At 51.4% G+C, this 57,671-nt stretch carries 38 protein-coding genes and 4 pseudogenes (2 of these 42 cut by a window edge); 16 read left to right on the forward strand and 26 right to left on the reverse strand.

What is annotated here, in order from left to right:
- The 10 genes from QJT81_10570 to QJT81_10615 form a co-directional block, all read right to left on the reverse strand.
- Positions 1-1,258, reverse strand: the 5' portion of a protein-coding gene (locus QJT81_10570) for a chitobiase/beta-hexosaminidase C-terminal domain-containing protein (GenBank protein ID WGZ96374.1). Its footprint begins 2,003 nt before the window's first position; 1,258 of the gene's 3,261 nt are visible here — the first part of the coding sequence; its start codon is at positions 1,256-1,258; the stop codon falls past the left edge of the window.
- Between the two features lie 193 nt (positions 1,259-1,451).
- Complete coding sequence (locus QJT81_10575) at positions 1,452-1,643, reverse strand: hypothetical protein (GenBank protein WGZ96375.1); 192 nt, start codon at positions 1,641-1,643, stop codon at positions 1,452-1,454.
- Positions 1,644-1,800: 157 nt separating this feature from the next.
- Positions 1,801-2,196 carry an Imm50 family immunity protein gene (locus QJT81_10580; protein ID WGZ96376.1) on the reverse strand — a complete coding sequence of 132 codons (396 nt, stop codon included), beginning with the start codon at positions 2,194-2,196 and terminating at the stop codon, positions 1,801-1,803.
- Positions 2,197-2,205: 9 nt separating this feature from the next.
- Positions 2,206-6,996 carry a polymorphic toxin-type HINT domain-containing protein gene (locus QJT81_10585; GenBank protein ID WGZ96377.1) on the reverse strand — a complete coding sequence of 1,597 codons (4,791 nt, stop codon included), beginning with the start codon at positions 6,994-6,996 and terminating at the stop codon, positions 2,206-2,208.
- A gap of 1 nt (position 6,997) precedes the next feature.
- Complete coding sequence (locus tag QJT81_10590; GenBank protein ID WGZ96378.1) at positions 6,998-13,981, reverse strand: right-handed parallel beta-helix repeat-containing protein; 6,984 nt, start codon at positions 13,979-13,981, stop codon at positions 6,998-7,000.
- 13 nt (positions 13,982-13,994) lie between these two features.
- Positions 13,995-15,506, reverse strand: coding sequence for an IS66 family transposase (locus tag QJT81_10595; protein ID WGZ96379.1), 1,512 nt, complete (start codon positions 15,504-15,506; stop codon positions 13,995-13,997).
- Between the two features lie 14 nt (positions 15,507-15,520).
- On the reverse strand, positions 15,521-17,236 hold the full coding sequence (locus QJT81_10600; GenBank protein ID WGZ96380.1) for a right-handed parallel beta-helix repeat-containing protein: 1,716 nt from the start codon (positions 17,234-17,236) through the stop codon (positions 15,521-15,523).
- Positions 17,233-17,535, reverse strand: a complete 303-nt coding sequence (locus tag QJT81_10605) for a hypothetical protein (protein ID WGZ96381.1) — start codon at positions 17,533-17,535, stop codon at positions 17,233-17,235. The genes QJT81_10600 and QJT81_10605 overlap by 4 nt, the downstream gene beginning before the upstream one ends.
- 399 nt (positions 17,536-17,934) lie before the next feature.
- A complete protein-coding gene (locus tag QJT81_10610; protein ID WGZ96382.1) occupies positions 17,935-18,528 on the reverse strand; it encodes an IS1595 family transposase in 594 nt (197 codons plus the stop codon).
- On the reverse strand, positions 18,485-18,880 hold the full coding sequence (locus tag QJT81_10615; protein WGZ96383.1) for a transposase: 396 nt from the start codon (positions 18,878-18,880) through the stop codon (positions 18,485-18,487). Before QJT81_10615 ends, QJT81_10610 begins: the two co-directional genes overlap by 44 nt.
- Positions 18,881-19,285: 405 nt before the next feature.
- Between QJT81_10615 and QJT81_10620 the strand changes: the two genes are divergently transcribed.
- On the forward strand, positions 19,286-21,217 hold the full coding sequence (locus QJT81_10620) for an alpha-amylase family glycosyl hydrolase (GenBank protein WGZ96384.1): 1,932 nt from the start codon (positions 19,286-19,288) through the stop codon (positions 21,215-21,217).
- 84 nt (positions 21,218-21,301) lie between these two features.
- Entirely contained in the window at positions 21,302-23,332 is a 2,031-nt protein-coding gene (locus QJT81_10625) for a hypothetical protein (protein WGZ96385.1), read from the forward strand.
- 10 nt (positions 23,333-23,342) lie between these two features.
- On the opposite strand, the gene QJT81_10630 is transcribed toward QJT81_10625, so the two are convergent.
- The 5 genes and pseudogenes from QJT81_10630 to QJT81_10650 form a co-directional block, all read right to left on the reverse strand.
- Positions 23,343-23,807 carry a peroxiredoxin gene (locus QJT81_10630; GenBank protein WGZ96386.1) on the reverse strand — a complete coding sequence of 155 codons (465 nt, stop codon included), beginning with the start codon at positions 23,805-23,807 and terminating at the stop codon, positions 23,343-23,345.
- A 29-nt stretch (positions 23,808-23,836) separates the two neighbouring features.
- Positions 23,837-24,694: an alpha/beta fold hydrolase gene (locus tag QJT81_10635; protein ID WGZ96387.1), complete on the reverse strand. Its 858-nt coding sequence runs from the start codon at positions 24,692-24,694 to the stop codon at positions 23,837-23,839.
- Between the two features lie 145 nt (positions 24,695-24,839).
- The gene (locus QJT81_10640) at positions 24,840-25,547 is read right to left on the reverse strand and encodes a YfdX family protein (GenBank protein WGZ96388.1); all 708 of its coding nucleotides are present in this window, start codon (positions 25,545-25,547) and stop codon (positions 24,840-24,842) included.
- A 189-nt stretch (positions 25,548-25,736) separates the two neighbouring features.
- A complete protein-coding gene (locus QJT81_10645; GenBank protein ID WGZ96389.1) occupies positions 25,737-27,602 on the reverse strand; it encodes a KUP/HAK/KT family potassium transporter in 1,866 nt (621 codons plus the stop codon).
- A gap of 11 nt (positions 27,603-27,613) precedes the next feature.
- Positions 27,614-28,662 (reverse strand): annotated as a pseudogene (locus QJT81_10650) (IS630 family transposase).
- 118 nt (positions 28,663-28,780) lie between these two features.
- Between QJT81_10650 and QJT81_10655 the strand changes: the two are divergent.
- From QJT81_10655 to dapD, 7 genes are all read left to right on the forward strand, one after another.
- A complete protein-coding gene (locus tag QJT81_10655) occupies positions 28,781-29,929 on the forward strand; it encodes a glycosyltransferase (GenBank protein ID WGZ96390.1) in 1,149 nt (382 codons plus the stop codon).
- A gap of 42 nt (positions 29,930-29,971) precedes the next feature.
- Complete coding sequence (phoB, locus tag QJT81_10660; GenBank protein WGZ96391.1) at positions 29,972-30,658, forward strand: phosphate regulon transcriptional regulator PhoB; 687 nt, start codon at positions 29,972-29,974, stop codon at positions 30,656-30,658.
- An 84-nt stretch (positions 30,659-30,742) separates the two neighbouring features.
- Complete coding sequence (locus QJT81_10665; protein WGZ96392.1) at positions 30,743-31,939, forward strand: glycosyltransferase family 1 protein; 1,197 nt, start codon at positions 30,743-30,745, stop codon at positions 31,937-31,939.
- Positions 31,917-32,450, forward strand: a complete 534-nt coding sequence (locus tag QJT81_10670) for a phosphatase PAP2 family protein (GenBank protein ID WGZ96393.1) — start codon at positions 31,917-31,919, stop codon at positions 32,448-32,450. The genes QJT81_10665 and QJT81_10670 overlap by 23 nt, the downstream gene beginning before the upstream one ends.
- A gap of 13 nt (positions 32,451-32,463) precedes the next feature.
- Entirely contained in the window at positions 32,464-33,138 is a 675-nt protein-coding gene (locus QJT81_10675) for a GNAT family protein (protein ID WGZ96394.1), read from the forward strand.
- A gap of 69 nt (positions 33,139-33,207) precedes the next feature.
- Positions 33,208-34,401: a succinyldiaminopimelate transaminase gene (gene dapC, locus QJT81_10680; GenBank protein ID WGZ96395.1), complete on the forward strand. Its 1,194-nt coding sequence runs from the start codon at positions 33,208-33,210 to the stop codon at positions 34,399-34,401.
- 15 nt (positions 34,402-34,416) lie between these two features.
- A complete protein-coding gene (gene dapD, locus QJT81_10685) occupies positions 34,417-35,250 on the forward strand; it encodes a 2,3,4,5-tetrahydropyridine-2,6-dicarboxylate N-succinyltransferase (protein ID WGZ96396.1) in 834 nt (277 codons plus the stop codon).
- Positions 35,251-35,318: 68 nt separating this feature from the next.
- Here the strand turns inward: dapD and QJT81_10690 are convergent, their stop codons facing one another.
- Positions 35,319-37,952, reverse strand: coding sequence for a hypothetical protein (locus QJT81_10690; protein WGZ96397.1), 2,634 nt, complete (start codon positions 37,950-37,952; stop codon positions 35,319-35,321).
- Between the two features lie 290 nt (positions 37,953-38,242).
- Positions 38,243-39,850 (reverse strand): hypothetical protein, encoded by a 1,608-nt coding sequence (locus tag QJT81_10695; protein ID WGZ96398.1) that lies wholly within the window; start codon positions 39,848-39,850, stop codon positions 38,243-38,245.
- Between the two features lie 117 nt (positions 39,851-39,967).
- Between QJT81_10695 and QJT81_10700 the strand changes: the two genes are divergently transcribed.
- The 3 genes from QJT81_10700 to QJT81_10710 all read left to right on the forward strand — a co-directional run bounded on the left by QJT81_10700 (position 39,968) and on the right by QJT81_10710 (position 42,341).
- The gene (locus QJT81_10700) at positions 39,968-40,603 is read left to right on the forward strand and encodes a lytic transglycosylase domain-containing protein (GenBank protein ID WGZ96399.1); all 636 of its coding nucleotides are present in this window, start codon (positions 39,968-39,970) and stop codon (positions 40,601-40,603) included.
- 88 nt (positions 40,604-40,691) lie between these two features.
- Positions 40,692-41,030 (forward strand): DUF1820 family protein, encoded by a 339-nt coding sequence (locus QJT81_10705; GenBank protein WGZ96400.1) that lies wholly within the window; start codon positions 40,692-40,694, stop codon positions 41,028-41,030.
- Between the two features lie 78 nt (positions 41,031-41,108).
- Positions 41,109-42,341, forward strand: coding sequence for a lytic murein transglycosylase (locus QJT81_10710; GenBank protein ID WGZ96401.1), 1,233 nt, complete (start codon positions 41,109-41,111; stop codon positions 42,339-42,341).
- Here QJT81_10710 and QJT81_10715 read toward each other — a convergent pair.
- From QJT81_10715 to QJT81_10730, 4 genes are all read right to left on the reverse strand, one after another.
- On the reverse strand, positions 42,327-43,958 hold the full coding sequence (locus tag QJT81_10715; GenBank protein WGZ96402.1) for a hypothetical protein: 1,632 nt from the start codon (positions 43,956-43,958) through the stop codon (positions 42,327-42,329). The two genes, QJT81_10710 and QJT81_10715, sit on opposite strands and share 15 nt — an antisense overlap.
- Complete coding sequence (locus QJT81_10720; protein ID WGZ96403.1) at positions 43,958-47,455, reverse strand: hypothetical protein; 3,498 nt, start codon at positions 47,453-47,455, stop codon at positions 43,958-43,960. The genes QJT81_10715 and QJT81_10720 overlap by 1 nt, the downstream gene beginning before the upstream one ends.
- A complete protein-coding gene (locus QJT81_10725; GenBank protein WGZ96404.1) occupies positions 47,452-49,122 on the reverse strand; it encodes a reverse transcriptase family protein in 1,671 nt (556 codons plus the stop codon). The genes QJT81_10720 and QJT81_10725 overlap by 4 nt, the downstream gene beginning before the upstream one ends.
- 332 nt (positions 49,123-49,454) lie before the next feature.
- Entirely contained in the window at positions 49,455-50,186 is a 732-nt protein-coding gene (locus tag QJT81_10730; protein WGZ96405.1) for a DUF4143 domain-containing protein, read from the reverse strand.
- A gap of 177 nt (positions 50,187-50,363) precedes the next feature.
- Between QJT81_10730 and QJT81_10735 the strand changes: the two genes are divergently transcribed.
- A complete protein-coding gene (locus tag QJT81_10735; GenBank protein ID WGZ96406.1) occupies positions 50,364-50,672 on the forward strand; it encodes a hypothetical protein in 309 nt (102 codons plus the stop codon).
- Between the two features lie 299 nt (positions 50,673-50,971).
- A pseudogene (locus QJT81_10740) lies at positions 50,972-51,451 on the forward strand (UPF0236 family protein).
- A gap of 12 nt (positions 51,452-51,463) precedes the next feature.
- Here the strand turns inward: QJT81_10740 and QJT81_10745 are convergent.
- Positions 51,464-52,512: pseudogene (locus tag QJT81_10745) on the reverse strand (IS630 family transposase).
- An 84-nt stretch (positions 52,513-52,596) separates the two neighbouring features.
- On the opposite strand from QJT81_10745, the pseudogene QJT81_10750 reads away from it, so the two are divergent.
- Positions 52,597-52,827: pseudogene (locus tag QJT81_10750) on the forward strand (ISKra4 family transposase).
- Positions 52,828-52,845: 18 nt separating this feature from the next.
- On the opposite strand, the gene QJT81_10755 reads toward QJT81_10750, so the two are convergent.
- The gene (locus QJT81_10755) at positions 52,846-53,265 is read right to left on the reverse strand and encodes an AAA family ATPase (GenBank protein ID WGZ96407.1); all 420 of its coding nucleotides are present in this window, start codon (positions 53,263-53,265) and stop codon (positions 52,846-52,848) included.
- A gap of 124 nt (positions 53,266-53,389) precedes the next feature.
- Between QJT81_10755 and QJT81_10760 the strand changes: the two genes are divergently transcribed.
- Positions 53,390-54,499 carry an ISAs1 family transposase gene (locus tag QJT81_10760; protein WGZ96408.1) on the forward strand — a complete coding sequence of 370 codons (1,110 nt, stop codon included), beginning with the start codon at positions 53,390-53,392 and terminating at the stop codon, positions 54,497-54,499.
- Positions 54,500-54,540: 41 nt separating this feature from the next.
- On the opposite strand, the gene QJT81_10765 is transcribed toward QJT81_10760, so the two are convergent.
- From QJT81_10765 to QJT81_10775, 3 genes are all read right to left on the reverse strand, one after another.
- Positions 54,541-55,722: an alanine--glyoxylate aminotransferase family protein gene (locus QJT81_10765; protein WGZ96409.1), complete on the reverse strand. Its 1,182-nt coding sequence runs from the start codon at positions 55,720-55,722 to the stop codon at positions 54,541-54,543.
- A gap of 83 nt (positions 55,723-55,805) precedes the next feature.
- Positions 55,806-57,131, reverse strand: a complete 1,326-nt coding sequence (locus tag QJT81_10770; protein ID WGZ96410.1) for a four-carbon acid sugar kinase family protein — start codon at positions 57,129-57,131, stop codon at positions 55,806-55,808.
- Positions 57,124-57,671, reverse strand: partial view of a hypothetical protein gene (locus tag QJT81_10775; GenBank protein WGZ96411.1) — the end only. The gene runs 1,654 nt beyond the window's last position; 548 of the gene's 2,202 nt are visible here — the last part of the coding sequence; its start codon lies off the right edge, out of view; its stop codon occupies positions 57,124-57,126. Before QJT81_10775 ends, QJT81_10770 begins: the two co-directional genes overlap by 8 nt.

The raw sequence follows: 57,671 nt of genomic DNA on the forward strand, positions 1-57,671 counted from the left end.
CATACTCGCCGCCGCCTTTACGCTCCTTGGCGAACCAGACGTTATCCAGTGACAGTACCTTGCCATCGGAACGGATCGCGCTTTTCACCACCTTGCTGCCCACGAAGGGGTCTGTCAGCTTAATGTAGGTGAAACCATCACCCGCTGTTCCGGTCAGGGTATGGAATTGCTCAGTTCCCACCTGATTGCTGAAGTCAAGGCTGGCGGTGGCTGACCGGTCTGTAACCGCCGTATCGACATTATCCGATTCATAGACTTTGTAGGCGTTGTTGTCATTGGCCAGGAAGTCGCGCACGGCGTCACGCCCCGGTAGGTCGACCCGCACATCACGTACCAGGAAGTGTGCATTGGTTGCGGTAATCAGTGAAGTCAGTTTCCCGCCCAGCGCATCGGCATGGGTCAAGCTGGCATCGAATTTCGTGAATTCCCCTGCTAGGCTGGTCTGCATCAGCCAACGTCCGGTCGACGCTTTGCCGGAGGCAATATCGCCAAAATTGAGTAGCAGGCTGGGTTCGCTCGGCTGGTCATTCAGGGTGCTGCCAAGGATGCTGAAATCAATCAGTAGTCCTTGTTTGTTCTCAATGATTTTAGGCTGGGCGGATTCAATTTTGAGGCTTTGGGCTGTACCGCTGCCATTGTTTTGTACGCGCACGCCTAGGCTAAATGGTTCGGTTGCTTCAATGGTATCGGTTAACGGGTCGTCACCGGGGGTAAAGCGGGTCAGGAAATAGTCCAGCACAATGTTGGGCAGCGGTTTGACACGGATAAAATCTGGGGCGACCTGCACGACTTCGGGGCGACCAGCAACGGCATAGGATAACTCCGCACCCACATAGTACAGTTCGCCCAAGGCGCTACCAGCAGAAGCACCCGGTGCAGGTACGATTAGCCAGTGCATGTCAGCAACCGTTTGCGGTGCAATCGTACCGCCCTGCACAGAATCAATGCCATCCAGACTATCCACGCGGATAAAGAACTTCGCATTTGTCGCATTCGGGTCAGAAGTGGCAACCACTGGCCTGCCGTAACGATCCTGAAAATTGATTTTGACGGTAACATTCTCCAGCGGGATGGCAGCTAGCTCGTTATGCACTTTCATATTGGCGTCAAAGCCTTGGCGCTCCAGTGTCAGCTCCTGCTTGATCTCGATCTTCACCTCAGCACATACAGGCTCGGCAGCAAAAGCCTGCGGCAAGCCGGATACCACCAGCAGCAGTAGCACGAGTGAGAAGAATGCCTTGTCTATTTTCCCGATCATAGTTTTGCCTTAAGCCCAGTTGGTCTGTTACGACCAGCCTCTGTTTACCAATTTGTACCGTGCCTGACGGCCAGTTTCATCTTCCGAACGCCATCAACCTGATGGCTACCCCGTTTCCCACTCTTCCCACAGTTTTTTGCAGTAACCGCACTACGAAGCGCCATACAGCGCGATTCTTGGTGTTCCGTCACTGTTAAAATACTCCCGGAAATAATCGCTTGGTCACAGAGTTGCAGGCTTCCCCACAACCATCAACAGTAAACACCCAAACTAGCAGCTTTCCACTAGCATCGAAAAATGCAACCGCATACCTACCATACGAACCGTCTTTAAACACAAACCATGCAATAGTTGCAATGACCAAACTTACCAATAATTTATTCATATTCTTTTTTCTTTATTGTTTACTTTTAAAAAATCTATAATATTAACAACTTATATGGTATTTGCGTTCAGTTTATTAATTAATCTGAAATGGATTAATTAATAAACTGACTTAAATCAGTCGAGTCAACCCCTTGTGATTTCGTTATCATCCAAAATTACAATTGATCGTGATAAGCACTTATACCATCAAGAAGTAAAAAATCAGTAGTCAACATAATTTTTACTTTCCCTTCTTCAGTTTGTAAACCAATTGTTTTTCCAGCGGAGAAAACGCGAATACTACACCTGCATTGCGAGCACCATCCTTCAATTGAAAAATCATGAATGCCAACCGCCAAAAGCTTCAATTGAACGCGATTAAACCCAGATGCTTTCCACTTTTTAGGAGGTGACTTAGGGAATTCGGCTAAATCAAATCTAAGCAATACTCTTGACCCATCCCAGTGCAACACAACCTCATGTATATCAACCTGTTGTAAGGTCGGCAACTCATCGCCAAAAATAGCACGCAGCATCGCATCATCAGATAAAAAACTAATCCAATTTGTCATAATCAATCCTCACCATGAATAGTGATCTTGAGTACCCGGTACTGATCCGGTGCGGGTATTCTCTGGTGGCCTTACATTGAAGTGAGGTCCTTGATCTCCCACACCACCCTGACCAAACTGATGACCTGCCGAATGATCCTGAATAACAACTTTGCTTCCATCAGGGCGAGTATATGTATACTCACGAGTCATGATCGGCTTGCCGTTAGAACCAATAATAGCTTTACGGTTACTATCAGTCATTGGAACACGCTTAACTCCATCAGGATGCTGCATTCGTGGAATGCCCAAATCTGATTTCGCGGAATTTAGAGCACCACTTCTGCCTAGTTTACAGGTATTATGCACCCACAACTCTTGGTCTGAGACAGCGTAGGTGTGGAAGTCTGCTACTTCGAGGTTATACATCTCGATGGCAGAATCAATGCGTTCGCTGCCTTTCAGGGTTAAACGGTCACCTTTCAGGCTGACCAGTTGGTCTCCGGTTTGGAGTTCATCGGCGCGAATCCAGCCTTTGCCTTCTACGAAAAATGGGTGTTCGTCGGAGGTGGTGATGACCGTTTCACCGGAAACAGAGGCTACTGTCAGCAGCCGCACGTCAGAGTCGTGGGCTTCTACAAAGACGTGGCTGACCGGCTTGGCGGTGACCTCCCCGGTCTTTTCATCGCGGGCATAGACCAGATCACCTTCTTTCAAGCTGCTGATTTCCCGATAGCCTTCCGGGGTTGCGACGAGGGTGGAACCTTCAAAGCTACAGAATTTTTTCTCCAGCTTTTTTAATAGCTTAAATGGCTTGAAACCTGCCAGGACGGCTGATGTCAATGCATCCTCGTAGCAACCATACCAAAGCTGAGTGATCGTATTCACAATGTCAGCTATGAGAAAGTCGTAAATCTCATCAGCCACCATACCAGACAGACTACCGCTTCCTTGGGACAATCCCAGCGGATCAATCCAGTACAGCGGGTTTCCACCCACATAAGCGTAGGTATTGATGCCGCCCGCCAGACCAATCGGGTCAGAGGTGATGTACCTGCCAATCTCCGGGTCGTAGTAGCGGAAGTAGTTGTAGTGCAGCCCGGTTTCGGCATCATAGTATTGCCCCGCCAGCCGCAGGTTGTTGGTGATGGTTTTCGTGTTGACGGATGCTTGACCGAATGGGGTGTAACTGGCATCCCACAGCACTGTGCCGCTGGCAGTGACAACCTGTTGAGGGGTTCCCAGATGGTCATTCAGGTAGTAACCGGTATAGCCGTTCTGCTGGATATACAGCGGTGATGTGCCCCAAGTGCTGCCCGGCTTATAACCATAGCGGGTGGTAACATTGCCACTGGCGTCAAATTCGGCGACCAAACCTTCACTGGCATAGAAAAAGTAAGTGGTGTTGCCGTTGACGGTCTTGCTAATACGGCGACCGAAAGGGTCATACTGGTAACTGGCAATCGGGCTGCCATCGGCTGCCTTGACCTCACGCAAACGGTTTACATGGTCGTAGACGAAAGTTTTTTGCAAATTCAGCGTGGCATGGCTAATGCTGATCAGGCTGCCGTTGGCATCGTAACCATAGTTAAGGTCGCCTCGCCGAGTCAGGCGATCTTGCGCGTCGTAGTCCCAGCCCGGATTCTGATAATCATCGCGGCTGTCGCTGCTGCGGTTGCCAACAGCATCATAGCCAAGATTGACAGTCTCAGTGCTACCGTTATCCCCCGGCAGGGTATATTGGGTGAGCCGTTCCTTTGAGTCATACTCAAAATGGCGTTGCCCCGGTTTGCTGCCAGTCTGGATATTCTGTGCAGTGATATTATCAGCCGGGTCGTATTCATATTGGTAATCGAATAGCTTGGTTCCCGCGCCTTTGGAAACATTGATCTGGCGGGGACGTAGGTAGCCGTCATACTCCCTGCCTTGTTGGATGCCGCCCGGCAAGGTCACGGTTTTGGCTGCCAACCACTGGTTTTCATTGACCACAAAACTACCCTGACCGGGGATGCTGACGGTCTGTAGCTGGTTGTTGTTGTCGTAGCTGTAGGTGACGGTTATGCCATCCGGGCCGGTAAAGCTTTTCTTGAGGCCGTTGGGGTAATAGCTGTAAGCAGCCGTTTTACTGAAGCTGCCGTAGTTGGTAGTCCAACTGGTAAGGCGGTCTGCTGCATCATAGGTATAGCTACCAGAGGTGACACCATCGTCATAACGGGTGAGACGGTTAAGTACATCATAACCGTAAGTCACGGTCTTTCTGGCGTTGGCAATATCCGCGCTGTCGGCTTCATTGTCGAAATAACGGCTGGAGACTAAACGGTCATCGGCATCGTATTCGTAAGTGCTGACCTGCCCCTTGGCATCCACTTGCTTAATGACATTGCCATTAGCATCGTATGCGAGGCGGTATTCGCTGTTGTCAGGCAAAACTTCTTTGGTCAGTTCATCACGATTATTGTACTCATAGCGGCGTATCTGCTCGTTCCGGGCATTAGTGACTTTATTGAGGTTATGGTGGATGTCGTAACCATACTGGGTGCTTTGCTGCATCCGGTCTTCATGGCGGACTACCCGTTGGTGTACATCGTAGAACAGTTTGGAAACATGACCATTCGGGTCGGTAAACTGTGTCAGGTTACCTGCCAAATCATAACGGTAACTGCGGGTACGTGGTATTTCACCAGCCGCTTGGTCAGTTTCCCGTGTTATACGGTTAAGGCTATCGTACTCAAAGCTGGTGTTATAGCTAGGGTAATGGGCTTCGTTCAACAACCCCTTGTAAGGCTTGAGGTTGAGATAGCCATAGTCCCCGGTGATTGCATTGCCGTTACCGTCGATGGTTTTGAGTAAATGACCATCCAAGTCATACTCGGCTTTCAACACGGTTTTATTGGTTGGGTCAACGATACTGGTAATGTATCCCCTACTGTTGTAGCCAACTTTCAGGGTTTCACCCAAAGGATTACGGATTTCGGTCAAACGGTCACGAGCGTCGTAGGTCAGTACCATTTCTTGTTGCAGGGCGTCGATAAGCTTGACTAAGTTGCCCCTTCCATCGTATTCGTATGTGGCAATAGAGCCTAGCGGGGTAGTTAGCTTAGTCGTGTTGCCTGCATTGTTATAGGCAGATTGGGTGACATTACCACGCCCGTCAGTAATCTTGCGGGGATTCCCTTCCGCATCATAATCTTCGTAGCGGGTAACATAGCCTTCACCATCGGTGTAAGTGGTTTCGTTACCCTTGTCATCGTAAGTCCAATGCTCGACACGACCATCCGCATAAAGGATTTTGGTACCCTGACCGTACTGGTCGTATTCGTATTGCGTGACAATAGCCTCAGCAGTGCCTGCTGCTTCGGTCAGTTTCAGCAGATTACCAGTAGCATCATACTCGTATTGGGTCACACTGCCGTTTTCATCAGTAACAGAAGTTGGCAGGCTATATTGGGTGTTCCATGTGGTACTCCGTGTGCTGCCATCGGCATAGGTTTTCTGTACCACATTCTTGAAGCTATCTTTCTGGATAACCGTTTTATTGCCGTTTTCGTCAATGACGGTGTAGCTGTTGCCCGCAATCACCATCTTTTCCGCACTGCGACCATTGCGAATCAGTTCAAGCAATTCGCCCTGCTCATTGATACGGGTAACGATGAGTCCACCATCGCCATCTTGGACACCACGTACCCACTGTTTTTTCGCCTTGTTGTAAAGGTAGATATAACGGCGCAATTGCTCGCCATTGATCTTAATGGTGTGAATCACTGGGTCAACCCGATCTTCCGGGTTTAGTTGAGGTGCTTCAGAATCAGACTCAGTAACCGTAACTGATCCACCAGAAGAAGCAGTGGCTAAGCACTTCATCTTGACTTGCCAGTTCCCAGCTTCACCTTTCACCCAAGATTCAGCAACCCAGTCTACACATACCGTAGCATCGACAGTAACACCTCCGCCCCCCCCTTCACCGGGAAGCCCGCCATAGCCGATGTCAATAACCTGACCTTCCGGCCCGGTCTTTTTTGTCAGAAGAAAATAAGGGCCTACCGAATAGTTGTAAATCCAAGCTTGCCCAGTAACATCGGTAATCTTGGTTAAACGCCCGCCGAATACTACACCACGAGTTGAGGTCATAGGGGAAACAAGCGTCAGGGGAGTATATTCATAACCGACTTGACGCCCCGTATAATCCACCACCTTTTCCAGCCAGCCCGTGTCTGCATAGTAATGAAACGTCAAAACGGGGGTTTTAAAGTGGTCTAGCACCCTTTCGATGCGCCCCTTGGCATCACGGGTAAACGTTACCTGAACATTATTGCGGTCGCCGTACCCAAGACTGACACCATCATTGTTATAATCAAGCCAGTCACCGTGACGATTATGCCAACGGTAACCGTTTTCTGTTTTGGTGATGTAATTTCTTTCATCGTATACCCAAGTATCAGTTTCTCCCTGACGCACGTACTTATGCCGGTTACGTTTGAGGGTTTCGGGCAGAAGTGTTGCTTTGTCTTCGGGAAACTCAAGGACTAAGTTCGCCCAATTAGGGTTGAACTGAGTTACACCACCTGATAGGTAGCGGGTATGCTTGACGACTCCCCCCAGCACATTCACTTTAAGGTCAACAACTTCTTCTTCGTAGACCGCATTGTTATAGTCGCCGCCTGCCTTTTTTACTCTGCCGGTGGGACTCAATAAACGACTTGAACTGGCAGTAGCCCCACCAAAGCTCCATGATACTTCTGCTGCGGCTGCCGTCGTTGTAAATGCCGATGCTAACAACAGCATTAACAGCACATGGATTATCACACGGGATATTACTTGCATTTTAGTTAGCCCCATTTCCTGTTGCACCGCCACAGTCGTTGTTACCTCTACAGCGAATCATGCCCGACCCACTGTCAGACTCCTCAGTGGAGTACGAATAGCCGCCATACCCTCCATATCCCCCACCATAGAAACTCCAAGCACTACCACCATTGCCACCACTGCCAGCGGAACTGCTGCAATTGCCAGAACTGTGCGTTACACAATAGGGGCTACTGGTATTGCTTGTCTCTCCATTCGCACATTCTGAGGTTGCAGCAACTTCTCCGCATTGCTGATAAACCACACAACCGCCACCACTACCGGAACCATCCGGGGTAAACGACTGCTTCATCACAGCCCGGTACGGCACGGTGATGGACTGCTTAGCATCCAAGGTTTCAGGAATACCATCCAGCATTTCATAATCAAAAAACTGATCATCCTGCGGCATAGTTACTTTAAGATTATCGGCTCTAATTAAACCTTGGTTGGTAATCTTGAATTCACCATTGTAGACATCACCTTTTTCAAGATCAGGTAACGTTACGCTTACTGGGTTCACCACAACCACTGCTGCCGGAACATCAGTCTCATAAGTGGCTTCAAGCGTGATTTCATAATTGTCATGGAGGGTAATCTCATTGACTGACCACTCTACTGTAACCAGACGGTATTCAAGGAAAACCTCTTCAACGACAGTTGTACCCGGCTTGATCTGGATTTGCCCAGTCTTGTCTTGGTGTTTATCTGCGCTGATGCGGTACTGGTAAATTCCAGCCGGAACGTCTTGAAACAGGGCTTCTCCTGTGTTGTCCGTATTCAGGCTATTTTCAATACTGCCAACCTTTTCATTAATTAATTTAATTGATGCATTGCTAACACCTTGGATCAGATTGCCTTCCTTATCCCGTGTGGCGGTATAAATATCCGACACATTGAACGCTACACTGCCCTTGCCTGCCTGAGTCACCGTGATGGATAGCGGTATATTAACAGTCTGGAAATTGGCACTGGTTGCCCGCAAAATAAACTCATGAACACCCTCTGCTACCGTGTTGTTAGGTGATGCCTGTATCTGAGCGGTATATTTTTCCCCAACTGGCAAACTATCCAACGATACTGCCGAGATCAGCTTGATCCATGCAGGCACGGCACCACCACTTTTAGTAAGCAGGTTGAGCTGAAGTTTTTCCAGTGGAGCTAATCCAGCGTTTTTAATATCAATTTTCTCCGAGACGGAAGAATCAAACACAACCCCTGTTGTGAGGTGTGCAGGCTCAAATGCCAAGAATGGCTCAGCGTTGGAGAACGAGTAGTTGACCATCACAGATGCCAAAGGCTTACTGCCAGTAACCGCGCTGCGCAGAGCCAAAACAAGTGTGCCGGTATCGTTGGCAGTATCACTGCCTTGGATCGACACAGGCGTTGCCACCGTCTGACCGGATTGGATATCAGGTATATCGCCAATTGTCACCGTGACCCCCTTTGCCAATACCCCGCTGGGCTGATCGGCAGCTTTGTAGTCCAATACCAGTCCCGTTAGTGAGGTCGCATTGCCTGCCTTAAGTTCAAGCGGGATTTCTTTTATCAACCGGCGTGGTATACGCAGATCCAGAGTACTGTAGTTAAACAGAACCTTGCTAATGGCAAATTGCCCTTGCTGCGGACGTTCCAACATATCGGGATGGATCACTGAAACTTGATACTGACCAGATTCACTGGGCAAGGGAGAAAACTGGTAGGTAAAATTGCCACTTGCATCAGTGGTTACATTCGCGACCCGTTCAAACCCGTTGGCAGCAATCACCAGTTTTAACGGTGCTACAGATTCGGGTAACCCTGTGTACCGGTTGATAGCCCGACCGCCAATCTCAATGGGAACCTCACCAAAAGAGCTAGATGGACTGATATTTTTGATGTCACCGTAATAACTGGTATCCGAGAGTGATGTATCCCGCCGGGCTTGGAGATTGATATCCAGCGATACAGCATTCGCTTTGCCAACATCATGATGCAGCTTACTGATTTCAAGCTGGACTTTGACCGTGTTCGGCGATGCTGCCGGAACCAACATAGGGAACCATTGGGAGGTGAAGGTTGCCCCTGCTGGGATTTTTGCAATGCTGGTTCCATCTGACAACGTAACTATTTCTGCGCCAGAAAATTGGGCAAACGCTTGGCTAGACAGCACATTGCCATTCTGATCCAGCAATTTTACGGCTATGTCGGGTGAGGGGGTTTGTCCTCCGTTAAGTCCTGTCACTAGTTCAACTTGCACGTCAGATGAATTTTTTAGTGTAAATTGTATTTCACCACTTGCTCCACGGGTGAATGCCTTGGTTGCCAATGTCATGGTTAACGCGGTATCAGTAACAGTAATATCCTGGGAGTAGGCAATCTCCACACTGGATGTTTCATCCGGTTTAAGGCGAATGGTTTCAAGCAATGTTGACACCGGGTCAAGATCTGTATAGCCCGGCAGGATGACTTCAACAACTTGGCTTTCTCCCGGTGCAACCGAGAACGGCGCTGAGTGGGCAATATGATCCTTGACCTTGATTTCAAGTTCAGCCGCATCAACGGCGCTACTGCCTGTATTGTTTACTGTAAAAATCAGACGGTTAAGCAAACCGCGATTCAGTTTTACACCGTCATTCAGAGTCACGGACAACGATGGCAAAGTCAGGCTGCGCTTCAGGCTCTCTGCACCGTTGGAGTCATAGGCCACAATGCTATAAATACGTTCCCCCACAGTGTAACCGGAGTCGGTGTAACGGTTTGATAGGTGCTGATCCAGTTCGACCGGTTTTGGGGAGTCTGGTGATGTAACGGTTATTTTGTATCCATCGACTGATTCCGGCGATGCATGAAACCATGTCAGAACAGGTTGCTGCCCATCCGTCTGGGTAGTACTGAATCGAGTGACTGGCAGCAAGGCAAAATTGAGGTATACCGATACAGAAGGCTCAGATTCGTTTCCAGCTTCATCAACTGCCGTCACCGCGTAAGTGTGTGCATTTTGTGATGGAGCCATATCCAAAACACTAAACGCCTCAATATTATCCACAATGGGTATCAGACCCTCAACTGAGGTGATTTCAGCCAGATCAGAACGGTACAGGCGATAATGAACCTTACCAGCATCCGTTGACGCATCCCATCTGGTCATGATGCCCTGAGCGGTTAATTCCAACGTCAGATTCTGTGGTTGGCTTGGCGGCGTGGAGTCTACCGTTGCATTGACTACAGGGCTGATGGCACTGACTGATTCCTCACCGTTATGGGTGTAAATGCTGGCTATTGCATAGTGATAGTTACCGTCTACTGAAGTCTGGTCAACATAATTCGTCACATTTCCGCTGCGGATCAGTGGCGTCAATTCAGGTTCACCCGCTGCCACTCGGTATAGCTGGTAATCCGAAGCGCCTGGAACTACATCCCAACTCAAGGTAACTTTGCCACCCAGTTGAGAAATAGCCACCAAGTGCTGGGGGATTCCAAGCGGCGGTAATTTATCCTGATAGATTTGAAAAGCATTATCTGCCGCAATCTTGGAACCACTATTACCCAGAGTATCCGCTGTCTCAACGGTGAAACTGAGCGTGTCAACCCCCGACTGTCCTGTGCTGGCAGGGAGGGTAAAACTGGCTCGCCATTGTTTTTCCTGAACCTGTTCAATGTGGGTGATGGGAATCTTGGCATCACCGGTAGAACTCAACATCCAAGCAATGTTGGGCTGAGTCCCGGCTTTCACAGATTCGTCAAACTCAAATACAGCCGTGATTGTTTGGGGAGTTACCGCATTGTTTTTAATTGGTGTCCCCGGCGTTACCTTGATAGCAACAACCTTCGGAGCCATCGTATCAATAACGATGGATTTTCCCTGCGTGATTTGAGTACCCCGATTACCCAACAAATCGCTGGCTGAGAATACAGCATGCGCAGTTCCCGAAGGCGTTGCAGAGGTGATGTCAAAGGAACCCTTGTAATGCGTATCCGATACCTGCTTCAGTAAGATTGGAATGGGGGAACCCATTGTCGGAGTAATACTAAAAAATGGTGTATTTGCCACAGCCTCACTGAGTTCAACGTCAAGAGTCACCTTGCCAATGCCAAAACGTCCGCCTGTTTGATCCACTACCCCATCGGTCTGATAGTGAACAGCAAGCACTTTTGGCGCTGTTGAATCAACTGTTGCATATACTTCATTGGATGGGATACTTAAGGTGTCAAGCGCATTAATAGCAACAACCCGATAATAGTAATTCCCATCTATATCCGGCAGATCAGTATAAGTGTTGGAAGTCAGCACAGTAGGAGTGAGCTGGACAGCATCTGCCAAATCAGCAAAGCTGTTAGTTGCACGATACACCTGATAACCCGTGATCTTTGGCTCCGTATCCACGGTATTCCATTGCAGTTGGACTTCACCACTTTTATTGCTGACAAGGGAAAGTACTGGGGCTTCGGGAATCGTTGGATCAACCGTCACTGTCACGGCAGAGCTTGCTGGACTCTGTCCGGTTTTATTACTGGCGATAGCCGTAATGGTGTTTGTACCCTGGCTTAAAGGAATGTCTGCCTGGAAGGTTCCTGTTGCAGAAACCACAATGGCATCTGCCTTGCTGACACCATTGACCAGTATGCTGACTGTCACAGAGGGTTCAGCCGTTCCTGTTACTTTAACTTGTGTCTGATTGGTAACCAGGTCGTTTGCTGGTGTGGTCAAAACCGGAGCCGCTGGGGCAGCCAGTGTTAAGCTGAACGGGATATTCAATACCGTCACATTGTCAAATCTGTCGTAGGCCGTTATGGCAACCAAATGTGCCCCGTCAGCCAACGTGCCAACGTGTAGCGGAAATACAAAACCATCACTGGAATTGGTATCTATTGCCAGACTGTTTCCATCCAAAGCCAGTTCCATTCGCACCGCATCAGACGTCGTTACGGAAATGTCACCGGATTGGCTGATGACCGTGTTATCCACAAAGGCTTCACCGCTGTAAATAACCGATGAAATACTGGGTCCTTCATTGTCAATGGCGATGGTATGCGCAGCACTGGCGGTACTTTCTGTTCCCAGAGACGTTACCAGCTTTGCAGTCAGTGTCCCGCCCGGCGATGGGATGTTCACTATCTGCTGGAAAGTACCATAACTGCCAACCGCTACAGCCCCGCCCAACGGACTGTTATCCAGGAACAACCTGACTGTATTGGTTTGACCCTCCCCACCAATATCGACAGGATTGGTAGCCACATTATCGTCGACAGTGATAAGCGCCTTGAGTTTATAAAGGGCTGTTCCCATGACCTGAATATCAGAGTGACCCAGTTCGCTTCCATCTGCTGGTTGTTCGATAACAGGGCTTTCCGGCGTGAGAAAATCAACAACAAGGTTAATGGTTTTAGAGATACGGTTGCCATAATAATCATGAACGGTAACGGTCAGTACATGATCTCCTGCTGTCATTGACACATAATCCAAAGCAACCTGATAACGCTCCTGAGACAGTTGTGTTGCAGTCAAAGCCTTGTCATCCAGCAAAAAGTCAACGGATTTGATACCCGTATTATCAGTAGCATTGACAACCAGTGTGCCTAAACGTATTTCTGCATGGTCAGAAATGCTTGTAATCGTAGGAGGTTGGTTATCCCCCCCCCCTGCAATGGGTGATAATAAATAATCACTGGAATTCACATGTGGCAGTGCATAAGTGTCTTCATAGTCGTAAATCTTTGCCCGGATTGCCGCCTCATCCGTGGTGCCCCACCAGTTCTCACGGGCATTCAGATCCACTTGAGCAAGGTTGGGGTAGTAATACCAGCGGTACGGGTAATAGTTGTAACTGCCGTTGTCGTGGATTGCGTTGCCATTGATAACCGGAAAGGGGACTTCGGCAGCGGTTGCCTTGTAGTTGGCGTCGTTCCAGATGCCGATGCTGCTGTTATGGACAATGCGGTTGCCATTGTTCACCAGTGGGTTGGAGTGGCCTGCCAAAGCTAGTCCATAAGCGCATTGGGTCAACAGGTTACCCTGAACGGTTGGGCTGGCATCCACCAATTGAAGGCAGACCGTGCCACCGGTGTAGCCGGTGTTGTCGATGACGTTGTTAGCCAACAGGCCATCCGTACCGGTCAGCAGTAACCCGTAACCGCTGAACTTGCCAAAGCGGCTGTGGCGGATGGTGACGCTGCCGTTCTGGAAATCCATGCTGGTGTATTCGCTGGCCTGCACATGCTCAAGGCTGACAGTGGCTCCGGCTTCGGCCTTGATACCTTCCCAATCGCCCGCCTGATTATCCGTATCCGCACTGCCGAGTACGACCGGGGAGGACGCACTGCCCTGCATCACTAGGTGACCACCTGCCTGAACCGTGATTCCTGCACCGCTGGCGAACAGCAATTTGCTCCCCGCTGGCACAGTCAGGGTCTTGTTTGCCGGAACGGTGACGGTCTCGCTGACATAGTAGGGGTGTTCCGCCGTCAAGGTGGTATTGGCAGCCAACGTACCGTTTAGCGGGGTCAATGGCGCAGGCTCAGCCTCCGCTGATGACAAGTAATTGCCAAAATCCACGTTTGGCAGTGAATTTCCCGCATCCTCATAATCGTAAATCTTGTTGCGGATTTCCAGCTCATCCGTAGTCCCCCACCAGTTCTCACGGGCATTCAGATCCACTTGAGCAAGGTTGGGGTAGTAATACCAGCGGTACGGGTAATAGTTGTAACTGCCGTTGTCGTGGATTGCGTTGCCATTGATAACCGGAAAGGGGACTTCGGCAGCGGTTGCCTTGTAGTTGGCGTCGTTCCAGATGCCGATGCTGCTGTTATGGACAATGCGGTTGCCATTGTTCACCAGTGGGTTGGAGTGGCCTGCCAAAGCTAGTCCATAAGCGCATTGGGTCAACAGGTTACCCTGAACGGTTGGGCTGGCATCCACCAATTGAAGGCAGACCGTGCCACCGGTGTAGCCGGTGTTGTCGATGACGTTGTTGTAACTGTTCACGGAACAGCTCCCCTTAAGCGGCAAGAAATCCAGTAACCGGATTCAGTACTTGCGGTGGAGGAATCGGCAAACGCACCGTCACTGGTTTTTTGGTCAGTGCCTGCTGGCACGCCTGGCGGATAATTCGGTAAGCACTGACACCTAGGCGTTTGCAGGTTTCCACGATAGTCAGTATTAACGGGCGGAATTGGTCGCCCCGGAAAGATTGGCTGAAAAAACTGGTCTTACGCCAGATGACATAGGGGCGGATGGCACGTTCGGCGGCATTATTGGTCAGAGGAACACCGGGATGACGCAGAAATGTCCATAACATAAGCTCATCATCCAGTAAACGTTGGCACTGGTTGGCGGTTTTAGTGGGCTTATCAGGATGTTGTGCTTGCCGTAAGCCGCTACCTGCCAACAATGTCTGGCGGAAGGCTTCGCGGAGTTTATCCATGCGTTGCCGGTAGAGTCTGTCAGCGTAAGCGCCTGCGAGCCTGCGGTTATGTAAGTGGACAATCAGGCGTGCCAGACGCAGTAAACGTTTCCCTAAGATGCCTGCACGCCCGTAACGTTGTGCCATTTTTTTGAACTTGCGGATGATATGCGCCCAGCACAGTTGCCGCCGTTCAGTGGGGTGGTGGTTATAGCCGCCGTGCTGGTCGGTCACGAGTATGCCATCGAATGCACCCAACAATTCATCCGCTGCGCCTTTGCCGCGTGAGTAATGCGTCATGAAGTACACCACCTGTGGCGAACACATCACCCACAACCATTCACGTTCGCGCCCACGGTAGTGACTGGTTTCGTCCGCGTTTACCACCGGGCTGCTACGCACCGCTTCACCCGCCTGCGCATATAAAGGCGCTAACCAACCGCTGACGGGTGCAGTCGCTTCACTGATCGCACCGCTACTGAAGGATAACTGCCATTGTTCTTCCAGCAGTAACTGGATTTGCCGCGTGGATAGGCGGCAAGCCCCGTTCATCAGGGTAATCCAACTGATCAATCCTGCTCCCATCTGCCCACTGGGGACGTCTTCGGGCAACTCAGCTACCTGACGTTTCCCACAGCAAGTACACGTACCCGCATACAGGCGGTGTTCCGTTACATGGTAAGCGACTTCCGGCAGGTCAAACACCTGATGACGCTGGCTCGGTGTGGTTTCCATCGCCAGATGACCCCCACAACGGCAACAGCCTTCAGGATAATAGTGCTGGATAGCGTCCAGCCGCGATTCCTCCACTAAGGCACGTTCATGTTTGCTGTGCCCCGGCTGACCGCCGCGTTTTAGCGCGCTTTTGGGTTTGCGTTCGCGCTGGGCGCGTTGTTCGGGCGTGTCCCGTGAGGGTGGGTTAGAGGAGTTACTGGAGGAGTCATTCAGGCGTTCTTTTAGTTCTGTCAGTTCCGCTTCCAGTCGTTTGACCCGTGCTTGCAAAGCAACCACCAACGTCAGCAGATCACGGTTAAGCTGCTGGGAGGCTGCCAAATCGGTGGGCAACGCAATGTCGGTAAAATCGGTGGTGATGGTCAGATCGTTCATTCATCAAGCATAGCTCAAGCTGTGGCAGTTGCAAGCTCGTGAACAGTTACGACGTTGTTAGCCAGCAGGCCGTCCGTGCTGGTCAGCAGTAACCCGTAACCGCTGAACTTGCCAAAGCGGCTGTGGCGGATGGTGACGCTGCCGTTCTGGAAATCCATGCTGGTGTATTCGCTGGCCTGCACATGCTCAAGGCTGACAGTGGCTCCGGCTTCGGCCTTGATACCTTCCCAATCGCCCGCCTGATTATCCGTATCCGCACTGCCGAGTACGACCGGGGAGGACGCACTGCCCTGCATCACTAGGTGACCACCTGCCTGAACCGTGATTCCTGCACCGCTGGCGAACAGCAATTTGCTCCCCGCTGGCACAGTCAGGGTCTTGTTTGCCGGAACGGTGACGGTCTCGCTGACATAGTAGGGGTGTTCCGCCGTCAAGGTGGTATTGGCAGCCAACGTACCGTTTAGCGGGGTCAATGGCGCAGGCTCAGCCTCCGCTGATGACAAGTAATTGCCAAAATCCACGTTTGGCAGTGAATTTCCCGCATCCTCATAATCGTAAATCTTGTTGCGGATTTCCAGCTCATCCGTAGTCCCCCACCAGTTCTCACGGGCATTCAGATCCACTTGAGCAAGGTTGGGGTAGTAATACCAGCGGTACGGGTAATAGTTGTAACTGCCGTTGTCGTGGATTGCGTTGCCATTGATAACCGGAAAGGGGACTTCGGCAGCGGTTGCCTTGTAGTTGGCGTCGTTCCAGATGCCGATGCTGCTGTTATGGACAATGCGGTTGCCATTGTTCACCAGTGGGTTGGAGTGGCCTGCCAAAGCTAGTCCATAAGCGCATTGGGTCAACAGGTTACCCTGAACGGTTGGGCTGGCATCCACCAATTGAAGGCAGACCGTGCCACCGGTGTAGCCGGTGTTGTCGATGACGTTGTTAGCCAGCAGGCCGTCCGTGCTGGTCAGCAGTAACCCGTAACCGCTGAACTTGCCAAAGCGGCTGTGGCGGATGGTGACGCTGCCGTTCTGGAAATCCATGCTGGTGTATTCGCTGGCCTGCACATGCTCAAGGCTGACAGTGGCTCCGGCTTCGGCCTTGATACCTTCCCAATCGCCCGCCTGATTATCCGTATCCGCACTGCCGAGTACGACCGGGGAGGACGCACTGCCCTGCATCACTAGGTGACCACCTGCCTGAACCGTGATTCCTGCACCGCTGGCGAACAGCAATTTGCTCCCCGCTGGCACAGTCAGGGTCTTGTTTGCCGGAACGGTGACGGTCTCGCTGACATAGTAGGGGTGTTCCGCCGTCAAGGTGGTATTGGCAGCCAACGTACCGTTTAGCGGGGTCAATGGCGCAGGCTCAGCCTCCGCTGATGACAAGTAATTGCCAAAATCCACGTTTGGCAGTGAATTTCCCGCATCCTCATAATCGTAAATCTTGTTGCGGATTTCCAGCTCATCCGTAGTCCCCCACCAGTTCTCACGGGCATTCAGATCCACTTGAGCAAGGTTGGGGTAGTAATACCAGCGGTACGGGTAATAGTTGTAACTGCCGTTGTCGTGGATTGCGTTGCCATTGATAACCGGAAAGGGGACTTCGGCAGCGGTTGCCTTGTAGTTGGCGTCGTTCCAGATGCCGATGCTGCTGTTATGGACAATGCGGTTGCCATTGTTCACCAGTGGGTTGGAGTGGCCTGCCAAAGCTAGTCCATAAGCGCATTGGGTCAACAGGTTACCCTGAACGGTTGGGCTGGCATCCACCAATTGAAGGCAGACCGTGCCACCGGTGTAGCCGGTGTTGTCGATGACGTTGTTAGCCAGCAGGCCGTCCGTGCTGGCAGCAGTAACCCGTAACCGCTGAACTTGCCAAAGCGGCTGTGGCGGATGGTGACGCTGCCGTTCTGGAAATCCATGCTGGTGTATTCGCTGGCGTGCACATGCTCAAGGCTGACGGTCGCCCCGGCTTCGGCTTTGATGCCCGCCCAGTCACCGGGCAGCCCGTCGGTGTCCGCGCTGCCCAGTACCACAGGGGATGTTTCACTGCCCTGAACCACCAGGTGGCCGCCCGGCTGAACCGTGATCCCCGCGCCGGTGGCGACATGAACTTCGACACCGGCGCTGATAGTTAATGTTATATTTGCAGGAATAATGACATTGGTATCTAGAATGTGTACATCGTCAGCCCCCCAACTAGAATCCTTGGTTAAAGAGCCAGAATGATTCCACGCACCCCAAGTTAGACTCGGGACTATGCTCAATAAAATAAAATAAAAAAAATTAATCAAAAAGGACTTGTCAAGGAATTTCATTAGGATTCCATTGGATAATTATCTTTTGGGGTATTGATCAGCAAGTAATCATTATAAATTTACTGAATCTATGGAGGTTAGGTCAAGAATAATTTAAAAGTAGGCTCAATATGCGTTTCAGGGTCTTAACCCCAGCAGTAGCGAAAGCAAGGAATGTAAGGCTGCTTGCCCTCGCTTTCTGATGTTGTGCAGATACTCAAAGAATGCGAGGTAACACGGTAGCTTTTCTTGTGAGATCCCCCGATGAGGTCGTAACCATGAGCGCAACAGTGACCAAAAACCTTCCATCGTGTTGACGTGAACTTCATGGAAACCATCACCATCCTCGTCACGGGCATATTCACCTGAACCATGATTGACAGTTTTGTGGACATAACCCCAAGCTTCCAACCGGCTGTAAATGTTGTACTCATCGGTGTACACCAGCGTACCGGCTGCCACCGTTTCCACAATCAACGGCTTGATCGTCGCCTGTTTCACATTCGCCAGCATACGGATCACGACTTCCCCGGAACGCTGAATCATGCCGAAAATGGGTGGCTTGTCTTGTTCCAGTGTCCCACGCCCCGGTGCACCTTTCAGGGCGCGGCGGCGACCTTCACGCCCGGCATCCGCGACGGCTTCGGGGTTTCCCTTGTGTCCGGCCTTGACATAAACCTCATCAAATTCAACATTCCCAGACAGGTTTACTGGCGTTTTTTTTCTCGACACCGCGCCGTAACTGTTCCGTCATCGCCTGCGTATCATCCTTGTTCAACCCCAATTCGCGGGCGATTTGTTGGTTGGATAGGTTCAACGACATCAGGTAAAGACACAGCACCCACACCTTCAGCGGCTGATGGTGGCCTTCAAATACCGTCCCTGTCAGGTCATCAAAACGCTTTTGACAATCCTTACACTGGTAACGTTGGCGTTCCTGCTGGGTGTCATCCTTGCCTCGACGGATAGTGTCCTGTGAACCGCAGTGCGGACAAATCACCCCATTAGGCCAACGCAGGGAACGGACTTGCTCGAAACAGGCGGCATCACTGGTCAAGCTGGAAATACTGATGAGCGAGGTCATGAAGCCTCTCCTTGGCTATCGGAAATGGCTAACTTTACCGCTATTCATGACGTTTGCAATGCCGGGGAAAACAAGACCCTGAAACACATATTGAGCCTAAAAGTATTTTGTATTATTAATGAAATTATTCTATAAAGATTACAAGCCATTGATTTTTAATAATTTTTATTGAGAATATTGAAAAGTCCACTTTAAGAATAATGTGGAAAGTTTTATTGTGATTAAATAATAAACAACTGGTTTCAAGCGTGAAAGTAATGTTGTCGAGCACAATAACAATCACCTGATTTGCTGCAATCGGGTATACACCGTCACTGTCAATAACCCGACACGTTTACTTAATGAGAGTCTATACTGTCTAGGAGATCAGCCCAAAACGGGAAATACTGTCAGAGGAGACTTAGCATGTCATTCGCCGATAGCAGCCTGCAATCCGCACGCCCTAGTGAAATTTCTGCCGTTGTCTTACCACGCCGTACCAACTATTACCCATCACCGGGTGATTGGCGCAATGAGGTGCTGTATTTCCTGCTCGTCGACCGTTTCAGCGATAATCAGGAAGATCAGCGCCCGTTGCTGGATCGGCATCACTTGTCCGCCGCCAGACCGGGCAACTGGCGCTGGGATACGTGGGTCAAATCGGGCGGCGACCGCTGGCAGGGCGGCACGCTCAAGGGAGTAGACTCGAAACTCGACTACCTGCAAGACCTTGGGGTGACTACGCTGTGGCTCAGCCCGGTATTCAAACAGCGTGGTCACATGGATACCTACCACGGCTATGGTATTCAGGATTTTCTTGAGATTGACCCAAGGTTTGGCTCGCGGGCGGATCTGGTTGAATTGGTCAGGCACGCACATGACCGCAACATGCGCATCATTTTGGACATTATTTTTAACCATTCGGGTGAGAACTGGACTTATCCGGAAGGCGTTCCCGGCAGTATTTACCAACCCCACTACAGAACAGATCGCTACGATTTTGGTTATTGGCGTGGCATTGCGGGCGAGAACATAGACCGTATTCAGGGGGCGGAAGACGGGGTTTGGCCCATTGAGTTGCAAGAACCGGACAGTTACACCCGTGCCGGTTGCGGTGATTTGGGCGCTGGCGATCTTGAAGACCCGTTTGCCGAACACAAGCGCACCGATTTTATGACCCTGAAGGACTTTTCTCTCGACAGTCCCGCGTTGATGTCACACCTCGCAGCTTGTTACAAATACTGGATCGCGCTGACGGATTGTGACGGTTTCCGCATCGACACGCTGAAACATGTGTCCTTTGAGCAGGCGCGAAACTTCTGCGGGGCGATCAAGGAATTCGCTCAGAATCTGGGCAAAGCGGATTTCTTTCTGGTTGGGGAAATCGCCGGGGGTGATTACAACGGGAACCGTTATCTGGATGTGATTGGCAGAAACCTGAATGCCGCGCTGGATATTGGCGAGATGCGCCTGAACCTGCGTCAGGTTGCGAAGGGCTTGCAAGACCCGTCCAGTTATTTTACGGGTTTTGAGCCGGGTAAATCGGTAATGGGTTCGCATCGCGCGGTTGGTGCTAAACACGTGTCGATTCTGGATGATCATGATCATGTCTTCGGTGAGAAACTGCGCTTTTCCACGCAGGCGGCTTCTGAGCATCAGGTGGTTGCAGGGGTTGCCCTTCAGTTATTCACACTTGGCATCCCGTGTATTTATTACGGCACGGAACAAAGTCTGGCAGGGCCTGAGGTGGGTGAGCGTGTCTGGCTGCCGGAGTTTGGCAGCAATGACCGGTATTTACGGGAAACGCTGTTCGGCGCACCGCATCCGCTCAGACAGGGGCGTGCCGGACTGCCAGATTCACCAGCGAAATTTGACCCTGATCTGCCCGGTTTTGGGCCTTTTGGAACGGCGGGGCAACACTGTTTCGACACCGCCAGCCCCGTTTACCGGCGTATCAGCCATCTGGCGGCGGTTCGCGCGGCTTTTCCCGCACTGCGCTGTGGCAGGCAGTATTTGCGTCCGGTGTCTTTCCTGAATAAGCCCTTTGCGGTTTACGCGGGGGGCGAAATCATTGCGTGGTCACGCATTCTCGATGATGAAGAGCTGGTGGTGGTGCTGAATCCGCACGGTGTCGAGGCACGCGGGGCGCGGGTATTGGTGGATGCGTCGCTGAACCCCGCCGGAAGTCATTTGAGCGTCGTTGCCAGCAGTGAGGAGGCGGGTTCAGTCGCCTACCAAGGTGAAAACAAAATCGGTCAGACACACAAGGTGCAGGTTGATGGTAGTGGCGTACACTATATCGAAATCAGCAACCTTGGCGCTTCGGAAGTTTTGGTTTTAGCAAATAAAATTACCTAGTTTAAGGGATGTATAAGCCTCTCCCAGCGGCATAGAGTCAACCAAACGGTAAACTCAAACACTATGCCAGATGGGGAGAATGTGATGATCACGCAAATCGTTAATGGGCTGGGAGGCGCTATCGGTTGCCGCCATCTACCGCTGCACAACCAACTGTTGTTTGTCGAATACAGCGGCAAAATTTCTGTCATTGACCTGATAAGACCGCTGGTGAGCACGGTGTCGCAGGGAACAATCGTGCTCAAGGGTACTTGGATATTTGACTGCGAAACCGGCACGTTGGGCGGTGCGGGTGGGGCTGGCGACATCTGGTGGGAACAGATGACCGCGACAGAACGGCAGATGACACCCGTCAATGGTGCGAAAATCGTTAACTTGGGGCATGTTGACTGGAGCAGCGTCACCCATGCCACGCTTCAGACCCTCAGTTTCAGCACCACACCGATTCCGGGTAACACGGATTCCAGCAACCAACTGACGAATGGCAACATCTTTGCGGTGCTTACCAATGCAGGCAATTATGCCAAGGTACAGGTGCTCGATTACGGTTACAACATGACCGTGCGTTGGGCGACTTACCGGGTTGGTTCCAAGTACCGGGTGTTGGGTACCGGCTACACCCAGCCTGAAGACATTGCGGCGACTGCCAGTGAAACCACCGCTTATGTCACCGAACGCAGCGGCAATTTCCTGCGAGTACCGTTGGGCAGTGCTAACCGTGCCAGCGCCACTGTCCTCGCCAGCGGTTTGACAGCACCGCAACAGATGTATCTGGATGAAGCTAACGGTTATGCCTATGTGGTCGAATTCACGTCAGTCGGCAGACTGGTGCGGATCCGGCTTGCTGACGGGGCAATCACGCCGCTGGCAACCAACCTGAATAATGCGGTTGGTTTGGTTGTGACCGCAGACCGGCAACATGCCTACGTGAGTGAGCAGACTGAGAAAGGCGGGCGCATCGTCAAGATCACGTTTAGCACCGGCACTAAGCAGGTTGTGGCGACTGAGCTGACTCAGCCGTTCTTTTTGACCTGGGCAGATGCCAGTGAGGAACGGCTGTTCGTCACCGAACGCGGTACAGCGAGACGTCTTGCAGCCATCGACCTGACACAAACGCCAGCCGTGATTTCGCGGGTGGAAACAGGGCTGCCAAATAATCCTTCCAGCACGGCTGTCATCGCACCGGGTAAATTACTGATCTGCTGTGATGCTGAAATCGGCGAACTCAATGTCGCCGGGCTGGTTATATCCTCTGCTGCCCCGTTATTCATGGGCATTGGCAAAGTGCCTTTTGACCGGATTGTGGGTGGTTTTGCGGATACCACAGTTGACCCGACTTATCCTTACCAGTTCAATAAGATGCCATTCGGAGGCACGCTGCCGCTGCTGATTAACCATCAACGTGCTTTTACAATGGGGGCGAGGTTTTATCAGGTATTGGTGGATGGCTCACCTCGCTTCGATGGGTATACGGATTATCGCTGGAATGCCGCTTTGGGGCGTTACCAAGTCCGTACTCAAGCAGCCACGAGCGTAGCGGGGGGAGCCGGATACTACCCGGTACGCTCGCCGTCCGAGCTGTTTTTATGGTTAAGTCCGGCACTCGGCTTGCAATTGAACACGGTTGGCCTGTCCAATTCGCCGCATGTGATCAGGCTCAAGTTTGTTGATGCTACCGGGAGTGTGCTTGCCTACAGTGATCCACTCAGTATCATGGTGAATAACCAGTCGTGTGTGGCAACTATCGGCTTGCCAACCTTAGGTGGTGTTGAGGCTGATCCAAATTGTGGGACGTTACGCTATACGCCAGGATCACCGGGAACTGTCGTCATGCTGTTCACTGCGTCCCATCCAGCCGGGTATGCAAGCTATAGTTTCAGTCTATTCAAAGGCGTGAACAAGTTGACTCCGCCAAGCATGGGGGGAGACGTTGCGAGCGCACCTAATCAGGCCACTGCATTCGTGACGGATTTGTTGGGAACTTGCATTGCCTCGCCGGGTGTTGCGGGTTTTGCTGAGCATGTTTATGTGGCGGCAAACATCATCAATGGGGAAAGCAGGCAGAGTCAGTACGATGCTTCTGCCACGATCGCCTTTGTGTTAGCTCCGGTCTGATGAACTGAACTTAACGTTGTTTGACCACATCCAGCATGGCTTGGGCGTGACCGTTAGGGGTGACTTGATACTGGGCTGTTACCAGCGTTCCATCTTTGTCGATGACGAAGGTGGAACGCACAATGCCCATTTTTTTCACGCCGTTCTTTTCCTTTTCCTGCCACACGCCATAAGCCGCGCAGACTGCGCCGGACGTATCCGCCAACAGTTCCACTTTTAGCCCGAATTTGTCGATGAAGGCTTGATGGCTGCCGCAATCGTCCTTGCTGACACCGATCACCACGGCATTATGCGCGGCAAATTCGGCTGCCAGTGCGGTGAATTCGTTCGCTTCAATGGTGCAGCCGGGGGTATCGTCTTTGGGATAAAAGTACAGCACGACGTGTTGTTTGCCTGCGAAATCAGCCAGTGATACGGTTTTGCCGTGCTGATTGGGGGAACTGAACGCGGGGGCAGGTTGCTTGGCTTGTAACATTGGTGAATCTCCATTGGGTAAGGTAGCCGCTACGATAGCCTGAAACCCGCTTTCCGTAAAAAAGCCAGCAATGCGGGCGCGTGTTCCTCGATTTTATCGACGGAGGTGTGACCAGCGTCGGGAATTTCCAGCAGGGTTAAACGTGCTTGCGGACAATGGCTGACGATGGCATGTGCATCCGCGAGTGGCACAACCTGATCGTCTATCCCATGCACCAACAAAATGGGGCAAGCAATCTGACACACGCTATTCAGCGGCGCAATCGCTGCAAAGCGATGCCCGATTACCCATTGCACATAACGGTTGATGATACGAATCAAAATGTTGGGCAAGTGTACCGTTTGCAGGTAACGGCGCATCACCCATTCAGGGTGTGCAAATGCTGAAACACTGATCACCGCAGCAATATCGCTGCGGCGCGAGGCAGCCAGCAAGACCGCCCCCGCGCCGACCGAATGCCCCAGCAATACCAGTTTCTCGCAAGCTGCTGGATGATTGGCGTGCAACCACGCCAGCGCACTGTCCAAATCTTCGGCGAAACGCGGTAGGGAGGAAAAGCTGTGCGTGTCACTTTGCCCGTGATTGCGGGCATCGAAGAGCAGCACATTCAAGCCAGCCCGCTGAAAGGGCGCGGCGATGGGCAACATCAATTCGGCATTGCTGCCCCAACCGTGCAGGATGACCAGTGTTTGCGTGGCATTGCCAGCGGGTAAAAACCAGCCGAATAAGCGTTTGTTGGCAACGCTGGGAATCCACACTTGTTCAAAGGCAAAGCCTAGGTCTTGCGGCGTACCGTTTTCGATTTGGCGCGGGGCACGGAAGCCCCAGTGGATGCCAAGCATGAACAGGGCAACTGCCCCGGCAATAATTCCTGTAATGATCAACATTTCACAACCTGCAACAACTAATAGCCTTTAAATGTCACGTCCTTCTTGTTGGTGTTGTCAGAATGGCCGCCCCGATACCCAGGTGACGACAATCATCCGGTTATCGGGGCGGTATGTTACAGGATGGCTGGCCCGTTTGTGCAGCTTATTTGGTCTCTCCGACCACAGCCACGCCGCTGCTGACAGCGGTGATGCTCTTGAGGGCGTTGTCCAGCGCGGCTTTGGCGGCGGCAGTGTCACGGCTGGAGCTGCCCAGCGCCTGTTGCGCCGTTGCCAGTTGCCCGTGCAGGTAGACCACTGGCAGGTCGATTTCGGTGGTTGCTATCATGTCGATCACTTCCTGCACGGTGCTGTTGGCGGCTTTGGTGTCGCCCTTACGGGAAGCGGCTTCCGCTGCCTTGAGCTTGGTGCGGGCCTGTTGCGCCATCTGGGGGGCATCAATTTCCATCGCGTCAAGTTCGGCGTAAATCGGCAACAGTTGGTCATAGAACACGTCCACCTGTTCTGAGTCCAACTTGCCCTTGGCGTTGAACAGGTCTTCCTTGACCTTCATGTAGGGCATCATTTGCAGCACGGAATCGTTCAGGCGGTTGGCGGCTTGCACATTGCCGAGGGCTTTGCCGCTTTCACCCTGTGCCAGCGCGGCATGGGCGGTTTCCAGATGGCGGGTGATTTCGCGCCCGGTGTGGATGGCGATTTGCGCCATTCCGGGGCTGTCCCAACCTGCACTGGTGACGGTTTCCACCAGCGAATCGGGTGGCTGCGCAAACGCAAGGCTGCTGCTGACCGTGGAGGTCAACAGCAGCAGGCTGACAAAAATGGTGACAGGTTTATTGGCAGTGATAGGTTTCATGGTCAATCTCCTTGTAACAGTGATGGGGTGAAGGTAGGCTGCGTCGCCCGCCTTTGCTGCTAAGTAGCATGAACCGTGCCATGTTTATATGGCATTGTTTTTAAATGATTTATTTTATTTTTTCTGGTTGGTTTCCAGTGGCTGGTGACTTTTGCCCAGCGTTGGGGGTAGGGGCTGTGGAATAACCCCCTACAACCCAATCTCCACCACCTGCTGTGCGGGCAGGTTGAAGTAACTGGCGGCACTTTCCGCCTGCCGGGTCATCCAAGCAAACAACAGGCAACGCCAGCGCGGTAATGCCTTGCCACAGGTGGTGATGACTGTTCGCGCCACAAAGAAGCTGGTTTTGTCCGCCGCCAACTCGACGCCAAGGGCGGCAATTTCCTGCAAAGCCTGTTGCAGGTTGGTGGATTCGCGGAAACCCACCCGCACCGTTACCGTGTAAATACCCGGCGCAACACCCAGCAGCAACAGGCGTTCAGCCGCCGGAATGTAGGGAATGTCGGCATTTTCCACATGCAGGAACACCAGTTGCTGATGCAGCACCTGATAATGCTTGAGATTGTAAAACAGGCAAGCCGACACCCGGTTGGGGTTGGAAACGAGATAAACTGCCGTGCGGGGGATGCGGCAAATACCGGGATAAGCCTGCGCCGCAAATTTGTGTATACGCATATTGGCACTGCGCCGTTGCTCGGCAACCCACGCGCTGCCCCGTTTCCAGGTCGTCAGCAAGGTGAAAATGCCCAGTCCCATCAAGCCCGGTAGCCAGCCGCCGTGGTCAAGTTTTCCCAGATTGGCACTGAAAAACAGCACCTCCAGCAACACCACCAGTGCAATACAGATCAGGATGGCAACCCGCCAGGTTTGCACAGGTCGTAACCACGCCACCACCAGCACCAGCAGGCTGGTGATGACCATCGTGCCGGACACTGCCAACCCATACGCCGCAGCCAGTGCAGCAGATGAACCAAATCCCAGTACCAGCAACACCACCCCTGCCAGCAGCAGCCAGTTGATGGTGGGCAAATAAATCTGCCCGCGTTCCACATCCGAGGTGTGCAGGATGCGCATCCTTGGCCAATAACCCAACTGGATGGCCTGCTGGGTCAGCGAATACGCCCCGGAAATGGTGGCTTGCGAGGCAATCACGGTGGCGATGGTTGCCAGCACCACCAGCGGCAGCAGCCAGCCTTCCGGTGCCAGCAGGTAAAACGGGTTTTGCACCGCCGCGCCGGAGCGCATCAGCAAGGCTCCCTGCCCAAAGTAATTCAGGATCAGAGCAGGCCACACCAGCCCATACCATGCCAGCCGGATCGGTTTGGCACCAAAATGCCCCATGTCGGCGTACAAGGCTTCCCCGCCGGTAATTGCCAGAAAGACCGCTGACAACAACACAAACGCGGCTGCCGGGTGTTGCTGGGCAAACACCAGCGCGTGCAGTGGGTTCAGGGCTTGCAGCACCAACGGGGTTTGCAGGATGCTGTGTACCCCCAATGCCCCCAGTACCAGAAACCACAGCAAGGTCAAGGGGCCGAACAGCCTGCCCACCTGTGCCGTGCCAAAACGCTGGATCATGAACAGGCCAACCAGTACTCCCACACTGATGGGGATGACCCAATGCGCCAGATGCGGGGTAGCGACATGGATGCCTTCCACCGCCGACAGCACCGAAATCGCCGGGGTAATGATGGCATCACCGTAAAACAGTGCGGCGGCAAACACCCCTAGTGTGGCGACCACGGGAGCCAGCCGGGGCAAAGTACGTTGGGTATGGCGCTGGGCAAGCGCTTGCAAGGCCAGCACCCCGCCTTCCCCCTGGTTATCAAAGCGCAGCACCAGCCCCACATACTTGATGGCGACAATCAGGGTAATCGCCCAGAACAGGGCGGAGAGGGTCGCCAGGATATTACTGTGGGTGGGAGCCAGCCCGTGCGGGTCAGCAAAGGCTTGCTGGAAAGCGTACAGCGGGCTGGTGCCAATGTCGCCATACACAATGCCCAGTGCTGCCAGCGACAATGCTCCCAGCGGGCGTTTGGGGTGTTGCCCGTTCATGGTGGTATACCTTACAGCGTCAAGACCTGAACATTTTTAAAGGTTTGAAAATTTGTTGTCATCAACTGGGTCAGTTCTTTCTTGTGATCGGTATCCAGCTTGTCGAGACAGTTGGTGATGGCCGCCTTGAAAGCGGGAAACTTATCATAGTATTTCGAGTACAAGCATTTTTTCTTGACGAACTTCCACAACCGTTCAATCAGATTGAGGTTGGGTGAATAGGTCGGTAAAAATAATAGTTCAATATTGAGCCTTTTCGCACAGGCAAACACGGCTTCACAGCGTTGATACTTGGCATTATCCAAGACCAAAGTGATCGGTATTTTGAGTGCTAACGCTGCAATTTTTTCCAATAATTCACACACGCTGTTAGCGTTGATATAGGAGTCGTTAGTGATCGTGATGAGTTGTAGCGTTATCGCATTGAGTGCGCCCAATACGTTGTAGCGTTGTCGACCACAGGGGGCTTTGATGAATACGCGGGAAAATGACCACAAAAACCCCAGAAACGGTGCTAACACGAAGTGGGCGGCATCGACAAAAAAAGGGCGCGTTTGCCCTCCTTAGCCTCCTGAATGCGCGGTTTTAGTTCATTTTCCAGGAACTTTTCTTGTGCTTCCACATCAGCTTTGGCGGGTATCATCCCCACTTTATGGATGTCCATCCCTATTTTCTTCATAAAGACACGTACCCTGTCCTCACTGCGTTTGATGCCTGTCAGCTCCTCAATCTTAGCGGCTGCCGCCTTGCTGGTTGCGGGGGGATATTCACGAAAATAGGCTTCAATCTTGTCTTTATATGCCATCAAATCACTCTGTGGTTTATTGAATCGTATTTCTTTAAGAGCTTCTAAACCGTTAGGTTGTAGGTAGGCGTTTAGGTAGGCAAGCAGCGTGGCTTCTGTAATCCTTTCCAATCGTTTGATTTCCTTATGCGTCAACTGTTGGGATTTCAGGTACAGCACGGACATTTTCTTACGGACTCTGGGATGAGGATGGCGCTCCTTCCAGTAGAACAGCTCCGCTATCTCATCCTCAGTGAAAGTGATTTTTAATGTCATACATTACTCATGGCTGCTTTTGTTACCAGTCATCTAACCATATTTCCCTGATCAAAAAAACTATTTTATGGCACGGACTGGTATATCCTCATACCAGTGAATGACAATGCATATATTAATGGTTTCAGACGTGTATTTTCCGCGTGTCAACGGTGTTTCCACTTCGATTCAAGCGTTTCGACACGCCTTACAAGCTGCTGGGCATCGGGTGACATTGATTGCCCCAGCTTATGCTGAAACGACGGCGGATGAAACCGACATTATTCGCATCAGCTCACGCAATGTGATTGTTGACCCGGAAGATCGCATGATGCGTATCCGCCATATCCACCGTTTGACGGAAACCTTACGGGCGGGGGATTACGACATTATCCATATCCATACCCCGTTCGTGGCGCATTACGCTGGGCTGAAATTGGCACGCAAGCTGAAGCTCCCGGTAGTAGCGACTTACCATACCTTTTTTGAAGAATACCTCTACAACTACATCCAATGGTTGCCGAAAGAGTGGTTACGCTACGTGGCGCGGCGATTTTCGCGTACCCAGTGTGCAGATTTGGATGCACTGATTGTCCCATCGACCGCCATGCAGCAAGTACTGCTAGGTTACGGGGTAACAACGCCCATGACAGTGTTGCCGACGGGGTTGGATCAGCAGGTATTCGCAGCGGGTGATGGGATGGCTTTTCGCCAGCAGCACGGAATTCCTATTGAACGCCCCGTGATTCTGTTTGTGGGGCGGGTAGCGTTTGAGAAAAATATCGGCTTTTTGTTAGCGATGACAGCAAGGTTGCGGGCAGACATTCCTGATGTTTTGTTGGTAATTACAGGGGAGGGACCTGCGGAAAAAGCCTTGCATAAACAAGTTCAGCGTGAAGGTTTGGCTGGGCATGTGATATTTGTGGGTTATTTGCACCGTGATGGCGAATTGCAGGCGTGTTACAAAGCGTCGGATGTATTCGTGTTTGCTTCCCGTACTGAAACGCAAGGGCTGGTGTTGCTGGAAGCCATGGCGTGCGGTACGCCAGTAGTGTCTACCGCAGTACTGGGGACGCAAGATGTTATGGGGGCAGGTCTCGGTGGCTTGGTTGCCCCAGAAAATCCAGCACTGTTTGCAGAACAGGTTAAATGTTTGTTGCTGGATAAAACTTTGTACACCCAAAAAACGCAAGAGACGCTGGCGTATGCGGCTACTTGGTCACACACCGCGCAGGCGGAGAAACTGGTAGCGTTTTATTACTCTGTCATCGAATTGACACACAAATAGGGTTAAATCGCCCGAATAAAATGGAATTCAGATAGGTTTAACATGAGCACAATCCTGATTGTCGATGACGAACAGCCCATCCGTAATATGGTGAGTTTTGCCCTTGGGCGCGTGGGGTTCACATTACGTGAAGCGGCTGATGCCGAGCAAGCTTACGCTGAAATTGACCAGCACCGCCCTGAACTGATCCTGATGGATTGGATGCTGCCCGGTGTGAGTGGTCTGGATATTGTACGGCGTTTGCAGCGGGATACCAGCACCCAAGATATTCCGGTGATTATGCTCACCGCTAAAGCAGAAGAAAGCGATAAAATCAATGGTTTCAAGGCGGGTATTGATGATTACATCAGCAAGCCATTTTCACCTGCCGAACTGATTGCCCGTATACAGGCGGTGTTGCGTCGTACCCAGCAAAGTCAATCGCGGGAAATACTGGAGTTTGAGCAACTGAGCCTTGATCCACTCAGTCATCGCGTTACCGTTAATGAGGTGGAACTCGACTTTGGCCCGACGGAATTCCGCCTGTTAAAGTTTTTCATGCAACACCCTGACCGTGTGTACAGTCGTGAACAACTGTTGGATAACGCTTGGGGGCGCAATGTGTATGTGGAAGAGCGCACAGTAGACGTGCATATCTTGCGTCTGCGTAAGGTGTTATCACCGTATGGTCTTGAACATTACATCCAAACCGTTCGTGGTGCTGGCTACCGTTTTTCACCGTCGACTTAAACACAACCGTCATGAAAACGTCACTGTCTTGCAGCATTGACCCTGCAAAATAGCAGGTATATCCACTGCTAAACGTGAGTTTTTGTGTCTAACCGCCCACTACAACTTGTTACTTCCCTGACCCGCTTGGCGGTTGTCACTGAGACGTGGCCACCAGAGATTAATGGGGTGGCGCATACGATTAGCCATTTAGTGGATGGATTGCGGCAGCGGGGGGGCTACCACATCCAGTTGGTGCGTCCGCGCCAATTGGCACAAGAAAAAGCCCGTAGCGAAGACTTGTTTAAGGAATACCTTGTCAATGGATTGACACTGCCTTTTTATAAGGAAGTCCGCCTAGGCTTTCCGCAATACAACACCTTGAAACGTTTGTGGAAAAAACAACGCCCGGACATCGTACAGATTGTGACTGAAGGCCCGTTGGGCTATTCAGCGATGAAGGCGGCAAAAAAGCTCGGCATCCCCGTGATCAGCGACTTTCACACCAATTTCGACCACTACAGCCGTTATTACCGTTTGAGTGGGTTTTTCAATCTGGCGAAACGTTATTTACGCCACGTGCATAACCAAACGTTGGTTACGTTAGTGCCGACCCGCGAATTACAGCAACAACTTACCGCCAGCGGTTATACCAAATTAGGCATTTTAGAGCGTGGTATTGATGTGCAACTGTTCAATCCACAACGTCGCAGCAGCACTTTACGTGAACGCTTCGGGCTGCATCCCGAACAATTGCTGGTGACGTTGGTGTCACGTATGGCACAAGAAAAAAACCTTGATCTGGCTTTTACGGCATTCCGTGCGATTCAACAGCATGTGCCGGATGCGCGTTTTTTATTGGTTGGTGATGGCCCGGAACGCAAGCGTTTGCAAGAAGCTCACCCCGATTGTCTGTTTGCGGGGATGCAAACGGGTATCGCCTTAGCAGAACATTACGCGAGTGGCGATTTATTTCTGTACCCCAGCACCAGCGAAACCTTTGGTAATGTGATTCTGGAGGCAATGGCCAGTGGTTTAGCGGTTGTCACTTTCAACTATGCAGCTGCTTACGAACACATTCGTCACGGTGAAAATGGTATGGCTGTGCTGCTTGATGATAATGCCGCATTTATTGCCACTAGTATTGAATTGGCTCTTGACCCCGATTTACGCCGCCGTCAAGGCGAATATGCGAGCCAGACAGCTCATGGTTTGAGCTGGGAAAAAGTCGTGGCACGCTTAGATCAAACCCTTCAAAACGTCTTGCGCGAGGTGCGCTATGAAATTGCTCCATCGGCTTAATGACCGTGAAATTCCTTTATGTTTGTTGTTCAACCGCATTAATCATTGGAAATCCGTTAGCCTATTGTTTGCTGCTGTCAGCCGTTTGGGTAACGGGGTGTTTTGGTATGTGCTGATGCTGATGCTGCCACTGATTTATGGCACAACTGCCGTGCCGGTATCTTTGCACATGGGTTTAGTGGGCTTGGCGGGAGTCTTGATCTACAAGTGGCTGAAAACCTCGACTGAGCGGGTGCGTCCTTACCATCACAACGGTGATATTTTCCAGAATGTTGCTGCACTTGATCAGTTTAGTTTTCCCTCTGGGCATACTTTACACGCGGTTGGTTTCACATTGATATTGCTGCATTACTACCCAGAATGGGCGTTGCTGGTCGTGCCGTTTACGGTGCTGGTGGCGTTGTCACGGGTCATTTTGGGGCTGCATTACCCTAGCGATGTGCTGATCGGAGCGTTTTTAGGGGCTGGATTAGCACAAGGCAGTTTCTGTGTGTTGTCTTGCTTATTTTAAGTGGGTATAGGTTATGACATTACAACCTGTGACGTTAGAAGGCCGTTTGGTGCGCCTTGAACCCTTGATTGAGTGGCATTTGTCCGACTTGTTGCAAGCGGCTCGTGACGAAAATATCTGGAAATACATGTTCTACGGTGATATGACCGAACGAGCGCAGATGGAAGCCTTTATTAATAACGCTATCCGTTTGCGTGAAGGCGGAACTGACTTGCCGTTTGCTGTCATTGATAATGCCTCCGGTCGGGCGATTGGCAGTACTCGTTTCCGCGATATTTGCATGAAACACATGAGGCTAGAAATCGGTGGTACTTGGTACGCGCCTGAATACCAACGCAGCGGGGTTAATCTTGAAAGCAAATACCTACTGCTACGCCATGCGTTTGAAACGTTTGGTATTTTGCGGGTGCAATTCAAAACTGATATCCGCAATGTGGCTTCACGCCGTTCATTAGAAAAAATGGGGGCGGTACAAGAAGGTATTTTGCGTCGTAGCGCGATTATGCCGGATGGTGTTATCCGTGATACGGCAATCTACAGTATCCTTGACACCGAGTGGGGCAGGGTGAAACAAGGCATTGAAGCCCGGCTGCAACGGAATAACCCGCATCATGCGCTTGCCTTATCAGAGTCAGGGTATTACCACTCACCACTGGTGAATGCAGCAACGAATTCTTTGCTGCCTTAGCGTTTCAGGAGATTTAGGTTTTCCGGTATACTCTGGTGTTTTCACCACTGTTTGGGATAGCTGCGCTCCATGAACCCTGATCTTGCCCGCTTGCAAGCCTACCCGTTTGAACGCATTCGTACCTTGCTGCAAGGCATTAGCCCTGCGGATTTGCCCGCAGTATCGTTGGCAATGGGGGAGCCGAAGCACCCGACACCGGCATTTATCGCTGAAGCCATTGCTGCGAATATGAGCGGTTTGGCGAATTACCCGTTGACCAAAGGCAGTGCAGCGTTACGTGAAACGATTGCTAAGTGGTTGATGCAGCGTTTTCAACTTCCGGCCGGTTCGGTAGATGCGGAACAACACGTCATCCCTGTCAACGGTACACGTGAGGCATTGTTTGCGTTTGCCCAAGCGGTGGTAGCACGCCAGGCGGATGCTGCGATTGTTATGCCTAACCCGTTCTACCAGATTTACGAAGGGGCAGCCTTATTGGCAGGGGCAGAACCGGTGTTCCTGAATTGCACGGAAGAGAACGGTTTTATTCCAGACTTTGCGGCAGTGCCTGCGGCGACATGGGCGCGTTGCCAGTTGCTTTATATTTGCAGCCCCGGTAATCCCACGGGTGCGGTGATGCCGTTGGAAACCTTGCAATTGATCCTGAAACTCGCGGAAGCGCATGATTTTATCGTCGCATCTGATGAGTGCTATTCCGAACTCTACGCCGATGAAGCCAATCCACCGCCAGGGTTATTGCAAGCGGCTGCGGCGATGGGCAATACGGCATGGAAGCGTTGCGTGGTATTTCATAGCTTGTCGAAACGTTCCAACGCGCCGGGGATGCGTTCCGGTTTTGTGGCGGGCGATGCCGCTATTCTCCAGCAGTTTTTGTTATTCCGCACGTATCATGGTTGCGCGATGTCACCACCCTTTCAAGCGGCAAGTGTGGCGGCGTGGGCGGATGAAGCACATGTGCTGGAAAACCGTGAGTTGTACCGGCAGAAATTTGCGGCAGTGATGGATATACTTGCTCCCGTGCTGGATGTGACCATGCCCCCGGCAGGTTTCTACCTGTGGCCTAAAACGCCGGTGGATGATGCTGCGTTTACCCGTGAATTGTTTGCCCGTGCACACGTCAATGTGGTTCCCGGTAGCTATTTGTCGCGGGAAGCGGGAGGGATCAATCCGGGGGCAGGGCGGGTACGCTTGGCATTGGTTGCCCCTTTAAATGAATGTATTGAAGCGGCGGAACGTATCCGGCGCGTCGTTGAAACCCTTTAAAATTTGGAGAAAAGAATGTCAGAAGTAAGCCAACTGCAAAGCATTATCGAAGAAGCCTTCGAGCGCCGCGCCGACATCAACCCGCGCAATGCTGAAAGCCCAGTTCGCGATGCCGTGAATGAGGCGTTGGAACTGCTGAATGCAGGTAAATTGCGCATTGCCACCCAACACGGTGTGGGCAACTGGGAAGTGAACCAGTGGTTGAAAAAGGCGGTGCTGCTGTCGTTCCGCTTAAACGATAACGAAGTGATGGATGGCGGTTGCACCAACTATTACGACAAAGTGCCTTCCAAATTTGCGGGGATGAGCGCGAATGAATTTGCGGCGGGTGGCGTGCGTGTGGTGCCAAATGCGATTGCGCGTCGTGGTTCCTATATCGCACCGGGCTGTGTGCTGATGCCATCTTACGTCAATATTGGCGCGTATGTGGATAGTGGCACGATGGTGGATACCTGGGCAACGGTGGGTTCTTGTGCACAAATCGGTAAGAACGTGCATTTGTCCGGCGGCGTGGGCATCGGTGGCGTGTTAGAGCCAGTGCAAGCAGGCCCTACTATTATCGAAGACAACTGCTTTATTGGCGCACGTTCGGAAGTCGTCGAGGGTGTGATTGTGGAAGAGGGCGCGGTGATTTCGATGGGCGTTTACATCGGTCAAAGCACGCGCATTTATGATCGCGAAACCGGCGAAGTGATGTACGGGCGCGTTCCGGCGGGTTCTGTGGTGGTTTCCGGCAACTTGCCCTCCAGCGATGGCAAATACAGCCTGTACTGTGCCGTTATCGTGAAGAAAGTTGATGCAAAAACCCGTAGTAAGGTGGGTATTAACGAATTGTTGCGGGATATTTGATGGTTTCGGCTGCCTGTATCATGACAGGCAGCCATTTTTCATAAATATATATTAAATACAATGCTTATTTAAGACACAGGTACTGGTACTGAAGAGTCGAATGTCGAAAAATCAGCTCCAATTGGGCGAACCCGATAATAATAGCGAACGGTAGTAGGCGGTATTGCATGGGTAAACGTATTACCTGAAACTGGTGCTGCTACTAAACTATAGGCTTCGCATGTGTCGCCGAATGGGGTGCTGCTGACGGTACAACGCTCAATGAAGAATGGTACATCCGTTCGCCCATAAGTCCAGTTCAAGGTGACATTATTGCCGGATTTTGTTGCGGTCAAAACAGGTGGCGCAAGCGTGGTCACGTCGACAATGCCAGATGGCTCTGATAGCTCAGTGATCTTAGAAGTTTTACCGTTAAATATTACACTGACATCACGGTAAGCTCTTACCCTAAAACGGTAGGTTCCCGGTGAAGATACCGAAATAGTTTTGGTGGTAATGCCAGAAAGAGTCGTGCCAGCAAGCGTAAATGTGGAGCACTCCGCATTCGTACAACGTTCAATCCTGAATCCGGTTTCATCGCTACTATTGTCTGTCCAGTTAAATCTGAGCTTTGTACTACTCAGGGCTTGTGCTACAAGGTTTGACGGAGCAGTTGGCAGTGCTGGTGTCCTCAGCGTAACAGTTGAAGAGAAGTTGGAATCAACCGCCTTGATTTTGATGCCGTTCACTGTCTTTTCTAAGGATCTTTCTGCACTGACTCTGTAATTGAATACCGTGTCTGGTTTCGGTGGTGTTATACCATTAAGCAATTCTGTCTTATTGGCTGGTGCGGTGAATGTACTACCATTGCTACCACAAACCTCACCTTGGCATTCCTCGCGGTAGATACGGAATAGGGTTTCGTCTTGACTGTTGTCAGTCCATCTGAGAATAACCTTGCTGCCGCTCAACGCGGCTGAAGTCAGCATACTGGTTGGTTCTGTTGAAGGGGGAATCAAAACTGGGGCATTTGGCAATGGGAGCGTGGTTGCATTTGCTGAACTTGAATAGTCGGAATACAGACGGTTGCTTGTTGTTCCCTTGTACGCCCGCACTTTGTAATAATAGGTGGTATTAGGAGCAATCGGTAGTGTGGCTGTGTTGGTGTTCTGGTAAAGAATGGTACTTCCGCTACCTGTCCTTCTGCTAACAGAAACGAGGGCGGGGGCAGAACAGTTTTCCTGTGCGGTGCAACGCATTAACTCAAAGCCTACTTCATCAGTGCTATTGTCCTGCCATGTAACCGCTACTTTACTGCTGCCAATTTCTGTGGCAATAAGATTGGTTGGCGCTGGCAGTGCAGGTGCTGCTGCTACGGTTGCTTCAGCCGGAGCGGAATATTCCGAGTAAACCGTATCTTTAACTGCTCGTACACGGTAGGTGTATGTGCCGGGTGATAGTCCGCTGTCGCTATAGGTACTCACATCGGGGGTGGGGGCAGTCGTGTGAATTTCGGTGAAGGGTGGAGCCGCTTCGCCAAAACAGGTGTAGGTGTTACCTGCACAGCGTTCAATGCTGAAGCCGGTTTCATTGTCGCTGTTATCCGTCCAGGCTAGGTCCACCTGATTACCTGTCGGTGTGGCGGTGAGATTCGTTGGTGCTGCTAGTATTGGGTAGGCAAAAACCTGTATCCGGTGGTTTCCTTCGTCTGCAACATAAACTTCACCATTGTCGGTAGTGAGTATCCCCATGGATTCACCGGAGGATAGCTGACCATCCCCGTTACCATTGGCTCCCCATGAGCTAATAATGGTTGAGGAGCCATCCATTTTAGTGATTTTATTTCCAGATCCAGCACTGAGTGTGGCATACAGGTTATGGTCTTTGTCGACAGTCAAGCCACGCGGCGATACCGTAGGATGAAAAGGAGCGTTCATGAGCGCAAGGTTGTATGTTGGTGGAGTCGTCGTCGTAATTTCATTGAAGGTGTATTTCCAGATGCCACTGCCGGGGATATTGTTGATACTGGTGTACACGGTTGCTTGTGAGCCATCTGATGGATTGGCATCGACGGCAATGCCGTTAGCCCTTATACCATAATAGCCAATATCACCTTTTGCTAAAAATTGTCCTGTATACTTATTGAAAACCTGAATTTTTCCATTGTAGTCATCGACTACAAATACGAAATTTTCGGCTACCTCGATACCTACAGGTGAAAAAAGCTGACCATCTGCACCGTTATAGAGCGTGGAACTTCCCCACTGAGAGGTGGTGTGGTTGGGGGATACATCAGGTGGGAGAGCGTTGGGATTTAGCAGCTCACCTTCCAATGTAAACTTTTGGACTTTTGACGAATTTGCTCCGTTAGACGAGGGAGTAGCAGGGCCTTCCACGACATAAACCACATTTTCATCAATGGCGATACCTGTAGGTCTAAGAGGGGCAGGGCTGGTAGACCATTTTTTGATGAAAGTCCCCGTCTTACTGAATTTCTGGATACGTGTATTGCCTTTGTCCGCCACATACACATTACCTGCACTGTCGACGGCGACATCAGCGGGTTGTTGGAGATTGCCATCACCATTAGATGGTGTGCCGTTGCCCCAGTTTCGGACTAATGAGGGAGGGTCTTCCGCATTAGCTGCGGGGGTGAAGATTGTGAGAGTCAGTAAGAGTAGGCCAAGCCAGTATAGCTTGGGGTGTGTGCTTGCGATATTCATAAATAATCCTCCATTTGTATTTTATAAATAAGATAATATTATTTACATTTATTTATTAGAAGATAAAATTTACAATCAAAAAGTATTTTTTATGTTGTTTTTTAGATAAGTACTTATGCAAAAGTTTTTCGGAAAAACCACCCCTTACAAATCAATCGGTTACGATTGCAAAGTTCCGAGTAACTTATGCCTAAGTACTTAACTTATTTTGTTTGTCTTGGTTTTGAAAATAAAAGGTTTTTTTGATTAACTTATGACCAAATTTCTGCTTATTATGTCCTTTCTTAATACTAGTGCAATATCCGTTGTAAGGCGCGGTATTTAGGTGCTGCTTCTGGCGCTTGGTTGATATGTTCTTTTATTCCCCAGCTACCATAAGCCTGATAGGTGCGCGGCGCTGAAAACGCCACAAACAAACCATTGCCGGTGATTTTCTGCCAACCTTCCAGAAACTCGACGTACAGCGCTTCCATTGGTTGGGCGCGGTTAGCACCAATGTATTGCGGGTTGGGGAAATCGCGGATGGAACGGGATTTGCGATCCACCAAGTGTTGCCCGCCTTCGTAAGCGATCAGTCTGATACCGTATTGTTTAGCAATATCAGCCTGTTTTTGTACCCGGTCGAGGACATTTTGAATCGAGTAGGCATTACGTTCGTCCTTCAATAAGCGGAAGATGTCTTCCGTGGTGCGTACTTCTCCTTGCTGCTTGTCATGCACATAGAAATAGGGGGCTATGGCTAAGGCATCCGTGTGTTGGTGGGCGTTGCCATAACTGAGCAATAAAGCGCTGAGTTTCGGGTTGGCTGCCCAGCTTCCCAATACCCTTACCAGCCGGTCGGTATTACCAAAGGTTTGCTGCCAGAGACGGAATACCTCCAGCGACCGTTTGATGTAGTACTTGTGTCCCGCCTGTGCGGGATCAGTGTCGAGCTTGTGCTGTGTTCCCATTTGTTTGGTGTAATGCGCTTGGGTGAAAACAGGATTCCACGCTTCGTTGGTGTATTCCACATAAGCTTTTAAGTGAGGACGTAGGTGCTGGCGCACATAATCAGCGTATTGCTGCACCAAATGGTCATCAGCAGCATGGGGGATATTAAACCATGCATCAGCGTTCAATTGATTTGCCAATTTAACCATCACTTCCAGTGGTGCACCCCGACGGCCTTCTGCACCAGCCCACGTCGCTTGTGACATGCGCGGCATCTGTTGCCATGAAGTGAGCGGGTTGCGGGTAATGCCTGACATGTTCATGAAGCGGAGGGTTTTGAAATCCTTCATAAACGCTAAATAGTCGGGGTTAAATAAGATACTGTCATGATGAGTCACGAAGTCGCGGTAATCGTCATCGCACTCACCCGCACTGTTGACCCGTTTGAATGGGTTGTTGGCACAAATGCCGCCGGGTAATAACACCCGGATATTGCGCAAGTGATTGTTCGTGTTGGTCTGGGTAATACGCAGGGTGACTTTGAGGTAACGGTCTGTACCCGCCGCAATCTGGATAATGTCACGCCCAGGGCTGCTGCGCAGTACGGTGGCGTCGTCACCGTACTGAAGTGTGCCTTCCCCGTCATACAACACGGTATACGAGCCTTCTGGTAAAGTACCAACAGGTAGCCAGTGGATTAAGTTTGTGCCTGCTTGCCCACCATTGAGGTTTTGTGGCCAACCGTCAACGTCATATACGATATTGCCATGAGTGAGTGAGCTGTCGGCTTCATCGAAGGGCAATGCCATTTTGAACAGATTGACGAATGGTACACTGGAGTCAACCTGCATGATTTCATTGGTATTCATACCCACGGGCAAACGCGCAGCAAAAACAGGATTATGAATGGAGAAAAGACAGAATATGCCAAAAGACACCATTCCACGGTATTTGGCTGTTATGGACATGGGTAATTCCAGTAAAGTTTACAAAGTGGGTAAACTATAGCATGTCTGCCTTTGGGGTATTTGCAGTATCAGATTTTACTAATATACTAAACACTGGTTTGTTTTGGGGAACGTTATATGCGATATGTACGAAGTGCGGTCATTGTCAGTTTGCTCAGTCTTGCCGCTGTACCGGCGGTACAAGCTGCTGGCTGTGGCACGAATGCAGGTGCAGTTAATCAAAAAGCAGAAGTGCACCTTGAGTCTATCGAGAAATATGCTGAGAAATATGGGGTTAGTGCCGACATGGTTAAAGCCGTGATCGCGGTGGAATCGTGTTATAACAGCACTGCTGTGTCCCCGAAAGGCGCACAAGGCTTGATGCAATTGATTCCGGCAACGGCAGAACGTTTCGGGGTATCGGATGCTTTTGACACGCGTGAGAATATCCACGGTGGAACCCGTTATTTGAGTTGGTTGATGAAGCGTTATGATGGCGATTTGTATAAAGCCATTGCAGCTTATAATGCAGGTGAGGGGGCCGTGGATAAATATCAGGGCATTCCACCTTATCATGAAACGCAACATTACGTGCGTAAAGTACTAGCCGTGTATAACGGTTTGAGTGGGCAGGAGATTGCTTTACCTGTGGTAAATACGATGGTGGGGAAGCAAGTTAGTTCCAAAGCCAAGCAAGCCTTGTCAGTGGGTAAACCAGGGCGATCCGGCTGGCAAGTAAATAAAGCGAAAGCGCCTCATTTGTTTAAGCATTGAGTATTTTGGTGAGGTTTGTACTATTCGATGAACAGTGACTTCTTTCCCTTTTTCTGCTACAACCAATCAATTTTTTGAGGCAAAACCGTTGAGTAGTGACCGCAGCATCTACCGCATTTCCTTTGTTAACCAAGACAAAATTTATGAAATCTTTGCTCGCCAAGTTTATGAATCCGATTTGTACGGTTTCGTTGTGGTAGAAGAAATTGTTTTTGGTACCCAAAGTACTTTGGTCATTGACCCGGGTGAAGAGCGTCTCAAGACAGAGTTTGAAGCGGTGAAGCGCAGTTTCATTCCTATCCATTCCGTGATTCGTATTGACGAGGTGGAGCACACGGGCGTTAGTAAAATTCATTCGCTGGAAGGGGGGAGTGTGGCTGGAAATGTCAGCCCGTTTGCCCGTCCTGCTGGCAAGAAGAAAGACTAAAGTTTGGTCTTCACCAACCGTTTTCAGATAACTCTGCTATTATACTCCGATGATTTTTCGAGTGTGTGGAACGGCTGAATGAACCGGAAGTGGTTACATTGGCTGCCGATAGTGTTGTTGCTTGCTGCGGTGTTATTTGGATATAGCACCACGGTTGATAGTGCATTCAATGCATGGAAGCAACAATTTCGTGAGGCTGCTATTGCAGAAGGTATTCACGCCGAAACGGTGGATAGTGCTTTGCGAAGTCTGTTACTGGACAAAAAAGTCTTACGCTTAGAAGCTCATCAACCTGAATTTACTAAAACTGTTTGGGAATACCTCGAAACAGCCGCTTCGCCTGAGCGTATTGCTAATGGGCAAAGACTCCTGCGCGATTATACTCCTCTATTGCAACGTATCCATGCTCAATACGGTGTACAGCCTGAATACCTCTTGGCAATTTGGGGGTTAGAAAGCAATTTTGGCAACCATACCGGGCGCTACAGCATTGTTCGTTCCTTGGCGACGCTGGCGTATGCAGGGGAAACGCAACGGCGTGAATTTTGGCAGAAACAACTCATTGCAGCGCTAAGAATTGTGCAAAATGGCGATATGCCGCCGATTTCGATGCAAGGTTCGTGGGCAGGCGCTATCGGGCACACCCAGTTTATTCCCACAACGTTTGAAAGCTACGCGGTTGATTTTGATGGCGACGGGCATCGCGATCTGGTGAACAGCATCCCCGACGCACTGGCTTCCACCGCCAATTATCTCGCCAGCTCCGGCTGGGAGCGCGATCAGCCTTGGGGTTTTGAAGTGCGCTTGCCTGCTAAATTTGATTGGTCACAAGCGGATGTGGATTTCTGGTTGCCATTGAATATCTGGGGCAAGATTGCGGGCGTCACCGCCGTCAATGGACAGGCGTTGGATAGCAGCACGAGTAATGCGTTTGTACTATTGCCAGCGGGATATCGCGGGCCAGCGTTTTTGGCATTGCGCAATTTCGATGCGATTCTCAAGTACAACAATGCGCAAAACTACGCGATCGCCGTCGGGTATTTGGGGGATCGTATCCAAGGCAAACCGCCGTTGTCGGCAACGTGGCCTAAGGAGGAATTACCGTTGAGCCACGCTCAAAAAGCCGAGTTGCAGGCATTGCTAACCTCGGCGGGTTACAGCACGGATGGGGTCGACGGTAAGTTAGGGCCAAATACCCGTTCGGCGTTACGACGCTGGCAAATGGATGCCAGTTTCCCCGCTGACGGTTACGCTACCTTGCAACAATTGGAGGTATTACGTCAGCGTGTCGCAGCGTCAACTCCCCGCTAAACGTACCGCCAACATGTGTTCACACGGCCCCTGATTCAGCTTGTTTTGAATATAGAAGTGGCAATGGCACTTCGCTTCCACCAAACGCATATCCGCATCCAGCGTAATCTCCGGCTGGTAAGTATGTGCATTATCAATCACTTCACCGCGCACTAACTGCCGTCCATTTTGCTGCGCTTCACGTGCCACCACCGTCACCAATCCCGCCTTACGGAAGTTATCTGCTTTAGCTTCACGCTCGTTGCTGAAACGCAGCTTATCCATTGGCAACGGATCTTTGCTGAGTTCGCGGAGGCGGTATACATCCTTATCCATGTCATACAACACCCGCCCGTATTGCGAGTAAATCCCCAACGCCGATTTCACCGTCAGCACGTCCAACCCCAGCCGCAACGCCAGCGACGTGGCGCTTTCCTGCCAAGTAGTCTGCAATGCCGCAAACACGCGCTCAGCGGTCACGCTATCCACTTCCCCACGCGGAGCCATCAAATCAAAATTGCCCATCCGCGAAAAGTCATTGGCACTCCAACCCGACAAACCCAAGGTAAACGTCATGTGTTCCATTTCCGCGACCCAAAAGCTCGGCAAACCCGACCCCAGCAAACTCACACGGAAATGTTTCACGATGGGTAGCAAGCGTTCCAGTATGAACAAACGCCGCCGTCCCCAAATCCGCACTTCCTGCGCCGCATTGCCGGTGTAAATACTGCGCGGACAGATCAAGGTTTCGCCCCACGGATCAAATTTCACCTGAATCGGCTGATCCGGTGTCAGGCAAAACCGCAATGAACGTGGGCCAGTCTTTTCCTTGTGCCGCTTCAAAAACAGCAAGATATTGTACATATCCATCGGGTGCAGCGTGAATCCGGTAAACGGCAAGCTCATCGCCGAACTGACTTGCAGGAAACCGCGCACCCAACTGTCGGGTAGGTCGATTTTCTCTTCCTTGAAGTCATCGCTCAGGTCGGTTTTCACCTCAAATCCCGACGGATCAATCACAAATTCGGTACGTTTGTAATCGCGGATTTTCTGAAATTCCTGATACAACTCGTGTGAATAGTCGATATTGGTCGTGCCGTAAGCGTGTTCGCGCACATTCTGGAACACTTCGTAACGGCAGCTCAGTTTGCCGTAACTGGATTCGTCCTGCGAAAAGCATTCAAAGAAAATACTGTCAGGGTGAACCGTAATCACCGGATCGAGCACAAACCACGCATCCATATCGTTCTTGTACAAATACTGGAAATACTTGGAACGCGCCGTATAAAACGGCGACAAAACGGCACTTTCAGCGTGTTGCACTTCGCGCATTTGCTGGCGTAATTCATCCAGTTGCGCTTTGATTTCCCCCTGTTTTGCCATTGCTTCCGCTAAAAACACATCCTCTTGCGCTTTCAACCACGCTTTGTAATCGGACTTGTCCTTGGGCTGGAAGCTCATATCCGACACCACCACCTGATGCAGCGCGGACATGGCTTCGCGGAACGGGATATGTTGCCCCAAATCCGCCGCAAAAAATGTCGGGTTACGCAACGCATCCGGCACGAAGGACATGCTGGTTTCACGGCTATTATTCGAGACTTGCGAGTTGCCGTTATATTTTCTGGAAAACTCCATCAGAAAGCCCTCACTGCGGGTGCGATCACGCGCACTGGCGTTTGTTGGATGCCGTAGCGGTTTTGCAATTCAAACAAAGTCTTGATGTAGCGTGCTTTATCAGCAATCACGCGACTCAACGACTGTTCGCTAAACAATGCCGCCACCATGCGTGCCACTTGCTCATCCTTGCCGGATTCGGTGAACAGGAAGGCAATCACGCGATCTTTGACCAAACGTCCGCGATTCACCTGTGACAAAACCGTATTGAAATAGCCTTGCAACTGGAGGATGGTATCGGGTTTGCCACTGGCGTATTGCTGCAAGAAATTCGACACGAACAATTGCACGTTATTGGCAGGGTGCTGGCTGAGTTGCAGCAAATAGGTTTCGCCTTCGCCTTGTTCAAAGCCACGCAATACCAGTTCTCGCCCGAATTGCTGCACGTCGTGATAGACCTGATCACAGACCGCAACGACACGCTCGCTTGTCCAAAAGTCCGCATCAAACGCTGCAAACAGCGCAATCGCTTGGGCGCGGGTATCGTCCCAACGGTTGTCCAAAATCCGCACGGCTTCGGCGAATTGCTCCGTCACCCGCGTAGAATCCGCTTGCAACGCTGCCATTGCCCACGTCCGCACTTGCAAGGTGGGGATTTTGGTCAGCATCGCCAACTGCTTGATCGAGAACGCATCGGCAGGGTGTGCGGACAAAATGATTGCCCCCGCCCGTTCCGCCAATTTGCTTTTTGCGGTCAGCAAACGCCACAGCAAGTTTTGATCAATTTCGGCATGAATCGGCGCAACCGCTTGCACAATCGCCAGCATGTCGTCGCTGTAACCCTCGACAGGTTCGGCTTTGAACAGCACGGGCAGAATGTGCGCGAAAATGTCTTTCTGGAAGGCTGCATCGTTGACCGACAACACCGCCAGCCGCGCACCACGACGCAATTCGGCATTTTCATCGGTCAGTGCATTGAACAGCAGCACACGGTATTCGCGTTTTTCGGCATCGCTCAATTTGCCAATCAGCGCAATTCCCAAGGCTTGCAGCGCAGGTTCGGGGCGAGCCAATAACAGCGGCAACAGCGTATGGTTGTTGGGCATCGCGTACACGTAATTCTTGGCGAACAACTGCACATCATCGTGCGGCGAGAGCAGTAGATTCAGCAATAAATCCGGCTGTTGCGCAAAATGCTCCGGTGTCAGATTTGCCAAACCGTGATGGCGGATAGCGGCAAACTGCGCGTTCAACAGTGCGAATACCACTTCAGTTTGCTGCAAGCTATCGCGCAAATGTTCCAGTGCCAGCAGCGCGGTATTTTCGTAAGGGCGCACCACCAGTTCCAACCACGTCGCTTGCGTTTGTTCCTGTAAGAACGCGGTTTGCGGTTGCAGGCGGCGGTAGGCAAAATCGTTCACCATCGCTGCTTTGCAATGGCGCAAAACGTAGAGCAAATCCTGCCCCGCATACGCCCACAAAGTGGCAAATGCTTCCGGCTGATTGGCTTCGTTTTGGCGATTTTCCTGCAAAAACCATGCACCCTTATAGTCTTGTTCGTACAAGTGGCTATGGCGATGCAGGATGAAATTCATGGCCACCAAGTCGGGGAAATGAATCAGTTGTTTTTTCGGGGTATGTTGTGCTGCTGGTGAGGCATCGTCTGCCAACACCAGAATTTCCCGCGCCAGTTGCAAATAATCGTTGGGTGAAAACTTACCTAAGTTGCGTAAATGACGCACGGTACGGCGGCGCAAATAGCGTTTGCTTTGCTGGGTGAAACTGGGATTTTCGTCGCGCCAGCTTTGCCGTCTGCCATCGTCGGGCGTGGTTTCCAGCCGATGATTCAAGATCGCCAGCGCGGCGTGGTCATCCAAAAACTCTGCCATTTTGTAGAGCTTGCGGAAGGATGCGGTAAACGATTGGTTGACCGGCGCATGTTGGATAGCGGTGAATGCTACTGCACGTTTGTCCGGCGCAATGCTGGCAAGCGCATACAAACTCACCACTTGCTGGCTGTAATGTTCCAGCAATTGTTCTTTGGGTTGGAGGGCTTCTTGGCGTAAATCGGCAAAGCGATCCATGAACAGGCGGCGCACATGGTATGCCAGCGAGGTATCGTATTTGCTGCGGATGACTGGGCTAACTTCGTGTTGGTAGCCATAGAACCAGCGGTCTGCATTGATCGTGGGGACGATGCGCTTGACGACATCATCATACGCATGGTGGGTGCGCAAAATGGCATAGCATTGTTGCAAACGGTCGGCGGAGACTTCTTGCTGGCGTTTGCTTTGCAGCTCGTAGTAGTTGATCACCCGCTGCCACAAGCTATTGAGATTTTTCACTTTGCCGGTGGCTTTCAGAGCATTTTGCAGGTTGCGTTTGGTATCACCCCAGAGGTATTGCACATTGCCTTCGTTGGCGCGGGCAATATTCCAGGTATCGTTTGCCAGCACAGTTTCCAGATTCATGCCTGCCAATAGTTGGGTGTACAGGTCGAAATCGGCTTGGTATTCGTGCTTTTTCTGATCCAGCAAGGCGTTATAGTGGTAACGCAATACGTCCATAATCGCGGGTTCGAGTTCCGGCACGGAGGCTTTGTTGGCTTGGATTGTGGCGTAACTGGTGGCATCGACACGCAGTTGGATGAAATCCTGATCCGCATCCGCCAACACGGTTTGGCTTAACGCTTGTTCGACAGCGGCGTTCAGTCTGTGCCAATGCAGCACTTGTTGGATGTACGCCCGATCTTCCTTGTTCACACGGTCGAAGGACATCGCGGCGTAGTGGTCGAAGGCTTGGATGGCTTCAATGGCTTGCACCGCATCCAGCGTTTGGTCGAATGCTGGCAAAACGCTTGCTGGATCTTGTCCGACTTGCAAGCACGCAAACTGGTACAAATGTGCGGGGATTTTGTCTTGAATCTGTTGCAATACGGTAAACGCGGCACTGTCCTTGGTACGTCCCGCTGCCCATGCGGTGCTGTAATACGTCATCGCATCGTCTTTGGCTTTGGCGGGTAAGTTGGCAAGCAAGGTTTGCAGGGCCGGGGCGAGTTCAAGAATGCGCAATTCGCCCGCTTTCCAGACGCTGCGGCTCAGGCTGTAGCCGTCAATCAATCCTGTACTGTCAGCGTGTGTATCACCTTCGGCAAACTTTTGCAGGCGTTCGAGAATTTGCTGGTCGCGGCTTTGGGCTTTTTTGCCTTTGCGTGGCGCGGCGGCGGGTTGTGCGGCGGCACTAGCCCCGATGGTTTCGCCCGTCACGGGGTTGTAGCCCATCAGCACTTGGTAGCCTTTGTTCATCTTGCTGACCAGCAGGCTATCGGCGACTTTTTTGGCTTTGGCAGAATCCACGGGCGCGGTGGTTTTGCTGCCTTCGGTTAACGGTTTGCCGGAACGTCCGTAGCGGAAATTGACCAAATAGCTGTCATCGGCGGCTTCCACCATGTCAACTTCGTACACTTTGTCGGACGTGCCATCCTGAAAGCGTAGGGTAGTACGGCGAATCAGTTTCATGATTTACCTCTCAGTAATGACATCAGTGTAGATACCAAACCTTGTGGTTGGCTAGGTGTTGCAGGCGTTGTGGCGGGTGCAGATTCGGTCGTAGTTTCCACAGCTTCGGGTACAGACAGACCTAGTGCGGCTTGCACTTGTGGTAAAACATCGCGGTGTTGAATCGTGTCATCCAGCGTCGGGGCTGGCTTGATGGGGGCAACGTGCATCGCTTCCAGCGGTAACTTGCCTTGTGCAGCCCGTTCGCGGAATTGCGTATTAGTGAACTTCATCGCCACATTGGGTTTGCCGTGTTTTTGCTGGATAGCGGCAATCTGTTCCAGAAACCGGCTGCCTTTTTCGGGGTTCACCATGCGCACGTAATGCGCGTAACTTTTGATGCTTGCCAAAATGTTGTAACCGTTGCCCCAGCTTTTATCGCCGTAGCCGTCTTTGTCGATCTGGAACAGCAGGGCGCGGAATTGCTTGAGCTTTTTGTTATCGACTGACAGGTATTGGTTGACCACAATGCCCGTCACTTCCTGCTTGCTACCCTGTTTCATAATGCGGGTTTTGTCGGGGTGGACGTTGAAACCCTCCGCTGTCACCGTGGCTTTTGCGCCGTACAACAGGGCGGGAACGGCGGCAGTATCCGTACCAGAAAACGTCAAATCGTCGGCGTAACGGGTGTAGGCGAAGCCGTGTTTGGTCGCCAAGCCTTGCAAGCGTTTGTCCAGCGTGCGGCAAATCACATTGCTCAAAGCGGGGCTGGTCGGTGCACCTTGCGGCAAACGGCGGCTGGTGCTGTTGAGGTAATAACGTTGCCCGTCCATTTCCACCGTTTGCGTATCGGCTTCGGAACACAGCAGCGCGAGCAACGACGCGACTTCGTTATTGTAGCCGAGTTGTGCAAACGTGCCTTTGATGCGCGGGTAGGTGACGGTGGGGAAAAAGTCTTTCAGATCCATATTGATCACGACTTTTTGCGCCAGATGCGGCTGGGCATTGCTGACTATGCTGCGCCCTGTGACGAAACCGTGTGCTTGTTCGGTGAATTCCAGCGGTTGCAGGATAGTGTCCAGTACCCAGTATTGCAGGCGTTTCAAGCGCGGCATTGGCGCGGAAATCAGGCGTGTGCCGCCGGACTTTTTCTGCATCGCAAAATGTTGGTAGTGGCACACCCGCGAGACTTGATTGCTGTAGGTCAGAAAACGCAATTCGTTGAGGGTAATGCCCATGCCTGCGGCGAGTTCGGCGGCGTTGGAATAGATGGGTAAGCCGAGGCTGTTGAGGCGTTCGGCATCGGACACATCATCGACGGCGGCGGGTTTGAATCCGGCAGCGTCACCGAGGTAATGGATGTGGTTTTGCTGCTTTTCGTGCCAAGCCTGTGCGCGTTGGTAGCGGTCGACTTCGCGCTTGACCTTGGTATCAATGCGTTGCTGACGCGCCGCTGCCATGCGTTCTTGGTGGATGGCTTTGAGGGCGGCTTTGGGGTCAGTAATTTGCGACGATAAGGCATTGATTTGGCGTTGCAAATCGCCACGGCGTTTGATCAGGGATGCTGCCAGCGTTGGCTGTGCGTCTTCCTTCCAGTAGCCCAAGCGTTGCATCTCGCTGAGGATGTATTCATCCTTGGAGGTTTCTTTAATCTTATCGTAGAGTTGCTGGCGGGTGAGTTGGCTCATGCAAATCCCTGATTTTTCGTTATTTTTAATGAAATAGCCGACACGAAGTCGGCTATTGGGCAGTAAATACCTTCGTTCATCCAGAAGATCAGCTTGCTACACTCGATGCGGGGACGACTAGTAGTGCGATATTGGTTTCCTAGAAACGCAATGCAATTCGCACTACTAGTCAGTCCCCGCCCTAGTAAAGAGCAAGCTGATGTCGCTTTGACAGGCTTTATGCGCGAACAGCGATCCACTGTTCAACAGGCAAGGGTTCATTTACTGTGGGAGCAGTTTACTACGTCCCATCAGGTGGTCAAATTTGGGCGGATAAACGGTTTGATGTTTGCTTACAAGCACTGCACGGGTATCTGCACGATTTTATCCGTCAGTAGTTCTACCCGTTTGCCCCGATTGATCACAATACCGTAGCGGCTATTGGTATCGGTCAAGAAGTTTTCTAAGCCGCGTAAGGCGCGTGGTTGAATGGTGGCGTTTAGTTTGACTTCCACCGGAATAGTGCCGAACTCACCTTCAATCACTAAATCGACTTCCGATTTATCAATGGTGCGGTAATAACTGAATTCCAGCCGTGTTGCCAAGGTCGCTTGTAGACCGCGAATCAATTCTTCGGTCACAAAACTTTCAAACGAAAATCCTGCGACGGGGTGTAATAAGAGTTGATCAAGGCTGTTGATTCTGAGCAGGTGGTGCAATAAGCCGGAATCGCGGAAAAACCCCTTATTTGCTTTTTGCACTTTTTTGAGCGGGTTGTTGGTATACGGTTCTAGGTTGCGCCACAGAAAGGTTTGGTGAACGATGTCTAAATAATCTTTGATCGTGGAAACGCTAACTTCCAAGACTCGTGCCATATCGCTCATATTGAGCTGATGCCCCGAATATTGCGCCAACAGCGTGAGAAAACGCCGGTAATTATGGATATTCAGGCGTGGAAACAAACCCCTGATGTCACGATTGAGGTAGTCGGCAATGTAGTTATCCATCCACTGCTTGTAAAAGGCGGGAATGGTGACGCTAAGTGTCAGCGGTTCGGGGTAGCCACCTTGCAGCCAAATCGCCATGCTTTGTTCGAGCGTTAGGGCAGGGGTAAGGGACTGGAAATCGTGTGGCTGGGTCTGCTCATTTATCAACAACTCATACAAACCCGACAAGGGCTTTGCGTAATGGGTGTGAACAAAAGTGCGGTGTCCTGTAGACTAAGATGGCACCCCCTAAAACCAGAGAAAAAGGACTTTCCCATGTTGACAGTTAGCTCCCGCGACCAAAAACTTTTAGAAGCCTTGAACCGCAACCCCGCATTAAAAGCTCGGATGGAAGGGCTAATCGAGGTGGTTGAAAATGCCGGTGATGACATTATCAAAGCAGCAGACGCCGAACAGCGGGTGATAGAAGAACTGCGCCAAATGGGAAATGATGCGATCACTGCATGGGCAAACAAACGTGTAGAAAAATGCACAGCCCCAGCCTGTGAAGAAGGCATTGGGAAGTATGTAAAGAGTGGAAAAAAAACTGTCATTGGCACACGACCTACGGAAAAATCCACATAAGCGAACCGGTCTACCGGATTCCCGGCAAGCGTGTCCGCCCCTTTAGCCAGAGTGCCGAGGTTGTTTGCCGAGGCTGTTCGCTCCCGCTGCAACGGGCGGTGACGGACTTTGGGGCGGACTGTTCATTTGCTCAAGTGCCTGATAAATTAGAAGAACATTACGGGATACGGCTGGCATCCAGCAGCATCCGACACATCACCGAAGGTCACGCCAAACGCATCCATGAATCCCAAGTGTTGATAAAAGACTATCCAAGCACGTTGGGAAAAGCCTATGTCATTGCCGAAATGGACGGCAGCATGATCCCCATCGTCGAGATTGACGAAACAGCCCCCGACAAGCGCAAAGGCAAAAAGGAAAGCTGGAAAGAAGCCCGCCTGTGTCTTGCCCACGCCAAAGGCAGTGCTACGCCAACGTTTGGCGCAATATTCGGTGGCACGGTAGAAGATGCTGGAAAAATCTTATTCGACACCGCCTGCCGTGCTGGATTTGGAAAAAGCACGTTCCTCCATGCGGTGGGTGATGGGGCAAGCTGGATCAACCGTCAAGTGGATGAACAATTTGGCACACAAGGACATTACCTGATTGATTTTTATCATGTTTGTGAATACCTATCAGCAGCATCCGCAAGCTGTTCATGCCTCAAGGACAAGGATAAATGGTTTGCCAAACAGAAAAAAGCCCTACAGGATGGTCAAGCTCAAGCGGTCATCGACACACTGAAACCTTTCCTCGAAGCAGAAACGGTAGAAGACAGTAACGCCCCAGTACGAGCTTGTCACCGTTATACCTTACAGCGTCAAGACCTGAACATTTTTAAAGGTTTGAAAATTTGTTGTCATCAACTGGGTCAGTTCTTTCTTGTGATCGGTATCCAGCTTGTCGAGACAGTTGGTGATGGCCGCCTTGAAAGCGGGAAACTTATCATAGTATTTCGAGTACAAGCATTTTTTCTTGACGAACTTCCACAACCGTTCAATCAGATTGAGGTTGGGTGAATAGGTCGGTAAAAATAATAGTTCAATATTGAGCCTTTTCGCACAGGCAAACACGGCTTCACAGCGTTGATACTTGGCATTATCCAAGACCAAAGTGATCGGTATTTTGAGTGCTAACGCTGCAATTTTTTCCAATAATTCACACACGCTGTTAGCGTTGATATAGGAGTCGTTAGTGATCGTGATGAGTTGTAGCGTTATCGCATTGAGTGCGCCCAATACGTTGTAGCGTTGTCGACCACAGGGGGCTTTGATGAATACGCGGGAAAATGACCACAAAAACCCCAGAAACGGTGCTAACACGAAGTGGGCGGCATCGACAAAAAAAGGGCGCGTTTGCCCTCCTTAGCCTCCTGAATGCGCGGTTTTAGTTCATTTTCCAGGAACTTTTCTTGTGCTTCCACATCAGCTTTGGCGGGTATCATCCCCACTTTATGGATGTCCATCCCTATTTTCTTCATAAAGACACGTACCCTGTCCTCACTGCGTTTGATGCCTGTCAGCTCCTCAATCTTAGCGGCTGCCGCCTTGCTGGTTGCGGGGGGATATTCACGAAAATAGGCTTCAATCTTGTCTTTATATGCCATCAAATCACTCTGTGGTTTATTGAATCGTATTTCTTTAAGAGCTTCTAAACCGTTAGGTTGTAGGTAGGCGTTTAGGTAGGCAAGCAGCGTGGCTTCTGTAATCCTTTCCAATCGTTTGATTTCCTTATGCGTCAACTGTTGGGATTTCAGGTACAGCACGGACATTTTCTTACGGACTCTGGGATGAGGATGGCGCTCCTTCCAGTAGAACAGCTCCGCTATCTCATCCTCAGTGAAAGTGATTTTTAATGTCATACATTACTCATGGCTGCTTTTGTTACCAGTCATCTAACCATATTTCCTTGATCAAAAAAAACTATTTTATGGCACGGACTGGTATACCTGAGCAACCGCATTGAGCAACTGGATTACCCGACAGCAAAATCCCTCGGATTGCCCGTGGGGTCGGGCGAAATAGAAAGTGCACACCGTTACATCATCCAGCAACGCTTAAAAAAATCGGGGGCATGGTGGAAAAGTGATAATGCGGCGGATATGTTGGCGTTGAGGGTCATGCGGGGAAACCAGCAATGGAAGCATTATTGGCGAAACACCGCTGAGGCGGCATGAGGTTTACCGCACTTTTGTTCACACCCTTGCGTAATATTCTGTTTGTTTGAACGGTGACATTTCCACTGTCGCAATCCGCCCCGCAAGACTTTCGGTGATACCTTTAACGATGGAGGGCGAGCTAGAACCTGTCAGCAAAAAACGTCCTTTGGTGTGGCGTTCGTTGTCGATAACGCCGCGTAAGACTTTGAACACATCGGGGTATTGTTGCGCCTCGTCAATGATTAGCTGTTGGCTGTTGAGCGCAAAAAAGCTGACGGGATCACGGCTGATTAGTTGGTAATCATCGGGGCTTTCTAAATCGTAATATTTCCAGTTGGGGCGTACTTGTTTGACCAGCGTGGATTTGCCGCACTGACGTGAGCCGATGAGGGCTACCACTGGGAACATTGCCAGTAGTTGTTCGATTTTTGTGTGGAGATGTCGGGGTTTATCCATGATATTTACATGTTACTCGTAAATATCATGGATTACAATGAAGCGCAGGGCGACCGCATATAAATTTGCATTGAAACAATGCAGTTAGCGACACTACCGGTTTTAGCCGTTACGGAAAACCATGATGAGTGCCAGTCTGATAGATCATTTTTCGCCATTGGAAGATCCCCGGATAGAGCGTAACAAACGCCACGCGCTGTTGGACATACTGGTACTGGTGGTCAGTGCGGTATGCAGTAATGCCAAAGGTTGGGAGGCGATAGAAGATTTTGGACACGCCAAACTGGATTGGCTGCGTCAGTACGTGCCGCTGGTGAATGGAGTTCCTTCCCACGACTGCATTGAATATGTAATGACCCGGCTGTCACCCGTCAAATTCCGGGAGTGCTTCATCAATTGGACGCAGGCGGTCAAACGTGAAGTTCAAGAGGTTATCGCAGTTGATGGCAAAACCGCCAGAGGTTCACGTGACCGTGCCAATGGCGGCAAGCCTTTGCACATGGTGACGGCTTGGGCGTGTGAAAACCGGCTGGTATTGGCACAAGAGGCAACCGATGAGAAATCCAATGAAATCACCGCCATCCCCAAGCTGCTTGAACTGCTGGAACTGAAAGGCTGCATTGTGACGCTGGACGCGATGGGCTGCCAACGCGCCATTGCCGAACAGATTAAGGAACAGCAAGGTGATTACGTGATGGGGCTGAAAGGCAACCAAAGCAACCTGCATGAAGCGGTGGACGATTACTTCACCACCGCACGGGAACACGCTTTCAATGCTGTCCCCCATTCTTACACCGAAGAACTTGACAAGGATCATGGCAGGTTGGAAATCCGCCGCTACTGGATCACCGAAGATCTCACCACCCTGCCCAACATTGAGGTGTGGACAGGGTTACGCAGCATCGGCATGGTAGAGCGGGAATGCACACAAGGCGACACGACGACGGTGGAACGGCGTTTCTTCATCGCCTCCATCCCCGCTGATGCCAAACTGTTCGCCAAGGCAGTCCGTGGGCATTGGGGGATTGAGAATACCCTGCACTGGCGGCTGGATGTGACCTTCTCAGAAGATGCCAGCCGTATCCGCAAGGGAAATGGCCCCGCCATGATGACCAGCATCCGCCATCTGTGCATCAACCTCTTTGAACGCGAAGGCTCCAAACTCAGTTTGCCCAAAAAGCAAAACAAAGCCGCGTGGAATGATACCTACCGCGCCAAGGTCTTATTTGATTGAGAATTTATATGCGGTTGCCCTGCAATGAAGCGTGTGCAGTCTTACTGCGCGAACGCCTGCTTCGCCGCCTGAACCGCCACACCACTATTAATCTGCGCATCCATCCCCGACAACACCGCATCCAACGCGCCCAAGCAATTCAGCACGTTTTTCTCATTGCTGGCAAAGCCCATCAAGCCGATGCGCCAGATTTTGCCCGCCAATGCGCCCAAGCCCGCGCCGATTTCCAGACTGTAATCGTTGAGCAACGCAGTACGCACCGCCGCTTCATCTATACCTTCAGGCAGCGTGACAGAGTTCAGTTGTGGCAAGCGGTAAGGCTCATCCACCACGAAACGCAAGCCCATCGCTTCGATACCGGCTTTCAAGGCTTGATGGTTACGTGCATGACGCGCCCATGAATTTTCCAAGCCCTCTTCCTGCAACATCACCAGCGATTCGTGCAGCGCGTACAGGGTGTTGACCGCAGCGGTGTGGTGGTAAGCGCGTTTGCCCGTGCCGCCCCAGTAAGCCATGACCAAATTCATGTCCATGAACCAGCTTTGCACCGGGGTTTTGCGGTTTTTAATGCGCTCAATCGCCCGTTCACCGAAGCTGACAGGGGAAATGCCGGGGACGCACGACAAGCATTTTTGCGTGCCGGAATAAATCGCGTCGATTTCCCACTCGTCCACTTTCAGCGGCGTGCCTGCCAATGAAGTCACCGCATCCACGATGGTCAAGCAACCGTAATCGTGCGCCAATTTCACCAACGTTTGCGCGTCGGATTGCGCACCCGTGGAGGTTTCCGCATGAACAAACGCGACGACTTTCGCATCAGGATTGGCTTTCAACGCCGCTTCGACCTTGTTCGGGTCAACCGGCTTGCCCCAGTCATCCATCACCATGATCGCGGTTGCGCCGCAACGCTCGACGTTTTCCTTCATGCGCCCGCCGAACACACCGTTTTGGCAAACGATGACCTTATCACCCGGCTCGACCAGATTCACAAAGCAAGTTTCCATGCCCGCCGAACCGGGTGCAGACACCGCCATTGTCAGCGCGTTTTTGGTTTGGAAAGCGTATTGCAGCATTGCTTTCACTTCGTCCATCATGCCCACGAACATCGGGTCAAGATGCCCCAACGTCGGGCGAGCCATTGCGCCCAATACACGCGGGCTAACGTCAGAAGGGCCAGGCCCCATGAGAGTGCGAACGGGCGGGTGGAAAGATTTCACAGTCATGCGTCTAAGTTCTCTACTGAATGAGGTAAAACCCCAATCATACTATGGAAAAATAACAGGGCAAATGTAGGGTAATCGTTTCATTAATGATTGAGCAAACCATACACCTCCGCCAATGCCTCATCCCCCCCCACATTGCCGGGGAAAATCACCACCGGCAATCGAGGAAAACGCGGATGATCATCCGGGCAAATCACCACCGAACACCCCGCCCGAATTTGCCCCAACACCCGTGCAGTACGCAACGCCAGCCCTTTGCTCAAGGTATCGTTCGAGGTAATCCCGCCCTTGCTGATTAAAAAGCCAATGTCCGCAGGCAAGTGTTGCACCAGTCGCACCAAAAACGCCGCCACCCGATCCCCAAACGCCAGCCGTTCGGCTTTGCTGGCAAACTGCTTTTCGCCACGACTGGTGTACAACACCACACCGCGATTTTGCTGATTCGCCGTCTGCAACTGCGTTTGCAAATCTGCAAACAAGGCCTCTTCATCCGCCACCAATTGCTCAAGGTCGATATGCAGCGGCAATACAGTGGTATGCGCCAGCAAATACTGCAATTGCAGGGTGGATTTGCCGACGTGTGATCCCATCAGCACCACGCCTGCTTTGCCATTGCGTACAAATTGCGCCATTGCTGCCGGAGCAACGGGTTGCGGGGGCAGGGCGGCAAACGCAGTCAGCAAACTTGCGGCACTGCGAAACAGAAACCGCTTGCCCGTCTGTGCCGCCGCCAACACTTGCTGCGCAAACTGATCCAAGTCGCTTTGCTGTTCCGCATCCACCACGCAACACACATTATCGTGTAACGCCTGCAAGCGTTCCCCCAATGCGCCGCGCACGTCTTGCAAACCGAAGCGTTGCACCGCACTGGCGGGAATGCGCCCACCCGTTTTTTCCGCGACATAATCCGGTAAAAAGGCGGTGCTGAACCCAAACACCGAATCCTTGGCAAACTCGGTGTCATGCACGGGGACAGGTTCGCCATCCACCAGCAAATAATGCGTGCCGTCGCGGGTAATGCGCCCGCCTTCAAAAAACGCAGGGACAAGGAAGTGCGCATCAAACGGCCCCAGTTCTGCCGCGATCACATCGGTTTCCACCGGATAATGCCCGCGCAAGGTCGAATCCGAACGGCTGACCACCACGGGTTGAATCGTCACACCCGCGTCCGCCGCTTGCGCCAAGGCTTCCCGCAGGTTGATGCAAATTTCCCGCGTCACGCTTGCTGCACTCGCTGCATCCATCCCGCGTGTATTGCTCAGCACGAAAAACAACGGCGCGTCATCGTGCAAGGCTTCCAGCAAAGTGGCGACATCCCAGCGGGTAAGTAGCAGGCAACTGTGTACCGTTTGCGAACCCGTCGGATCGTCGTCGATGGCAATGATTTTGGTGAGTGCGGTGTTATTCATGCGCCTCACCTACCATGCCGAGCGCACACGCGGTGAGCTTATCCGCCGTAATGCCGTTATAAGCCATGAGTTCGTTGGCACTGGCGGTGGTTTCGCCGCGTTGCCAGCCGAACAAATCGCGTTTCGGCGCACGGCTGCGTAACAACACGGATTCGAGCGCAATCGTGCCGCCGCCGCTGACTCCGATCAGTGCATCGCCATCAAACAGCCCGTGGAAATCGGTATCGCTCATGAATGCGCCATCCGCCTCGGAACTGTGTTGCCAAGCGACATCGGCAGCCCGGTACAAGCGGCGCGGATTGGCAACGCACACAATGCGTACCCGATAGCCCGCCGCTTCCAGCTTGTCTTTTGCTTCAAATACCGGCTGGTAAATCATGTCGCCCGTGACCGCAAACACGATGGTTTCCCAACTGCTGTCGCGTGATTCGTACAGCGTGACCGCACCTTGCTCAATCGCGGCGTTGGCTTGCGACGGTGTGGTGTACACCGTCAGCGGCGATTTGGAGGCAATAATGCTGATGTTTTTATTGACCTGTT

Origin of the sequence: Candidatus Thiothrix putei (assembly GCA_029972225.1) — a bacterium.
In the GTDB taxonomy this organism is placed as follows: Bacteria; Pseudomonadota; Gammaproteobacteria; order Thiotrichales; family Thiotrichaceae; genus Thiothrix; species Thiothrix putei.

Coding starts and splice junctions, on each gene's coding strand:
- QJT81_10575 (WGZ96375.1), bottom strand. CDS start 1,643: ATGAATAAATTATTGGTAAGTTTGGTCATTGCAACTATTGCATGGTTT.
- QJT81_10580 (WGZ96376.1), bottom strand. CDS start 2,196: ATGACAAATTGGATTAGTTTTTTATCTGATGATGCGATGCTGCGTGCT.
- QJT81_10585 (WGZ96377.1), bottom strand. CDS start 6,996: ATGCAAGTAATATCCCGTGTGATAATCCATGTGCTGTTAATGCTGTTG.
- QJT81_10595 (WGZ96379.1), bottom strand. CDS start 15,506: ATGAACGATCTGACCATCACCACCGATTTTACCGACATTGCGTTGCCC.
- QJT81_10615 (WGZ96383.1), bottom strand. CDS start 18,880: ATGACCTCGCTCATCAGTATTTCCAGCTTGACCAGTGATGCCGCCTGT.
- QJT81_10620 (WGZ96384.1), top strand. CDS start 19,286: ATGTCATTCGCCGATAGCAGCCTGCAATCCGCACGCCCTAGTGAAATT.
- QJT81_10625 (WGZ96385.1), top strand. CDS start 21,302: ATGATCACGCAAATCGTTAATGGGCTGGGAGGCGCTATCGGTTGCCGC.
- QJT81_10630 (WGZ96386.1), bottom strand. CDS start 23,807: ATGTTACAAGCCAAGCAACCTGCCCCCGCGTTCAGTTCCCCCAATCAG.
- QJT81_10635 (WGZ96387.1), bottom strand. CDS start 24,694: ATGTTGATCATTACAGGAATTATTGCCGGGGCAGTTGCCCTGTTCATG.
- QJT81_10640 (WGZ96388.1), bottom strand. CDS start 25,547: ATGAAACCTATCACTGCCAATAAACCTGTCACCATTTTTGTCAGCCTG.
- QJT81_10645 (WGZ96389.1), bottom strand. CDS start 27,602: ATGAACGGGCAACACCCCAAACGCCCGCTGGGAGCATTGTCGCTGGCA.
- QJT81_10655 (WGZ96390.1), top strand. CDS start 28,781: ATGGTTTCAGACGTGTATTTTCCGCGTGTCAACGGTGTTTCCACTTCG.
- phoB (WGZ96391.1), top strand. CDS start 29,972: ATGAGCACAATCCTGATTGTCGATGACGAACAGCCCATCCGTAATATG.
- QJT81_10670 (WGZ96393.1), top strand. CDS start 31,917: ATGAAATTGCTCCATCGGCTTAATGACCGTGAAATTCCTTTATGTTTG.
- QJT81_10675 (WGZ96394.1), top strand. CDS start 32,464: ATGACATTACAACCTGTGACGTTAGAAGGCCGTTTGGTGCGCCTTGAA.
- dapC (WGZ96395.1), top strand. CDS start 33,208: ATGAACCCTGATCTTGCCCGCTTGCAAGCCTACCCGTTTGAACGCATT.
- dapD (WGZ96396.1), top strand. CDS start 34,417: ATGTCAGAAGTAAGCCAACTGCAAAGCATTATCGAAGAAGCCTTCGAG.
- QJT81_10690 (WGZ96397.1), bottom strand. CDS start 37,952: ATGAATATCGCAAGCACACACCCCAAGCTATACTGGCTTGGCCTACTC.
- QJT81_10695 (WGZ96398.1), bottom strand. CDS start 39,850: ATGTCCATAACAGCCAAATACCGTGGAATGGTGTCTTTTGGCATATTC.
- QJT81_10700 (WGZ96399.1), top strand. CDS start 39,968: ATGCGATATGTACGAAGTGCGGTCATTGTCAGTTTGCTCAGTCTTGCC.
- QJT81_10710 (WGZ96401.1), top strand. CDS start 41,109: ATGAACCGGAAGTGGTTACATTGGCTGCCGATAGTGTTGTTGCTTGCT.
- QJT81_10715 (WGZ96402.1), bottom strand. CDS start 43,958: ATGGAGTTTTCCAGAAAATATAACGGCAACTCGCAAGTCTCGAATAAT.
- QJT81_10720 (WGZ96403.1), bottom strand. CDS start 47,455: ATGAAACTGATTCGCCGTACTACCCTACGCTTTCAGGATGGCACGTCC.
- QJT81_10725 (WGZ96404.1), bottom strand. CDS start 49,122: ATGAGCCAACTCACCCGCCAGCAACTCTACGATAAGATTAAAGAAACC.
- QJT81_10730 (WGZ96405.1), bottom strand. CDS start 50,186: ATGGCGATTTGGCTGCAAGGTGGCTACCCCGAACCGCTGACACTTAGC.
- QJT81_10735 (WGZ96406.1), top strand. CDS start 50,364: ATGTTGACAGTTAGCTCCCGCGACCAAAAACTTTTAGAAGCCTTGAAC.
- QJT81_10755 (WGZ96407.1), bottom strand. CDS start 53,265: ATGGATAAACCCCGACATCTCCACACAAAAATCGAACAACTACTGGCA.
- QJT81_10760 (WGZ96408.1), top strand. CDS start 53,390: ATGAGTGCCAGTCTGATAGATCATTTTTCGCCATTGGAAGATCCCCGG.
- QJT81_10765 (WGZ96409.1), bottom strand. CDS start 55,722: ATGACTGTGAAATCTTTCCACCCGCCCGTTCGCACTCTCATGGGGCCT.
- QJT81_10770 (WGZ96410.1), bottom strand. CDS start 57,131: ATGAATAACACCGCACTCACCAAAATCATTGCCATCGACGACGATCCG.